At 43.9% G+C, this 57671-nt stretch carries 63 protein-coding genes and 1 pseudogene (1 of these 64 running past the window's edge); 37 read left to right on the top strand and 27 right to left on the bottom strand.

Features of this window, described 5'->3' with window-relative positions; all coding sequences use genetic code 11:
* The 3 genes from OC23_RS14890 to OC23_RS14880 form a co-directional block, all read left to right on the top strand.
* Positions 1-246, top strand: partial view of a hypothetical protein gene (locus tag OC23_RS14890; protein WP_038345672.1) — the 3' portion only. The gene continues 126 nt to the left of window position 1, outside the view; the window shows 246 of its 372 coding nt (coding positions 127-372); its start codon lies beyond the left edge, outside the window; the stop codon is at positions 244-246.
* A 23-nt stretch (positions 247-269) separates the two neighbouring features.
* Positions 270-809, top strand: a complete 540-nt coding sequence (locus OC23_RS14885) for a hypothetical protein (protein WP_152607846.1) — start codon at positions 270-272, stop codon at positions 807-809.
* 109 nt (positions 810-918) lie between these two features.
* Positions 919-1617 carry a hypothetical protein gene (locus OC23_RS14880; protein ID WP_038345671.1) on the top strand — a complete coding sequence of 233 codons (699 nt, stop codon included), beginning with the start codon at positions 919-921 and terminating at the stop codon, positions 1615-1617.
* 178 nt (positions 1618-1795) lie between these two features.
* Here the strand turns inward: OC23_RS14880 and OC23_RS14875 are convergent, their stop codons facing one another.
* The 16 genes from OC23_RS14875 to OC23_RS14800 form a co-directional block, all read right to left on the bottom strand.
* The gene (locus OC23_RS14875) at positions 1796-11959 is read right to left on the bottom strand and encodes a hypothetical protein (protein WP_152607845.1); all 10164 of its coding nucleotides are present in this window, start codon (positions 11957-11959) and stop codon (positions 1796-1798) included.
* Between the two features lie 94 nt (positions 11960-12053).
* A complete protein-coding gene (locus OC23_RS18600; protein ID WP_052209181.1) occupies positions 12054-13601 on the bottom strand; it encodes a lytic transglycosylase domain-containing protein in 1548 nt (515 codons plus the stop codon).
* A 2-nt stretch (positions 13602-13603) separates the two neighbouring features.
* A complete protein-coding gene (locus OC23_RS14865; RefSeq protein WP_152607844.1) occupies positions 13604-14080 on the bottom strand; it encodes a hypothetical protein in 477 nt (158 codons plus the stop codon).
* A 47-nt stretch (positions 14081-14127) separates the two neighbouring features.
* Entirely contained in the window at positions 14128-16455 is a 2328-nt protein-coding gene (locus OC23_RS14860) for a hypothetical protein (RefSeq protein ID WP_038345668.1), read from the bottom strand.
* Between the two features lie 3 nt (positions 16456-16458).
* A complete protein-coding gene (locus OC23_RS14855) occupies positions 16459-16653 on the bottom strand; it encodes a hypothetical protein (RefSeq protein WP_038345667.1) in 195 nt (64 codons plus the stop codon).
* 55 nt (positions 16654-16708) lie between these two features.
* Positions 16709-18286, bottom strand: coding sequence for a hypothetical protein (locus OC23_RS18595; protein WP_052209180.1), 1578 nt, complete (start codon positions 18284-18286; stop codon positions 16709-16711).
* 4 nt (positions 18287-18290) lie between these two features.
* Complete coding sequence (locus OC23_RS19590; protein WP_081407333.1) at positions 18291-18734, bottom strand: Gp49 family protein; 444 nt, start codon at positions 18732-18734, stop codon at positions 18291-18293.
* On the bottom strand, positions 18734-19315 hold the full coding sequence (locus tag OC23_RS14840) for a hypothetical protein (RefSeq protein WP_038345666.1): 582 nt from the start codon (positions 19313-19315) through the stop codon (positions 18734-18736). Before OC23_RS14840 ends, OC23_RS19590 begins: the two co-directional genes overlap by 1 nt.
* A gap of 90 nt (positions 19316-19405) precedes the next feature.
* On the bottom strand, positions 19406-20593 hold the full coding sequence (locus tag OC23_RS14835; RefSeq protein ID WP_038345665.1) for a N4-gp56 family major capsid protein: 1188 nt from the start codon (positions 20591-20593) through the stop codon (positions 19406-19408).
* A 15-nt stretch (positions 20594-20608) separates the two neighbouring features.
* The gene (locus OC23_RS14830; protein WP_038345664.1) at positions 20609-21808 is read right to left on the bottom strand and encodes a hypothetical protein; all 1200 of its coding nucleotides are present in this window, start codon (positions 21806-21808) and stop codon (positions 20609-20611) included.
* Between the two features lie 3 nt (positions 21809-21811).
* On the bottom strand, positions 21812-22132 hold the full coding sequence (locus OC23_RS14825; RefSeq protein WP_038345663.1) for a hypothetical protein: 321 nt from the start codon (positions 22130-22132) through the stop codon (positions 21812-21814).
* 100 nt (positions 22133-22232) lie between these two features.
* On the bottom strand, positions 22233-24446 hold the full coding sequence (locus OC23_RS14820; protein ID WP_038345662.1) for a hypothetical protein: 2214 nt from the start codon (positions 24444-24446) through the stop codon (positions 22233-22235).
* Between the two features lie 42 nt (positions 24447-24488).
* Positions 24489-25205: a hypothetical protein gene (locus OC23_RS14815; protein ID WP_038345661.1), complete on the bottom strand. Its 717-nt coding sequence runs from the start codon at positions 25203-25205 to the stop codon at positions 24489-24491.
* Positions 25206-25214: 9 nt separating this feature from the next.
* The gene (locus tag OC23_RS14810) at positions 25215-26882 is read right to left on the bottom strand and encodes a hypothetical protein (RefSeq protein ID WP_227505565.1); all 1668 of its coding nucleotides are present in this window, start codon (positions 26880-26882) and stop codon (positions 25215-25217) included.
* Positions 26872-27567: a hypothetical protein gene (locus OC23_RS14805; RefSeq protein ID WP_038345660.1), complete on the bottom strand. Its 696-nt coding sequence runs from the start codon at positions 27565-27567 to the stop codon at positions 26872-26874. Before OC23_RS14805 ends, OC23_RS14810 begins: the two co-directional genes overlap by 11 nt.
* 64 nt (positions 27568-27631) lie before the next feature.
* Positions 27632-27853: a hypothetical protein gene (locus tag OC23_RS14800; RefSeq protein ID WP_052209179.1), complete on the bottom strand. Its 222-nt coding sequence runs from the start codon at positions 27851-27853 to the stop codon at positions 27632-27634.
* Between the two features lie 242 nt (positions 27854-28095).
* On the opposite strand from OC23_RS14800, the gene OC23_RS14795 reads away from it, so the two are divergent.
* The 28 genes from OC23_RS14795 to OC23_RS14665 all read left to right on the top strand — a co-directional run bounded on the left by OC23_RS14795 (position 28096) and on the right by OC23_RS14665 (position 46994).
* On the top strand, positions 28096-28404 hold the full coding sequence (locus OC23_RS14795) for a hypothetical protein (RefSeq protein ID WP_038345659.1): 309 nt from the start codon (positions 28096-28098) through the stop codon (positions 28402-28404).
* A 797-nt stretch (positions 28405-29201) separates the two neighbouring features.
* Positions 29202-29621: a hypothetical protein gene (locus OC23_RS19205; protein WP_161792303.1), complete on the top strand. Its 420-nt coding sequence runs from the start codon at positions 29202-29204 to the stop codon at positions 29619-29621.
* A 169-nt stretch (positions 29622-29790) separates the two neighbouring features.
* Positions 29791-30108, top strand: coding sequence for a hypothetical protein (locus OC23_RS14780; protein WP_038345656.1), 318 nt, complete (start codon positions 29791-29793; stop codon positions 30106-30108).
* A 66-nt stretch (positions 30109-30174) separates the two neighbouring features.
* Positions 30175-31158 (top strand): hypothetical protein, encoded by a 984-nt coding sequence (locus OC23_RS14775; protein WP_038345655.1) that lies wholly within the window; start codon positions 30175-30177, stop codon positions 31156-31158.
* A 3-nt stretch (positions 31159-31161) separates the two neighbouring features.
* Positions 31162-31437 (top strand): hypothetical protein, encoded by a 276-nt coding sequence (locus OC23_RS14770; protein ID WP_038345654.1) that lies wholly within the window; start codon positions 31162-31164, stop codon positions 31435-31437.
* On the top strand, positions 31437-31634 hold the full coding sequence (locus tag OC23_RS19085; protein WP_152607843.1) for a hypothetical protein: 198 nt from the start codon (positions 31437-31439) through the stop codon (positions 31632-31634). Before OC23_RS14770 ends, OC23_RS19085 begins: the two co-directional genes overlap by 1 nt.
* Before the next feature lie 164 nt (positions 31635-31798).
* Positions 31799-33055, top strand: coding sequence for a DNA-directed RNA polymerase (locus tag OC23_RS14765; protein WP_052209178.1), 1257 nt, complete (start codon positions 31799-31801; stop codon positions 33053-33055).
* A gap of 245 nt (positions 33056-33300) precedes the next feature.
* Positions 33301-33717 carry a hypothetical protein gene (locus OC23_RS14760; RefSeq protein ID WP_038345653.1) on the top strand — a complete coding sequence of 139 codons (417 nt, stop codon included), beginning with the start codon at positions 33301-33303 and terminating at the stop codon, positions 33715-33717.
* Complete coding sequence (locus tag OC23_RS19200; RefSeq protein ID WP_161792302.1) at positions 33689-33862, top strand: hypothetical protein; 174 nt, start codon at positions 33689-33691, stop codon at positions 33860-33862. The genes OC23_RS14760 and OC23_RS19200 overlap by 29 nt, the downstream gene beginning before the upstream one ends.
* Positions 33863-33912: 50 nt before the next feature.
* Complete coding sequence (locus OC23_RS14755; RefSeq protein ID WP_052209177.1) at positions 33913-34932, top strand: AAA family ATPase; 1020 nt, start codon at positions 33913-33915, stop codon at positions 34930-34932.
* Positions 34933-35076, top strand: coding sequence for a hypothetical protein (locus OC23_RS19195; RefSeq protein WP_161792301.1), 144 nt, complete (start codon positions 34933-34935; stop codon positions 35074-35076). It begins immediately after the preceding gene.
* Entirely contained in the window at positions 35076-35588 is a 513-nt protein-coding gene (locus OC23_RS14750; protein ID WP_038345652.1) for a hypothetical protein, read from the top strand. Before OC23_RS19195 ends, OC23_RS14750 begins: the two co-directional genes overlap by 1 nt.
* Positions 35581-36051 carry a hypothetical protein gene (locus OC23_RS14745; protein ID WP_038345651.1) on the top strand — a complete coding sequence of 157 codons (471 nt, stop codon included), beginning with the start codon at positions 35581-35583 and terminating at the stop codon, positions 36049-36051. The genes OC23_RS14750 and OC23_RS14745 overlap by 8 nt, the downstream gene beginning before the upstream one ends.
* Positions 36048-36482: a hypothetical protein gene (locus tag OC23_RS14740; RefSeq protein ID WP_038345650.1), complete on the top strand. Its 435-nt coding sequence runs from the start codon at positions 36048-36050 to the stop codon at positions 36480-36482. The genes OC23_RS14745 and OC23_RS14740 overlap by 4 nt, the downstream gene beginning before the upstream one ends.
* Positions 36482-37111, top strand: a complete 630-nt coding sequence (locus OC23_RS14735; RefSeq protein ID WP_038345649.1) for a hypothetical protein — start codon at positions 36482-36484, stop codon at positions 37109-37111. Before OC23_RS14740 ends, OC23_RS14735 begins: the two co-directional genes overlap by 1 nt.
* Positions 37108-37512 carry a hypothetical protein gene (locus OC23_RS14730; RefSeq protein WP_038345648.1) on the top strand — a complete coding sequence of 135 codons (405 nt, stop codon included), beginning with the start codon at positions 37108-37110 and terminating at the stop codon, positions 37510-37512. Before OC23_RS14735 ends, OC23_RS14730 begins: the two co-directional genes overlap by 4 nt.
* 52 nt (positions 37513-37564) lie before the next feature.
* Positions 37565-38707, top strand: coding sequence for a DUF2201 family putative metallopeptidase (locus OC23_RS14725; RefSeq protein ID WP_038345647.1), 1143 nt, complete (start codon positions 37565-37567; stop codon positions 38705-38707).
* A gap of 13 nt (positions 38708-38720) precedes the next feature.
* Complete coding sequence (locus OC23_RS14720) at positions 38721-39959, top strand: ATP-dependent DNA helicase (RefSeq protein ID WP_038345646.1); 1239 nt, start codon at positions 38721-38723, stop codon at positions 39957-39959.
* Positions 39959-40462 (top strand): hypothetical protein, encoded by a 504-nt coding sequence (locus OC23_RS14715; RefSeq protein WP_038345645.1) that lies wholly within the window; start codon positions 39959-39961, stop codon positions 40460-40462. The genes OC23_RS14720 and OC23_RS14715 overlap by 1 nt, the downstream gene beginning before the upstream one ends.
* A gap of 7 nt (positions 40463-40469) precedes the next feature.
* Positions 40470-43106 (top strand): DNA polymerase, encoded by a 2637-nt coding sequence (locus tag OC23_RS14710; protein WP_038345644.1) that lies wholly within the window; start codon positions 40470-40472, stop codon positions 43104-43106.
* A 191-nt stretch (positions 43107-43297) separates the two neighbouring features.
* Entirely contained in the window at positions 43298-43594 is a 297-nt protein-coding gene (locus OC23_RS14705) for a hypothetical protein (protein ID WP_152607842.1), read from the top strand.
* A gap of 97 nt (positions 43595-43691) precedes the next feature.
* The gene (locus OC23_RS14700; protein ID WP_038345642.1) at positions 43692-43916 is read left to right on the top strand and encodes a hypothetical protein; all 225 of its coding nucleotides are present in this window, start codon (positions 43692-43694) and stop codon (positions 43914-43916) included.
* A gap of 600 nt (positions 43917-44516) precedes the next feature.
* Positions 44517-44768, top strand: coding sequence for a hypothetical protein (locus OC23_RS14690; RefSeq protein WP_152607841.1), 252 nt, complete (start codon positions 44517-44519; stop codon positions 44766-44768).
* Between the two features lie 205 nt (positions 44769-44973).
* The gene (locus OC23_RS14685) at positions 44974-45276 is read left to right on the top strand and encodes a hypothetical protein (RefSeq protein ID WP_152607840.1); all 303 of its coding nucleotides are present in this window, start codon (positions 44974-44976) and stop codon (positions 45274-45276) included.
* Entirely contained in the window at positions 45276-45695 is a 420-nt protein-coding gene (locus OC23_RS14680; protein ID WP_038345639.1) for a hypothetical protein, read from the top strand. The genes OC23_RS14685 and OC23_RS14680 overlap by 1 nt, the downstream gene beginning before the upstream one ends.
* A gap of 374 nt (positions 45696-46069) precedes the next feature.
* Positions 46070-46336 carry a hypothetical protein gene (locus OC23_RS14675; protein WP_038345638.1) on the top strand — a complete coding sequence of 89 codons (267 nt, stop codon included), beginning with the start codon at positions 46070-46072 and terminating at the stop codon, positions 46334-46336.
* Positions 46336-46617, top strand: coding sequence for a hypothetical protein (locus OC23_RS14670; protein ID WP_152607839.1), 282 nt, complete (start codon positions 46336-46338; stop codon positions 46615-46617). The genes OC23_RS14675 and OC23_RS14670 overlap by 1 nt, the downstream gene beginning before the upstream one ends.
* Positions 46617-46994 (top strand): hypothetical protein, encoded by a 378-nt coding sequence (locus OC23_RS14665; protein ID WP_038345636.1) that lies wholly within the window; start codon positions 46617-46619, stop codon positions 46992-46994. Before OC23_RS14670 ends, OC23_RS14665 begins: the two co-directional genes overlap by 1 nt.
* A gap of 573 nt (positions 46995-47567) precedes the next feature.
* On the opposite strand, the gene OC23_RS14660 is transcribed toward OC23_RS14665, so the two are convergent.
* The 5 genes and pseudogenes from OC23_RS14660 to OC23_RS14645 all read right to left on the bottom strand — a co-directional run bounded on the left by OC23_RS14660 (position 47568) and on the right by OC23_RS14645 (position 49584).
* A complete protein-coding gene (locus OC23_RS14660) occupies positions 47568-47753 on the bottom strand; it encodes a hypothetical protein (protein ID WP_038345635.1) in 186 nt (61 codons plus the stop codon).
* A 322-nt stretch (positions 47754-48075) separates the two neighbouring features.
* The gene (locus OC23_RS19525) at positions 48076-48429 is read right to left on the bottom strand and encodes a hypothetical protein (RefSeq protein WP_227505566.1); all 354 of its coding nucleotides are present in this window, start codon (positions 48427-48429) and stop codon (positions 48076-48078) included.
* Between the two features lie 66 nt (positions 48430-48495).
* Positions 48496-48645, bottom strand: a pseudogene (locus tag OC23_RS19670) (helix-turn-helix domain-containing protein); the annotation flags it as partial.
* A gap of 76 nt (positions 48646-48721) precedes the next feature.
* Positions 48722-48967, bottom strand: coding sequence for a hypothetical protein (locus OC23_RS14650; RefSeq protein WP_038345634.1), 246 nt, complete (start codon positions 48965-48967; stop codon positions 48722-48724).
* A 2-nt stretch (positions 48968-48969) separates the two neighbouring features.
* Positions 48970-49584, bottom strand: coding sequence for a ParA family protein (locus OC23_RS14645; RefSeq protein WP_038345633.1), 615 nt, complete (start codon positions 49582-49584; stop codon positions 48970-48972).
* A gap of 134 nt (positions 49585-49718) precedes the next feature.
* Here OC23_RS14645 and OC23_RS14640 point away from each other — a divergent pair, with 134 nt between their 5' ends.
* From OC23_RS14640 to OC23_RS14610, 6 genes are all read left to right on the top strand, one after another.
* Positions 49719-49976, top strand: coding sequence for a hypothetical protein (locus OC23_RS14640; RefSeq protein WP_038345632.1), 258 nt, complete (start codon positions 49719-49721; stop codon positions 49974-49976).
* A 72-nt stretch (positions 49977-50048) separates the two neighbouring features.
* Positions 50049-50696, top strand: coding sequence for a hypothetical protein (locus OC23_RS18585; RefSeq protein WP_052209174.1), 648 nt, complete (start codon positions 50049-50051; stop codon positions 50694-50696).
* Between the two features lie 52 nt (positions 50697-50748).
* The gene (locus OC23_RS14630) at positions 50749-51045 is read left to right on the top strand and encodes a hypothetical protein (protein ID WP_038345631.1); all 297 of its coding nucleotides are present in this window, start codon (positions 50749-50751) and stop codon (positions 51043-51045) included.
* 291 nt (positions 51046-51336) lie between these two features.
* A complete protein-coding gene (locus OC23_RS14620; RefSeq protein WP_038345629.1) occupies positions 51337-52158 on the top strand; it encodes an SPFH domain-containing protein in 822 nt (273 codons plus the stop codon).
* A gap of 317 nt (positions 52159-52475) precedes the next feature.
* Complete coding sequence (locus OC23_RS14615) at positions 52476-53123, top strand: Nmad5 family putative nucleotide modification protein (protein ID WP_038345628.1); 648 nt, start codon at positions 52476-52478, stop codon at positions 53121-53123.
* Positions 53123-53368 carry a hypothetical protein gene (locus OC23_RS14610; protein WP_038345627.1) on the top strand — a complete coding sequence of 82 codons (246 nt, stop codon included), beginning with the start codon at positions 53123-53125 and terminating at the stop codon, positions 53366-53368. Before OC23_RS14615 ends, OC23_RS14610 begins: the two co-directional genes overlap by 1 nt.
* 558 nt (positions 53369-53926) lie before the next feature.
* Here OC23_RS14610 and OC23_RS18580 read toward each other — a convergent pair.
* The 6 genes from OC23_RS18580 to OC23_RS14575 all read right to left on the bottom strand — a co-directional run bounded on the left by OC23_RS18580 (position 53927) and on the right by OC23_RS14575 (position 57517).
* Positions 53927-54400, bottom strand: coding sequence for a hypothetical protein (locus tag OC23_RS18580; RefSeq protein ID WP_052209173.1), 474 nt, complete (start codon positions 54398-54400; stop codon positions 53927-53929).
* The gene (locus OC23_RS14595) at positions 54381-54908 is read right to left on the bottom strand and encodes an N-acetylmuramoyl-L-alanine amidase (RefSeq protein WP_038345625.1); all 528 of its coding nucleotides are present in this window, start codon (positions 54906-54908) and stop codon (positions 54381-54383) included. The genes OC23_RS18580 and OC23_RS14595 overlap by 20 nt, the downstream gene beginning before the upstream one ends.
* 35 nt (positions 54909-54943) lie before the next feature.
* Positions 54944-55777 carry a hypothetical protein gene (locus OC23_RS14590; RefSeq protein WP_038345624.1) on the bottom strand — a complete coding sequence of 278 codons (834 nt, stop codon included), beginning with the start codon at positions 55775-55777 and terminating at the stop codon, positions 54944-54946.
* 2 nt (positions 55778-55779) lie between these two features.
* A complete protein-coding gene (locus OC23_RS14585) occupies positions 55780-56337 on the bottom strand; it encodes a DUF4376 domain-containing protein (protein ID WP_038345623.1) in 558 nt (185 codons plus the stop codon).
* 63 nt (positions 56338-56400) lie between these two features.
* Positions 56401-57171 carry a hypothetical protein gene (locus OC23_RS14580; RefSeq protein ID WP_038345622.1) on the bottom strand — a complete coding sequence of 257 codons (771 nt, stop codon included), beginning with the start codon at positions 57169-57171 and terminating at the stop codon, positions 56401-56403.
* A 1-nt stretch (position 57172) separates the two neighbouring features.
* Complete coding sequence (locus OC23_RS14575; RefSeq protein ID WP_038345621.1) at positions 57173-57517, bottom strand: hypothetical protein; 345 nt, start codon at positions 57515-57517, stop codon at positions 57173-57175.
* Between the last annotated feature and the right edge of the window lie 154 nt (positions 57518-57671).

The raw sequence follows: 57671 nt of genomic DNA, 5'->3' as shown, positions 1-57671 counted from the left end.
CCAGAACATGAGCAGTTAATGGTGACTGACAACAAAACAGGTGTGGAACAAATCCTTGTTGGTGCAGAACGTGCAGCATTTATGGAAGGCTTAAAAGTTGCCGCTACACTCTTTGATAAGCTCCCGTTCGATTTCTTCCCAGTTGATGCCGAAGGCAATCCAATCGTTCCAGGTCAAGAACCACCTGTAGTACGTGCACCAACACTGGTGCCAGACGAAGCAACTAACGAAACTGCTCCTGAGTAATGGCCATACTCAAAGTAGTTGGCATGGACCCTGCCCTAAGAAATTGGGGCATGGTTCGTGGCGGTTATGACACTGAGACCGGTGAGCTTCATCTCGGAGAATCTCTGTTAGCCACAACCGAGAATACTGAATCTAAGCAACGGCAAAACCTCTTAGACATTCACGATGCCAAAACACTTTTTGAAGCAGTTTATCCTTTTGCCAAGAAAGCTGATGTTGTAGCCATTGAGTGCCCTGTGGGTAGTCAGAACGCTGCAGCAATGAAAGCATACGGCATTGTCATTGGCTTAATTGCCTGCCTGCAAGTAGCAGGTCTTCGTACAGTTATTACCACACCTCTTGAGGGTAAAGCGGTGATCACCGGTAAGAAGGATGCCAAGTCGAATGCAGCTTTAAACATCACGAAAAAAGAAGTGATTCAATGGGTGCAAGAACACCACCCAGATGTACCCCTACCTCGATACAAGCGACACGGCGAAATGCTAGTGAATATGAGTGATGCAGAGCATATTGCTGATGCTGTCATTGCACTTCATGCAGCCAAGTCACGCCTTGTACTTTAACTGATAGCCCTTCGGGGCTATTTGTTTTCAAACTTAAGTAAATCTTCCCGGGCTTTGCAAAGCGTTTACTTAATTCTGAAATCAAACCAAATTCTTAAAGGATTAAACAATGCAAATTCAAACACGTGCCAAGATCACTCTAACTTTTGCCGACATCACGGCTGCTATTACTGAGTACGTCACCAAGAATGGCTTCCCTATTACCGAAGCAGATCTGGTCGATACAAAAGGACTGCCAGACGAGTTGGAAATTCTGGTAGACACCAATACAGCCCCAGCCGTACAAGCCAGTACCCCACGGACTCGCCCATCCCGAGCCAAGAAGGATACACCTCCCCCAAAGGAGCAAGAAGTAAAGTCGGCTGAAACACCTCCTACCGAGGAATCGACTCAAGTACCTGATGAAGTGGTAGCCGCGTATCGCAAGAAAATGGCCGAAGAAGCTGCAGCTAAACAGCGTGCAGAGGAAGCGGCAAACAAAGTGGTAGAAGAAGCACTGCATCACTCTGACGAGTTAGATGATGATGAAGGCCCACAGGAAGATGAACCAAGCCCAGATGACGGCCCAACATCGGTAAAAGGAATCTTTGACGATGAACCTGTTGTGAAAGCCAAACCAGTTGAAGTGAAACCGAACCCTTCATCTGTATTTGCAGATGATGATGATGCCGAATCAGAAGTTAAGCCTAAACCGGCTATAGACACTACTGCCTTATTTGCTGATGAAGTACCTGCACAAAAAGCATCTGCTACACTAACAAGTGAAGCTGAAACTAAAGTAACGACTAAAGGTATCTTTGACGACTAATGCACACGACACTTTGGATTTTCTTCATCCTCTGTGTCCTCGGCATACTCTATGTCACACTGACTGCACTTAGGACTATTGCTGTATTAATAATACTCTTATTTGTTGGATGGCTACTATGGCAATGCATAGTGGCTACAAGTAAGAAAAAAGAAGGGAGCTAATGCTCCCTTGCTTATTAAAACAGTGTTTTAAGTGTCACAATGTCAGTTACCGCATCCGGAGCTTGCAGCACACTCGGACGTAGCGGATTGCCGCCAATCCGATTCATCACTGAAGGTTCAAGTACGCCAGGCGTATTGGTCAACCATTCAGTTGCATAGTGTTGTGCAAGCACCATTGCAGGTTGTTTCTGCATCAACGAGAACAATACTCGTTGGAAGCGTAACAGGAACTTTGTGAACATCAGCAAACCAACATCATTCATATACTGCAACGAACGAGAAGTCGGGATGTCGTAGTTAATGAATGCATCCGATGCTGCCTGTAGTGCATCTGCATGAGACATAGGATCTTTCTTACGAGAGATGTTGTGCTTATACAGAACGTACTTAGCCGTAAAGTCTGAGTACTGTGTAGTACCTGCCAGGAATTTATAGAGTGGTGTATCTGGTGATACGGCCAACCATTTACCTGCAGTACGGACAGACTTAGGTACTTTATTGATGTGCCCATCTAACTTCTCACCGATCTCAGTTTGATAACTGTAATTGGCTTCGTTCATGGCAATATCTTCTACAATACTTGGCATCATGCCTGCTTCAATGAACTCACGTAGTGGGTTACGAGCTAAGGCATCTTGTGCAGTAACGAGTTGATTTTCCCATTTTGCACGATCTTTAGTTTCAGATCTCAACATGACTTCGGCTTGGATTAGTAAAGCACGTTGTTTACGGTAGGACAGTCCTGCACGTAAAGCGGTTGACGTGTCTTTTGCAATATTTAAGGGGTTTACGCCATAGGCCAAGTGCAACAAAGCATTAGCCTTGATGTTGCCCCACATCACCGACATTGTACGAATTACAACGGCATCTTTAATTAACCGGATAGTTTCTTGTACAGCACGTTCCCCCTGATAAGCACGTAATTGAGCTTTATCATTGAAAACAGCATTCATAGTGGTTGCAAAGAACTTCTCCATGAAGTTTCGTTCCCCAGAAGCTTTATCGAAGATCTCCCCAATACTGTACTTCTTGAATCCGAAAGCCATGTTCACAATGTCATTGCGAACCATCATTGGATTATCTTTACCCCACAAACGCTCAACCTCTTGTTTAATTTCGTAAGGCATCATCCGCCATACCTCAGCCAAATGAGGGTCACGAACGTTAGGCCCGATAGCTACATAAGATTTAGGGTTTTTGGCAAAGTTAGCTTCATAGTCATCAAACATCGCATTAGCAATGTCCTTGTTCTGCTTCGTAGTTGGGGCCGTACTTACATTGTTACCAACGTATGCACCAAGCAGATCTGCAAAGTTGTTGTTACGGACAAGTAGTTCGTCACGGTTTGCATTGTTCATTTCATAAGTGAAATTTGTGATCTGGCCTTTAGTGTCGTAAACCGGAGTCATACGACCACCTTTTGCAGTACGCGGGTCATACAAACGATGTGGCGTATTAGCACGTGCATTCACGCGGTCTTTCAAGGCATTCTTATACTCTGCTGTAATAGTGCCTGAGCGACCATCTGAAACAACTGAACCTTTACGATGTGTATTATCGAAAGTCATTGCCCCTGACACGATACGTTGCTCTCCCCCATCCTTCAAAACAAAGAGTGCTTGATCTGTACCATAAGTATCTAATGGGTCACGCTCTAACTCACCAACTCTTACCCATCCTTCTTTCTCTAATTCCTTAGTCATTGAGACATGCGCTTGACGAGCCTCACGGTAAGTATGTGTAATCTCAGGTAAATACCCTTTGACCATTGATGTAGAGTTGTCTGCAAATAACCCTTGTGAGTCTTTTGCAGCAAAACCATGCATCTTAATCAATCCTTCAATACCTGCAGACTCAGACTGTAGTAACTCCTTAGTAATAGCCAAATTCTCTTTACTGGTGTAATCCAGTGCAAACAATGTAGCGAGCTGGTCAACTGCCTTAACAATCTTAGAGTCAATGGCTTCAACACTTGCTTTCGTAATCTGACCACCAAAACCAGATGCAATAGCTTGGGCATTCTTAGCAAGGCCATCACTAGACTTACCTGAGACCATATACCAAGCAAGATCTTTTGTGCGGTTGATCATATCATTGGCCATGTTCGGCTCAAGACTTTCAATCTCACGGATTAGCTTACGAGCTTCATAGCTCCGAGCTTTATCGTCAGTGATCAACTTAGTTACATCCGAGTACTTACGCCCATCAAGAAGCGACCGAACATCAGTACGGAGTAAGCTATAAGTTACGGCTGTATGCTGCTCCTTGGTTAAGTTTGCCCCGTTGTCTGTAAAGCCGTTAAGTACCATCTTCTTGGTGTTATCAATCCAGTTTTTACGCTCTGTTTGAATCGATACTGTTTCCCGGAGCATACCTTCCATAACCTGCTTGAACTGACTTGGGCTGGTCATTTCATTCATAAGCTCAGACATTTCCCCAAAACGTTGATTAGGGAAGTTGTGATCTCGGAAGTCCTTTGCTACCTGAGGTAACTGATCGACCGAATCACGTGCTGCAGTATTGGCAAGTTTGCCTAATACACGGATAGGTGCGTAACGGCTCTTTTCCATACCTGTTGCTTTGGCAACGCTTGCAACCGCTTTAGCCCCAAGTTTTCCACCCTTTGCCAAAGCATCAAAAGAAGTCTCCCATGCACGGTCAAAACGTGAAACTGCTTGTTGACGCTTACTGATGTCCAACGAAACCAATCTATTTAAAAGAGCTGTGGTCTTTGCATTTACCTTATCTGTGTGGTGTACACCTGCGAGACGATTCATTACCCAATCAATTGCAAAGTTGAATAGGTCTACCGCACGTTCAAACAAACTACGCTCACCCTTCACCTGACGTTCTGTAGTGAAGTCTAATTTTGCACTGAACTTCTCGCTACCTACAGCCAATGCCAAGAAGGTCGCCAGATACGAACTCTTATCCCCTGCTGCTTTAGGATTAAATACACGGTCGTATTTACGCTGTGCTAAGGCTTTCTCAGCCTTTGTCGCTGTGTTCCATTCACCTGCATGGAAATCTTCCGCAGAGAGCTTCTGACGCGCATCCTGATATGCTTGATGCATCTGTTTAAGCACAGGTGTATGTTGTCCTGAGTTCTGAATGCTATCAACCACTGTAGCGACCACTTCTGCGACATAACCCTCGCGGTCAGTTAAACCATACAATGAAGCAATATCGCTTGGGTTGTAGTCCACTGGCTTCGCTAAAGTGTCTTGTAAGTGGTCACGACCAATTGAATCGAATAAACGGTCGATAGACTTTTCCATCACACCCTGTAAGTGGGTATTGAACTCGTTAGATAACTGAGAGCCATCAAACGCACCCATTACATCACTTGCCTTTGCAGTACGCATTTTCTCAAGTGTGGCATTGGTGTTCGGGATCATGTTGAATGGAAGTTCTAAGTTTTCATTCTTCACATTGCTCGATTGCTCGGTGTACTGCATTACGTCTGCAGCATCAATGATCAGAGCTTCCATTGCTGAGATTTCACGCGCATTTGGCTTACGTTTCTCACCTGAGAATAGTGCTTTCATAACATTGGTTACGAACACTTTAAACGCTGACGCTAAACCAGTACGTGAACGATCACCCTTAGGTACAATGATTGTCTTTAAAGCATCTTGGAATTTAGGGTTTGTTAAGCCCCAAGCAAGGAACTCCTCTTTACTCTTAAGAGCTTCGCTGAATTGATCTGGTAACTGTTTGGCCACTTCACTTCTGAGAGACTCGATACGGTTGATTGCATCAGCAACTTCGCCGTGTTTTGCAGCATTAGTCGTGACACCAACGGTTGCGGCATGAATGAACTCATGGAGGAAAAGCTCCGGAGTAACATTGGCATATTTATCACCCAATGCGCGTACAGTGATTTTGTGAGCTTTTGGGTTGTACCAGCCTGCTGCACCTTTCTCCCCTTTCCATGAATCAGTTGAATACTCAACTTTCAGGTCTTTAGGGATAACCTTTTCAAGTGTCTTGAATAATAGCTCTTGAACATGGTTGCCTTTAACCTCTGCACGTACCAGATCAAGCACTTTATCCAATGGAACTTCTTTGCCCTGGTACTCATCCAATCCCTTTTGAAGATCTGTACGGTTATCCTTGATAGAAACCAAATCCTCAAAATTGGCCGAGCCATCTGCAGACTTATCTTTAATCGATTCAGCTACGTCTTTACGAGACTCAGTTGTCATTGCCTCACGTAACTTTGCAGCAAGCTTATGCATGTCTGCAGCCATAGCAGCCCGATCATGTTCAAGTGATTTAAGCTCAGCCTTTAACTGTGCATGGTGTTTGTCTGTGAGAACTACTTCACCGCCTTCGGCACCGTACTGGTGAATACTGTACATGCCCTGCAATGATTCAATTTTACGAACTTCACTTGCAAACACGGCGTTGGCCATTGCTGCGAGTACTTGGCCTGCATCCATACGATTTACATCACCTTCACTGATGATGTCGGAATCAACGAGTGCCTGACGTAATCCATTAAAAGTGGCCTTCACATCATTCCACTCAGCCTTCGTGAATTGAGTCTTATCTTTAAGAGCTACCATGCCTTGTAGTGGGCGAACCAAAGCCATGAAGTTTTCAACTTGGGAGCGATAACCTACTGCCAGATCAAAGAACTCTTGGTTTTGAATCTTACCAACCTCATGCATCTTATCTGCAGCACCGATGTTTGCATCATGCAAGTTGGTTGTAGGGATCTTAGAAACCGTACCTACCGAGTTGTAACTATCAGAGCCTTGCACATACATAGCACTGCCACGTACACCCGGATTTGTCTCAACACGTTCCAATACGCCTGTGTTATAGGTCTTGGTTTTAGTCTTACCATTTTGAGGGGACACAAGTGACTTAACCTGATTCTTACTGTCCCGTGAGAACTGAGTGTTCATATCAGAAAGGAATAGGCCAGACTCAATCTTGTTAGAAGACTTGTTGCCCATGGCAGAAACGATCACCGGTGCATACGGCTTAAGTGATTTTTGGATTTTATCCAAGGTATTCTGCGATACACCTTCCAACAAGGTATAGGCATTACCATCCTGAGTTTTAGACTTAGTTGAAGCCAAAGTACCGTCTTTAGCACCTGCACTCTCAGCCTGACGAACCAATGCATCATGTGTGATCTTGTACAGACCATAAGCTGCATTATGCATCTTAATGTTCAAGTCACGGGTCTTGATGTATGCATCTGCAGCTTTCTTAATTGCACGCTCGGAAGCTTCGCCGTGTGTTACTTCACTCACCTTTGTCAGTGCACGTACTTGGTCTGCAGTCAGTACATATTCAGCCATGCGCTTAGCATCTACGATACCGTCTGCATTACCAACCTTTGTACGAATCTCACTGACCTTTTTGGTGCCCTTCATTGTATTGTTATAGCGAATCGCTGTATTGATCGCATCAATCATAGTGTTGGCACGGAGCTGTGCACTTGCAGCCTTAACAGAGTCAGTAGAGTTTGCTTCCTCTGCGGTCTTGGCAAAGTTACTGTACATGTCCTTAATCATCTCACGTGCAATTGCTGCTTTGAGAGACGGGAAACCTGCAGAGTAGTTGAACGGCGTTGCAATCTTCTTGGCTGAATTACGTGTACCAAACTGACCTGCAAGGGTATCCATTGCTGCAGTAACGTCACGATGCTTGCTGAACTCATTCTGGTTAAGCTGATCAATGAACTCTTTTTGAAGCTGGCCAATGCCTTCGTAATAGTCAGCCTTGCCTGATGTCTTAACATCAAAGTAGTTCTTAATGTCTTGGTTTTCAGACTTCGGAATCATACCGAACTGCATAGCCAATTCAGCAGTCAAAGTACCTGACAACAAGTTAGAGATTGCCGGGCCATTGGTTACACCATCACTTTCCATACCCAGATGAGTAGAGAACTCGGCACCATCTTTTGTACCCATGAAGCGAGCCAACTCACTTAATGCCAATGCAGAATGCGGACCCATTCCCATCTCAGCTACTTGCTTTGCAACCAAGTCAACATCCTTAGGGTTTGGAATCTTAAGCACATCTACATCAGCCTGAACACGTTGCATTGCTGCAATGCTTTCACGTACCGGAGCAGTATTTAAATATGCTTGGAATACTGGAAGGAATACTTCACTTGGGGCTTTATCTACGGTCTTGCCACCTTTGTAGCCCTCAGGGAATACAAGTGTACCTTTCACATCTTCCGCACCTGCAGCGACCGCACGAAGGAACTGGCCATAAACTGTAGCCTTCCCATCTTCAAGTGCAGACATACCTTTTGTGAACTTGGTTTCGTGAGCAGCCATACCAGCCAATGAACGATGAATCTGAGAAGTCTGGATGTTGAATAAGTTTGATTTGAAGCCTACACGTTGGTTTGCCCATACTACCGGTTCAAAGTAGATCGGTTGGAACTCGCCATCTTTAACCTCTAAACCATTAATGAAATCAAGACCACGCTCCAAGCTTGTCCACTCATTAGCGAACTTGGCTTTCATGTTCTCACGTTGGGTAATATGGAACTTGTCGATATTGGCCTTAGAGTCATCAATACCCAGAATCTTTTTAAGGGATTCCGGTGCATGGTTGTAAAGCCCTTGATACAAACGAACCATCTCTGGACGTACTCGATACGGGTGTTGTTGAGCTTTCTCCAACGCCTGACGTGTGTACTCAGGGATTTCAGTCTTACTATTCTTAATAGTGGTTTGTGTGAATGCTGTCGGCTTCTCAAGTGCCGGAGCCACTAAACCATTATCAGTACTAAAGATGTCACTTAGGATGCCCTGAGTGCCTTTGTTGTGCTCCAAGATCTGCTCGATGTGGGCATTGCGTACAATCTCCCCGCCTTTTGACTCATGGTTTGGGGCAATGAAAGTGTGTGTCTCAAGAGCATTTTCAACGGCTTCCGGAGCTTTACCAGTCACCTGAGATTTAGCACGTTCAAAGTCAGTAGACTTGATAGCTGTCTCTTTTACTAAACCCATATCAACCAGTGTATGTAAGGCCAATGCACCTAACGAGGCTTCCATCTTGCCTAAATAATTAGGGTCAGAATCTTTATCGCTTTTAAGCTGTAAAGCCTGTGCTGCACGTTGGCCAAGAGATTGAATAACCGTACGGTATGGCGTACCTACACCATCGAGCATCTTACGCACTTGAGTAGGGATAGCATCCTCAGCGTCTACATGCAGTAAACGGGCAATATCAGCATCAGTGGTACGAGTGGTTGCGCCATTCTCAATAAGCCACTGATACGCGCCTACAGCCAAAGCAGTGCGTGTGTTTTCAGGTAACTTACCGTCTGCTGCCAAGAACTGAGCCATATCCTGATAGTTGTACTTTGCCTTATCACCGGTCTTAGGCGTGAACAACTTGGTTAGGGCTGAATCGTAACCTTTGGTGAACTCATTAAAGTGTTGTACCTGAGTGTGTTGTTTATCACTCAAAGGCTTCTTAACTTGACTATCAATGAACGCACGTTTGTCCTCAGCCTTGTCATAGGCACTACGGAAGTCAGGAATATCAATTAAAGGATTCGTTCCATCTTGAGATACTTTTTGCTTAAGGTGAGCTTTAACCAGATCACGAGATTCAAATGCTTTACCACGTTCCGCCTTACGAACTTCCGGAGTTACATCCTTCAAGTTCGGGACCACAGCTTCCCCTTTTGGCACTGCCAACGGCGTAGGAACTGAGACCGGTTCAGGTTGTTTAGGTAAAGTTGAACCGGTCTCAGCTTTAATCTCAGATTTGACAACTGAACGGAAGTCTGCAGAGTCTAGCTTCTGGAATAAGCCATGTGCCTTACTTACATTCGCCGCATCAGTCTTAATGCTGTTAACCAGTTTCTCAGAACCTTTATGGATTGTGAAACCACCGTTTTTAGTGATTGCTGCCTCAGACATCAACTTACCAGTATTGATTTTCCATGTCCCGGCTTCGGTACGGATTACCTGGTACTTGCCCCCCGTCTCCTTTGAACGGTCGAACAATTTGCTTGCAAGGCGATCCTTAACCTCAAAGCTTGCCTGTAAGCGGTCGAACTGATCACTTAACTGGCGTAAGCGTGAATCATCCTTTAAACGGATTGCACGATCACGATCAACAAAGTAACTCTCAAGACTCTTATAGTTTTGACTTCCTTTCTTGATGTCTGCAGATACACCATCAAGCCCTTTAGTCATGTGCTCTTGTACACGAAGATCTGAAAGTTCACGCAATGTTGTACGTTGAGCATCTGTTAAATGATTAGATAAGTCATCGGCAATCTGTAGGAGATCCTCAGGCTTATACATCATTGGATAGTTGGTGACATGCTCAGCAGCTTTGGCTTTTTCAGCGTCAGATGCCTTCTCGTTGGTCAAGGTTTCAGTATGCTTAGTTGTCACATCTGCAGACTGTTTAGTGTCGGTCTTAACTTCGTTTAAGCCATTGAATGCCTCATACGCTGCAATTGCATCGTCCTTATGCTTAGACGCTGCTTTCAGCGCGTCTGACGCACTTTGAAGGTATTCAGGAGTGAGCTGGGCTTCTGCTTCTTTGATATAGTCCTGCAAGCCATCGTAGAACTCTGACAGTGCAGCGTTATTTGGGTCAGCTTGTAAAGCTGCTTCGGTGTCAGCCAGTTCTTGTCGATACTGGTTAACATCCTCTAAACGCTCAGAGATAGATTGTTGATTACGCTCTAACGCATCATAGCGGTCATGAGCCGCTTGCAATGCATCCTTAGCATTTGTACGTGCCAAATCTAAATCATCTTTAGATGCGTCCTTATTGCCAAAAATCTGGGTCTGTTTGTTAATGGCTTCACTTGGGTTGAAGTTTGTAGATGTAGGGTCAATATTCTCCTCAAAAGTTGCACGTTGTTGAGCTGACTGCTCACGAACATCCTTAAATGCTTTTTCCTTTACAACATCAGCCGCTTTACCTGCAGCCTGTAAAGTCGCATGAGGTGCAGCAATACCACCCGCCAAAGCACCGCCAAGTGCTGCAGCTTCAATCGCTTCTTGATCGGTCTCATTGGTAAAGTGTAAAGCACCTGCACCGGTCTGAATCTTAGACTGCGTGTACCCTGCAGCAGCATTGGCAGCATAGGCTTTACCCATGTTAGTAACGCCACCTTTGAGGGCATTACCTACTACCATGTTTTCAGCAAAGTTTGCTGCAAAATTGAGACCGGCCATACCCTTCATTTTGGCTGCATCTAGCTCAGAAGGAATAGCAATACCAGTACGTTCCGTGTACTGCTTCTTCGAGTTGATATGATCTTCCTGAGTTTGTAACCCTGCACCTGCAGTAGCACCAGCCATACCCGTTACTGCGTATGGTGCGATAGCTGCCAAGTCTTGACCTAAAGCTGTCGGATGTTGTGCCGCAACAATAGTATCCTGTGCTAATTGCTGGAAGTTTGCCAGCGCACGTACAACCTTAGCTTTGCCTGTTTCGCCTTGAGCTTCTAATGCGTCTGCCTTTGCACGTTGTTCACCGATGTTGTACTTGTCACGGTTACGCTGCATAGCCTGAGCACGCTCATCCTGTAGTAACGGATTGACGCGCTTATGAGAATCAAACATGTCAGGAATGCCATTACGCATATCACCTACACGGCGTTGAGCCTCTTTGTCATAAGCTGCAGCACCTTCAAGCTGTTCAAGGAAAGTCTTACCTTCAATTGGTTTCTTCTCACCTTGAATATTACCCATCTGGAACTGACGATAAGCCGGACTATGAAGTAACTTCACATCCTCTGGGTTAGTTGCTAAACCAGTTTGCTTATAACGATTGTAGGCATCCTGCACATCACGCGGGATGTTCATGCGTTCCTGATCGGCCCACCCTGCACTTAGACCACCAGCAGCTTGCGCTACACCCTTCTTAACTGTTGCCCATGCCTGAGAGCCGTACACACGTGCAATCGAAGGGGCACGCTCAGTAAGGCTGGATCTGCGTAGGTTATCGCTTGGAGTGGTGTAATTGGCTTCTTGTTCGCGCTTCTTGCGGTCTGCTTCAAGGAATGAATCGAAGCGTTGTAGTGATTGTCGGGCTGAATCAATACGGTTATGTAGTGGGTTGCCAGTGATACCGAAGTTACCCTGACGTACCACTTTTGATGCTGTAGCTGCCGCTACTTTTTCCTCTTTCTCCATGAAAGGGTTAGCTACTAGACGTTCCATGTCTATGTCTCCTCTAAAATGGAAAAAGGCAATGGTACTGCTACGCATTGCCTTTCTTGGGTTTAATTATACTTACTTAAGTAAGTAAGTAAATCTATTTACGATTCTTTTCAGTTACCAAAGCATTATTACGCTTTAGTTCAAGAATCTTGTTTTGGGTGTGTGGAATTGCCAGATCATAGGTCTTTTGAGTCTTCATCACATTTTGAGCATAGTCGCGTGCAAAGGTGATTGGATTATCCTTACGCTCATACCACTTATTACCCTTTTGGACACTATCGTAGTATTTACCAACATTGTCAGCTAGGCTCACTTGTTGAGCATGTGTAAGGTTCTTAAACTCAGGTACATCTGACAAACCTTTAAGGAGATCATTCCCCTTTTTGTGCGTTGCTTTGAACTCGTTCAGGCTGTGGAGCTTCGAGCCACGATTATGAGGCAAAGCTTTCACATCAGCTTCCCAGCTTTTAAGATCACTTTTCCACTTATCGGTGTTAGTTGCCACCATATAGTCACGGTCAGCTTTGGTTTTTAAAGCACCCGGATTGCCCTGATTAAATCCCGCAGCCTTCTTGAGTAATGATGAAGCATATTCACGAGTTTCCTTAGGCATTGCCTGACCTTTAGCACCCTTACCGGTTTTAAGGTATGAGTCCATGTTGCCAGGCCCCCAGTTGTAAGCCATTAATGCTTGCTCAAGGTTGCCGTACTTCTTGATCATTTGCCCTAAGTAACGTGCACCGCCGTTAATGTTCTGCTGCGGGTCCCATGGGTTAGTCACACCTAAATCACCTGCAGTACCAGGCATGAGCTGAGTTAGCCCTTGTGCGCCGGCTTTAGAACGTGCATTAGGATTGCCTGCAGACTCCTGCATTACCAGACCTGCCAAAAGGTTTGTTGGAACGCCGTGCTTATCTGCAGCCTCAGCGATCAATGGGGCAAACTTGCCTAACTGGTTATGTGTTTGTAACACTGAACCATCAGCACCAAGTTCATAGCGATCCCCAGAACCTTCACCATAGACCTTATAAGCTTTAAGACGATTATCAACTGCATCCTGTTCCTTTTGATAATCAAACTTAGCCCAACCTAAATTGTTACGATCTTGGTTAAGACTAAGCTCCGCATTCTGTAAGTCCATACCATGCTGCATCTTACGCATCTGCATACCTTGCTGCATGGCCTCAGGTGTGAAGTTCTGGAACTGGCTTTGTAATGCCTGTGCTCCGGCAACGTCCCCGTTCTGCATTGCTGTGATGTATTGGGCAAGTAAAGGCCGATCCGCTACAGAACTCATCGTGTCCGAGTATTTCTGTGCCCCTAACGCATCGGCTTGTAATTTCCCGAGACGACCATCCATAGAACTGCGAATAGTATCTGCATCGTAGTTTCTCCCAAATTGTTCACGTAGATTGGCTAAACCACCCTGAAACTCTGCAGACTGGAATTGTTGTGGGTCACGGGCTGAATGGATGTAATCCAAGAGCTTCCCCGTATTTTGCTTCTCTTGGGCTGCAGCGAAGTTCACTGCGCCCTGAGTTGCCCCCTGAATCGCTTGATTCATGAGATGTTGACCCTGTTGAAGTAAGGCATTACCAGACCGGAAATCTGGGCCTTGAAGCTGATTCCAACGAACTGACATAATTAAATTCCATACTTCTTCATGTAGCTATCTACTGACTGATAACCATTTGGGTTACTTGCGACACGTGCCGCCTGACGGTCTGCAAGAGATGCATTAGTTGTCTTGCGCTGTGCTTCAAAGTTCTTGTTCCAAGAATCTTTAGCAAACGCCAATTGACCTTTTGCAGTCTTCACAGAGTTGTAAGCCTGATAGCCATTGGCCAAAGCACCAACCGTTGCACCAATTGCACTGGCTTGATCTTTAAGGCTTGAGTCTTGGAATTTACTCCAAGCACTTGCTAAGCCTGTAGGTTCGCCTGCACCTGGCATAAACTGTGAACCATAGACCTGATTAGCTGCAGGCATTGCAGTTCCATCACCAAACAATTGATTGCCCATAACACTTGTACCGAAAGGTGAGTAACCTTCCGTGTACTGAGGGGTTAATTGAGGCATCCATTGGTTCTGATTCATGAAACCATTTTGAGAACGCCACATATCGTTTGTGCCGTTAAACTCGTTCCATTTGTCTCGTAAATTCATTTCTACATTCCTTGTAAAAATTCCAATGTCTTACTCGCACTCGGAGGAGTGAGAGCTTGCTCCACATAGGAAGCGATCATATCCAAAGAGATTACAGCCGCATTTCCAGAGTGGACGGTGCGAGTATAGTACTCATTGGGTGTCTGATATAAATTTAGATAAGGCATACTGCTCGGAGGTGCCTGATCCAGAAAGAAAGTGCCATCAACCATCGGCCCTTTACCTAAAAGTTCCTGTGCCTGTTTGAGTGCTTCTTCCTTGTCTTTAACTGAGTTCTCAAACTCAAGCTGATCTTTGGCAATCTCTTTAATCTCGTATTGCCCTACCTTAGCGGAGAAGTTAAATGCGGCATTACTGGCTTGAAGCATCGTACTCGCTGTGACATTGAACATCCCCGTGGTATTGCTTAAATTCAAGTATCCGCCGTATGCCATTGCAATGACCGCCACTACAGCGACAATCTTCACGTTAATACCAATCTTCACGGCAAGTTTGGCCAAGGCGGATAAGGCAATTCCGATAACAACTGCTTGCACTGCAGCCATAGCTACAGTGTAGAGAGTGATTGATTGCCCCCCTGTAAACACTGACAAGACCACGGCGACAATGAACATCACTACCTTAAATAATCCGGTCGCATACCATTTCTTCTTAACAACTTGCAGTGTGTTAAATACGATATGCAGACTCTTGGCATAAATGGATTCACGTTCTCGGGTACTAAACTCATTACGCATAGACCGGTCTAAGGGAATTAGGAGATTCTCACTATCACCTTTAGAAACTGTCGAGTGGCCACCGGATACCTGCTCTGTAAATGACAAGCCATATACCCTAACTTCTCGGTATGTAGTCTCAGTAATCTGGAACTGATAGGCATGGTAATCCACTGACAATAGGCGCATGATGCCCCTGTTATCGCGCACACGCCCTCTTTCGAGTTTGTATGTACCAACTGCACCAATAGAGCCTCGAATGTCTCTGAGACCAATTGAGCTGTAACTAAGTACCTGTCTAAACGCCTCATCTTCGATAACGATAGATGAACCACCTTTCACGGCATAAGTGGCAAACTCCTGTTTAAAAGAGTCACTACCCCGCGAGATACGAGGTTGTTCCGAACCTGAATAGAGACGGTGAAAGTACTTAAACAAATACTTAAGTGTTAACTGATCTTTGGTATTAGCAGGTAATCCCAGCATTAAGAAACACTGCCGAATATTCTTCGTGTTCTCTACTGCTTCATGGATTTGATCAACCCACCCCTGCCATTCCAAGTCCATCTTACGGCCAGCAGACTTACTTGATTTAAATGCATCAGTTTCCTTAAGCCGAGAATCAGCCAAGTTTTGATTATTTAACCGAGCATAAAGCCTTGGGTAGAACTGGCCAGTGTCTTCGTGAGATTCAAGGATGCGGTCCAAACTAAGATAACCACCGCTACCAAAAACATAAGTAAAGTAATAGCGAGTCTCTTTGCCTGCTTTGGTGTATACCCCGCATCCCATAACATAATCTGATTCGTTAATAACTGGATCAGGTGCATAAGCTGTAGTTTCACTCTCCATGCCCTCCATAGCATTTTCATCACCTGAATTGATGTACTGTTCAAAGGTGATGATTTGAGTGTCAGTAGTGATGTTCCCTTTTGAATCCTTGTACTCATACGTTACTTTGGCGTAATCCTTATCGGCTTTCGCATCCACCGCATACGTTGTATGCTCGGCCTCAGGATTAGCCAAACGGCTTGGAGTCGCTCCGGCAGTAGCAGCAATACCCCATTGTTCAAAGTAGCGGGTATCCGTCACGCGAGAGATCGTATCTTCGGTATAGAAGATCTGCAGATCCTTCAAGAAACAAGATGATTTGTGCCACGGCGAGATAGATCTCAACTCATTGGTTTCCGGGCTGTACTGGAACTTATCAATTAAAATCTTCCAGGCGAAATGGTAGTAGTTGGGTTCCCCTAACTGCACGTAATCCATTACTACAGTAGTACCTAACTCCCCTTCCAAAATTGCCTGAACCTCAGTAGTCAGTAACTTTGAATTAGCATGAACAACTGAGGATTTTGGTAAGCCATAGTGATACTGACCACTCTTGGCCCAACGGTAGAACTTGTCCATTTTGGCAGGCAAAGAGTTCATAGCTGCAGCACGGATATGGTCAGTCAAGGACATCTGCACCACATCAGATTCAATCTGTAGCGTTGAATTAAGAACATGTTCAACTACTGCAGTCTGTGATGAGACACGAATATCTTTGTCCTCAACCATCCGGGCAACCGATGTATAAACATGTGTTTTCTTGCTTGAGCCAAAAAGTCCCATGGCTTACTCCGCTTCAAGCTCGATAAGATCTAAACGGCGTTTCAATGTGCGTACATATACAGTGAGTTGTAGACGTTCCATCTTCAATGTTACCCAAAGGTCATCACTCATACCCTCTGGACGGCCGGCTTTGATTTGTTCACGTAAACGGTAAAGCTCGCCTTGAGCTAATTTAAATAATTGCAGTTGGAGTTCCATCTCTCATACCTACTTATAAAAAGAGAGCCTTTCGGCCCTCTGTGTGAACCAGTGTTTAAACTGGTGTGATCTTGATACCTGCGAGTAACGACTTGATTACTGCACCAATTGTTGGGTCATAGAGCTGATTCGTAGAATCTGCTTTGACACCATCATCGTTACTACGGCGAACCGACCATGTATCGACTAAGATTTTCGCTACTTTCTGCTCAGCATCTCGGTAGAAACCTTGAGTCTGGGCACTGAGTAACTCGTTTTGGAAGAACAACACTGAACCTTTACCAATCACATTCCCTTGCGTTTGGGCTTGTTCAGTAATTACCTTCTGAGCATATAACTCAGTTTGATGCTGTTGACCTGCCACCTGAGCCTTGAGCAATTCAAGCTGCTGACCTTTGAGTAATAATTCTTTACGAGATAACTCAAGCTCTTGCTGTTTCACTTCTAATTGAAGTGTTTGCAATGCAATGTCTTTACCAAGCTTGATTACCTGAGCATCGATCAATGAGTTTTGGGCAATGATCCCTTGAATCTCATGTGGAACCTTCGTGGCATTCAAATCAATTAACTTGGTTTGAGCGTCAGTCTGTTTAGTTTCCGATTCAATGCGATTACCCTGTTTCTCAAGGTTCTTAACCTCTTGGCCAGATTTACGAGTCTCAGCCACTACACGATCTTTTTCAGCCACAGTAACTTGTGTCTGAGCTTCTGCCTGTAGAAGTTGTTGAGATAGTAATTCAAGCTGCTTAGGTGCCTGCTTGTTTGCTAACTCGACTTGTTCTTTTTGAGCATCAACCAAAGACGTTTGTGACTTTGTATGCGTAACTTGGTTTTCAAGTAATGTCACCTCTACTGGAATCTTTTTAAGTTCCTCAGTAGCTTGCTCCACTTGCTTAAGCGTCAACTTAGTTTGAGCCTCTGCCTGTTTACCTTGCCCCTGTAGAATTACAAGTTCATGCGGTAACTTAGCTGTAAGCTGATCAGTCTGAGCACCAACTAATTTGGTCTGAGCTTCAATCTGTTTAGATTCAACTGCGACCTGTTTAGTCTTGGCTTCAACTTGGTTGGTTTGAGCAGTAAGGTTATCTTTCTCAGATGCTACTTTGTCAGTCTGTGCTTTAACCTGCTCCATTTGAGCATCCAGCATAAGCAACTCTTTAGGGAGCTTCTGACTTAACTCAAATTCAGCAATGGCTGTTTGCTTAGAGACTAATAGTGTCTGAGCTTCTTGCTGCTTAATCTGACCTTTCAGGATCTCAATCTCGTGAGGTGTTTTTGTCATCTCTAACAAGATCTGATCTGTCTGGGCCTTAATCAAACCACCCTGTAAAGCAGAGTTACGGATTTCAGCTTCAACCTGTTTTACCTGCGCTTCCAGGAGACGTAATTCCCATGGAAGTCGGTAACGAGCTGTCGCATAAAGTGTTGCTTGAGCAAGTGTTGCATTTAAGCCACCAAGATATACATTGGCGTAGTCAGCACCACGAATGCGGTTCTTGTTGAACTCATCGGTAAGATGTTCCCGAACCGCCGTGAGTAACTCATCAAATACACCTGAACCGCCTACCTTACCTTCTGTCAGTTCCTTAATGTCGAGCTTCATCAACTCCTGAGATTTGGTCACATCTTCCACGGCCTTACTCCCAATTCTCTAAGCGAGTTTCGAGAACCTGAACATAAGCACGCATGTGTTGGCGTTGTTCATGTAATAAGTCCCACTGGATGTCTGACATACCTGTAGGTTGGCCATTACTGATGAAGGTGTGTAAACCTGCAAAGCGTTCGCGTACTTCTTCAAGTTCCAGCTCCACGCGGCCCTTAGGTGTGCGAGGTTGCTTAGATAACTTCTCAGCAAGTAAGTAACCTTCTAATGGCCAGATCTGACGGATAGCATCTTCACGTGCATACTTCTCACCGAGAGCTGCATCATAGTTTGCAGGGTCAACGCAAGCCGACTTGCCCACCATCACAATGCCATTCACCAGAGTAAGTGAGCACAAAGTTACCGTTGAGTCCGGCAACGTGAAGTATTCCTCTTTGGCAATGACCGATTCGATTTGTTCCGGAGTAACTTTATTCATTAGTCAATCGCCTTACGTGCACGTTGATCAGCAGCCAATTCAGCAAGCTCATCCTTCGTCAATTGAGGCAAGATCTCTACGCTGTACGCTTTGATCGATTTACCAGTACGAACAGGAACGCCACGATCATTTTTCTTCGTAACGAAGATCTGACATGTCTTTGCCTGTAACTGTTTAACGATGAAGTTTGGTAAGTGATATTCTTCATTGAACAATACATACTTACGGATAGTACCTACTTCACTGTTCGCTACGGTGTAGTACTCGCCCTGAAATTCCTTTTTCATTGGGTCCATACAAGTGACACGTACACGGATCAGTTTGTTTGCTTCATCACGTAAAGCCATACGAGCAGCGTGCTCATCGGAAGTCTTTACAGGTTGTGAAGTTTCAAAGTGACCATCAGCTAAGTCAGCAGTGTGTTCTTTCAACTTGGCTTGTACACGTTCACGCAAAGTATCCGTACCGATGTTTGGGTGAAACTGAATACCTAACATCGTTGCTTGTTGAATGAGGGTTGCGCGTTCGTCTTGGGTGTATACGATTTCTTCACCGTTTTCAGGTGTTTGTCCTTGAGACATGATTCAATTCCTTTTGAATAATGAGGGAGGTTGTAGAGGCAAGTAAGTCACCTTGTACTTACTTGCTTACATACTTACTTAAGTAAGTAATTACATACGAGCTAATGATTTAAGTAATGCTAAACGCTCACCACGGAGAACCATGAAGCCATACCACCACTTGATTGAGATGAAGCCCATTTCACCGTATGGATCGGTTTTGTCGGCCGTCTCTTTACCAGGCTTCTTGTGAGTGATCTGGAACTTCACTGTCTTACCGTCAGTTTGGAAACCGATAGTTGTGAATGATTCATCGCCAACGACTAAGACTGGGAATACGTCATATTTACCGTCAGTTTCATGGTAGTCAGCATCAGTAGCGGCAGCACCAGCACCAGCAAACTTCATCATTTCAGGAACGATTACGAAACGGAACTCACCGATCTGGCCACGTTCACCGTTAAGTAAAGTTGTACCTGCAGCGTACTTGTGGGTTGGCACCCAAGCTGGATTGCCGTGAAGGTCTTTCATCATTTCCAAAGTAGGAATCATTTCAGAACCACAGTAAGCAACACGAGCAGATGGCAACGTTACCGTATCAATCAAACGAGTACCTTTGATGATAGTCGTCTTCTTAGGGGTACGGTTGTTATCTAAATCAATAGATAAGCCCATCAAGTCTTTGTACGTCAATTCGTACTTAGCTGCAGCGTGCGGAGATGCACCCATGTCGCCATCTTCAAGAGCTGGACCACAGTAACGCAATGTACCTGCGTTGTTGATCAAGTCAATTTGCAATGCATCTTCGGTGATTTCCATCGCACCATTCAACAACTCACGGTTGATGTGCATAAGCAATTCAGCGTCAGAGTCGAAGTTTAAGAGGTCTGCAGAGTATTCAGCGAAGAAACCGAATTTCTCAAACGTACCTTTTAATTCTTTACGCGATACACCGACACGGTTTACACGGCCACCAGTTTCGCCGAGTACTGGCATTTTGCTTGGGATAGAACCAATGTCTTTAGAGCTACCGTACAAGTTACCATTTTTGATCTTCGCACCTGATGCATCAATACCCTGGTCATTGATGTTTTCGTCATCAAGTAATGGGATGTAGTGGTACAAGCGAATCTCTTTACCATGGTTTTTAGGCATTGCTTTAACAGATGCCAACTGACCGAAGTACTGCTCTTTACGCGCTTCGATTAATGCTTTGCGTTCATACAAGTGGGGATTGAGCTGATCAGCACCAATAGATTTCCCGTCCGCGTACAAATGGCCTTTAACTTGTTCAGTCATGTCTTAACTTCCTTGTTACATGATGTTGTGGTGACGAGCAGCGATTTCCATAAGTTCATCATCGCTTACTGTCAATGGGTTATACGCAGGTGCAGTAGGTGTTCCAGTAGCCTTACGTGGAGCAGCCGCAGCAGCGCGTTTCTGGTTAGTTGCAACCGTTTGAGGGGCTACAGCAACCGGAGCAGGTTGAGGTACAGGAGCAGCTACGGGTTGAGGCGTAGGAACTACTGCAGGGGCAACAACCTGAGGTGTAGGAGCCGGAGCAGTCTGAGGTTCAGCGTATAAACGATCACCCATCATTCGGTATGCATCAATATCGCTAACTCCATGTAGGCGACCGAACATACGTTCCTGAGCTACTGCATTCACGATGTTGTCAAAAATCCCAAGCTCTTTATGTTCTTGGAAGTAATGCATCATGCGTGGTGCTTGTAAGATCTGCTCTTGGCTTTTAGCATCCCAAGTACCTAAGGTGTCAAAGGTCTCTTGGAATGAAGGCTGTGAGTTAAGTTCCTGCAATACCGATGTGATCTCTAACTCTTGTTCAGATACCAATGGTGATTGAGGGACATAGTTCTCAGCAGTTTCAGGCGCAAGGTTGAATAAGTCGATGTTGCGTTCTTTAGCTAAACGAGCAATGGCTTCCGGTTTACCCGCGTGGAGGTCGATCATGTAGCCAATGGTTTCAGCATCAAGTAAGCCTGCCTTCTCCAAAGTACGATGTACTTGCATGGCAGGTTTTAACCCGGCCATCTTCTTATCGTAGTTCGCGCCTTGTTGCATCAAAGTGATAATGTCTTTGTGGTCACGTACCTGTAACTCACGGCCATTAGCTTTGAATGGACGAGTAACTTGCTCATAGAAAGCTTTGTAGTCAATCTCGTCTGTTGGAGTTGCCTCTGGTGCAGTAGGTGTCGCACCTTCCACGACTGGCGCAGCTTCGGGTTCAACTGCAGGAGTAGGCTGCCCTACATCCGGTTCTGGATCTTCAACGTCTGCATTGCTCTCTGGGAGTTGCTCTGGGTCGATCTCAGCTTCCGGCTCAGGTGCTTGGCCTTCCTGTAATTGCTCGATTGGCTGTGCTTCTGGTTGTGGTTCTAAGTGCGTACCTGCCGCTTCAAGGGCAAGAAGTTCTTCATCACTGTAGTCTTGGCTTAATGCAGTAACGTCAGCATCAGGCTGATCGTACTCTAGTTGCGCTTGCTCAAATGACATGGGTTAGTCCTCGTGTAATTCGTCTTGCATAAGACGAGCTTCACGGACGGAGGCACGTGCATTGGCAGCAGCTTCATGGATAGAACTTAACTCACATTGGAAGATGCTTAACGCATCTAAGTTACGCACCGTTGAACGGTACTCACCTGAATCCACTTGTAGTTTAGCTAGGTTGGAATGCAACTCGACTAAACGAGTTTGAGTCAAATGACTCATAACTAATTTGAAGTCTTGATTACGTTGTAAACGCTCAAGGGCTTCCCCTAGTGCTACTTGGGATTCACCCTTGCGAATTAAATCCGTTAATTCACTGTGCTTGCTCATGATCTACATCCGTGTAAATCGTCCCCCATCCTTAGGGGACTGGCAGAACAATAATACGTTTTGAACTGCCATACCAAATTTAATTTACTTACTTAAGTACTTAAGTAAGTTTAACCGTTGCTTTTTTGCTCGATGCGAGTGAGTTTTGTGCATGTTGCTTCAAAAGATCTGATTTATGACGCAATTTAGCCATACGATCTTCATGCTCATGTTGGAGCATCTTGTCTCGAATCTGACCTTGTTGCTTAACCACTTCCTTGTCGATCTCACGTGAATGAGTGACACCGGTTTGGTTATTCACATACTCCAAGTCTTTCTTGTCAGCATCGCTTTGAATGTTATTCGCACGTGCAGCTTCCACAGGTACTTTAGCCCCTGCAAGACCGGCCTTAGCGTGAGCTTCCATAGCCTGTGCTTCAAGCAATGCAATTTCAGCTTGCGCCTTCTGCATCTCAAGTGCTTGCATCTGTTGTTGGAACGGATCTGGTTGAGGTTGATATGTCTCAATCTTAAACGCCACATCTGGAAGTTTATGAAGACGTGCAATGTCAGCCAGTAACATGCGAGACATTTCAGGGTCCATCGTGTTCCCCATTGTCTGCAGCATAAATGCAAGTTCCTGAGCTTTCGCCTGATCGGACTCTGCAGTACTGATTGATAGGCGTAGGTCAAACTCCCCTGCCAGGTCATCACGGCGAATAGCGACAAACTCTGTATTGGTAATACGGACGATCTCCTCCTCAGATAGAAACTCCGCATTCATTGAGATGATCTTACGACCGATCTGCAGAATACCAGTGGACAGACGGCGTAGGATTGCCATCTCCCGTTTAGATGCAGCATCGAGCGCACCACGAACAGCAGCAGCCGTGTCACCCAAACCAGCACCAGTAATACCATTCTGACCTGCGAAGGCACGCACGCCCGTTAACGATTCAGCTTCACCATTCTGTAACTGCAACATAGCCATCGCAGAGTTCGGGAACTCCGGATAGGTGTGCATGTGAATACCGGTACGTGGATCAGCGTGAGGATTGAACTCATAGTCTTGACCGCGCTCATAACGAATCTTGTTCGTTGCATCAAGCATGTTCTTGGCCATACCTGTCTGAGAGTTTGCGGACTTACCAAGCAAGTCCACCATCCCACGGGTAACGGCACCAAGAATCTTTTGATTGTCCTCAAGCAATTCACCATCTGGTTCGCCGTACACTGAACCGGTGATAGGCAAGTAAGGTACAACCACGAACGGCGGTTTACCGTCAGGGAAAGGGTTCTTCTCTAAACGGATTAAGACATTACCTACCCATGTTGCAACAATAGGGCTAACAATCCCAGAGCCATCAATATCCCAATATCCCCAATACTCATAAACGGTAATCTTTTTACGGGGGTCGTCATTAAAACCAAAAGTCGATGTACCGTCTCCGTAATTGTGGTCTGGGTCTGAAAAGGTTGATGCATTTGAGACATTGATTTTCTCCAAGTTCTTGTATCGTCCATCTCGTTTAAGTTCTGACATAGACGACTCAAAACTATGGATGATGAATTGTGCTTTATCTAATACCCCTTCACATGTAGGGTCGATATAGACATTGCGGATGTCACAAACTTCAACCGTAGGATGATTGCGTACGGTCTTCATCTGCTTCTGAGGTGTATACCCGATTACTTGGGCACGGATAGGCTGACCTGTTTGCTGGGTCATTTCAAAACCGGCTTTAAGCGCAGGGTCAGCGTTGGCATACGAATCAGGTTCTTGCTGTTGCATCTGGGCAAGCTGTTCGTATTCCTCCATTACGGTAGGGTCAATCACATAACCGAACTGAGGTACAGGTTCTATAACTTCCTTTTCCTCAAAGTCCCAACCTACACGTACAATGACAGTACCTTCATTGACCGCCTTGCGGACGTACCAGTCAATGAAAGCTGTCTTATTGAGCTTGGTTTGGAATTGGTTATTCAGTACAAGTTCATTTTGCAAAGCTGCCTTCTTATCTTCGTGCGACACGGGATCTACTTTGAATAGATCTGATGTTGATAAGAAAGGTTCAGACAATGCAGGATAACGCCACTCGGCTTGCTTTCGGATTAGCTTCGGTACGATCTGCGATCTCCCCTTGCCACCCGAAACCTTAGCCGCGCCACGCACAAACAGGTTATCTAACCATGTGTCAACACGACCGATGTGATTGGTATGGTTTGCCTGAGCTTCTTGAAGATCTAATTTTAAATCTTGTAGCCGTGGCTCCTTCGCCCAATCCGTCAGTCCTCTGTCAACCTCAGTGGTTGGTTTTGGTTCTTGATGTTCCATACTTAGTCCATTAAGTATTTACTTACTCACTTAAGTAAGTATTCATACAAATCCATGTTGATAGAAACGGTCATTACTCACTGCAAGATCAACGTCCAATCCTTGAACTGCAAGCTCTTGGCATTCCTTCTCAAACAATGCTGAGTAACTTACACCCTCTTGAGGGTTGCCCAGATTGTTCGCGATAGGAGTAATCACCCGTGATGCGATGAAGTATAGTAATGCCTCTAGGTGGGTCATAGGCAAATCTATGTCTACCTTACTCGCATCGAATGATTCAAAATCAACCACCTTTGGAATCTTCACATGGTTTGCTTGGTACTCCACAATGAAGCGTGAACCTGCAGGTACAGGCGTATCAAAGCGAAGGATGTTATAAGCAGGTTGAATAATCTGAGTGCCACTTACCGGGTTACGGTTACGCCCCAGGTTCACCTCAATACCCTCAGGTGTAGTTACCCGGAGTACTTCAATGATGTCATCTTGGAATGGATCTTCCTCGTCCATGATATAGGGGTTCTCTCCCCCCGCAGATGCGCCGTATTTGCGCGTCAGCACGTATCGAGATTGATCTGCTAGTGTTTGTAGCACTAAAGTCTTTCGCTTCAATAGGAAGCGTTTATGAAGCTCTGTGAGGCCAAGGTTCACATGAGCGATAATCTTGTTCGCTTGGCGCGTGTCAATCTCATCACCGGCTGCAATGGCTAAGGCTGATAGCTCACCGTAGGCAAGCTGATCGAAGATGTCTGATAGTTTCATAGTGTGTCCTTACACAATGTAGTTGTCATAAGATGTGCCTTGATCTGGTTGGGAATGGTCATCCCAGATGTCGACCTCATCACTTTCGTATACTTCTTCCGAAGGTTTCCACGGACTCATTAGGGCAAGCATAGATACGGTATCCAAACCATCGTCATGTTTAGACTTGAACCCGCCCACTGCCGCTTGTCGAATCTCCAAGATTAATTCCTTTAATGCTGGGTGATTACGAAGCTCTAATGGGAAGTGCATCATGCCTAACTTAAACCATGGGACTACTACGTTGAAACGGCGTAGCTTGTCAGTGCTTGGACGAATGCCAGGCTCTTTACCATTGTTGTCAGATGCAAACTGGAAGTAGATATTACGTCTGAACTGTTCCTCTCTAATCCATGGAATGAATCCCCCTTGTTGTCCTGTCACCTCGATACCCACCGATTCAGGGCGGTACTTCTGAGCCAATCGGAACAAGTCATTGATGTTCTTGTCCATCGTCTGCCGAGCACAGATACCATCTACCCAGAACCAATGCCCCGCATTGTTGTAAGCCCACACTGAAATGAAGCTGTAATCGGCACTCTGCTTCTCACTGGTTGCAAAGTCAGTGGTGATGTAAAAGTTAAAGTTACTTCTGTTTTGGGCCACGTTCCGGATGCGATACCACTGCAACTCTGAGTCTGCAATGAGTCGGTCTTCCTCAGACATAATACGGAGCATCAACTCTTGGTTGAACGTGTCGATCTTCCCTGCACCTAATGCTTCCGTATATTTACGAAGGACATACTTGTAGCCGAATCGGTCAGGCCAAGAACCTCGGAACTCCTCTGCAGTGCAAGGGAATCTCTCACAGACTGGGTAGACATTGACTCGCCACTGACCAGACTCTACAGCCTTGTACAAAGGGTCGCCTGCATTAAAGGGTGTACCTGACCAAATGATCTTTGAACGTTGCGGGTCTAACGCATAATCGACTGCCTTATAGACAGTGGCTTCAATAGACTCAATCACCGTTTGGGAACGTGCATCCTCATCCGATACCAAGTCATCCAGTACGGCTAAGACTGGACGTTTGCCTCGGGCTTTCGCCCCACGCACGCCCGTCTTAGCACCGTACCCTTTGACAATGAATACATTGCCGTCCTTGTTCTTGAACTCCCAGTGGATGTCAGTGAACTTGGCTTCTGGAATGTGCTCCATAAGGAATGGTGATTCTTCACGGCGGAACTCTAAGTTCTTCCGCATGTTCTTCACGCCATTATCAATCGAGTCAGAAACGTAGATAGCGAAAGGTACTTTACCGAATCCAGGAATCTCCCCGTACATTGCCAGGTACAGGAACAGGTACTCACCAAGTACGGTTGTCTTGGCGGCACCACGATGTACCATGTTGGCAATACGCTCTGTCGGGCCTGCCACTTGATCAAGCATCTTGTAGTGAAGTACAGGTGACTTGTTCTGATCTGCTTGACCTGCAGATGCCAGCTTAATGAACTCTACAAAATGGATTGCAAAGACGCTGGGTACATAATTAGGGTCAGGAGAGTACGAAACCGCGTTAAGCCAGTCTTCTACAGTAGGGTGTTGCTTCTTCCCTTCTGTATCTAAGCCTGCATCTTTTTCAATGCTCTGGCGAACGCCAAACGATAATGCACTCTCTAAGAATGCATTATCCTTCATGCGTATAAACCTTCCCTACTGTACGAACCTGAGCACTATCCTCAGCAGTCAGTAAACCAGCCTTGATCATTTGCTGTTGTTGAACAGCCATATCAAAGGTCGCTTTACGGATCTCCTCAATGACACCTGAATCTTTGATACCAAGATCAAGTTCAACCTTCTGGGTCTCAGGCGGTTTAGTGTGGGTAAGTACAATGTTCGTTGCGTCAGCTCGTACCTTCTCAGAGCTGGCAGTCATCATTAACTCAACGGCCGTGTTCAATGCCTTCTGTCTTAAGTCTTGGTTTAGGACATGGAACGGCACCAACGTTTGAGCCATGATCTCGTTGACCAACTTAGACTTGTTGTACGCCGTGACATAGGAAGCAATGTCCTTAGGCTGGACACCACGGGCAACAAAGTTTTGGTACTTCTGAGGGAACGTCTTCTTGTAAGCATCAATCTGAGTCATGTTCATCAGACGACAACTCACATACTTCACAGCATTGACGTAATCGCTTAAGCGGAACTTTCCATTCTGTAAAACGGAAGTGTATGAGACTAAGTTGTCCCGATACGATTCATACATATCGGGATCACTAAGCATTGTGTTGATTTGATCTACTAGATCTTGATTGACCGACTTTCGGAACTTATCAGGGAGACTTTCCTTAATCTGGTCTGCAGTTACTACCATGTTACTCATAATCAAACTCCTTTTGATTGGGAGCAATTGTACTTAAGTAAGTAGGTAAGTAAGTAATTTGATTTTATGCAGCTTGGGAAACCAGTATGTTACGAGCTTCAAGGAAGTCCTCGTATGTATATTCCATCACCTCTCGTTCTAAGTATGGGTAAGGTTCAGAGTAGTCGATTACCTTAGGCGTATTTAATCGAACTGTCTCAAGACAATCATCCTCGATACGCTGCATCCATGAGTCCAGTTCATCCACACTCAGTTCTAATAACCATTGCTGTTTAAAGTTCTTCATTGCTAACTCTCCTGTAGGCACATAAGGATACCTTACTTACTTAATTGCGTAAGTACAAATTCCAGTCAGTCGGGTTATGGCAAATTTCATAATTTAGTACGGATGTAGGGTTCATACGATTCAGCTCAAGCAAATGGAAGTACCCCCCCGGGGAGTCCAGCTCAGAAAAAGGATTCTTACTTTTGTAAGTGCATAGCACTTGTCATGGCAATAACGCCGTAGATCAATTAAAGGAACATCCTATGAACATCTTAACAACTATCGGTACTGCAATCGCTGGCATCTTCAATGTAGTAATCAAACTCTGTTCAGCAGCAGAGCGTGGAGCTAACTCACTTGATCAACTTGCTAAAGCAGGTGAAGCCAAGGCAACTAACTATACCAACCTTGTCATGCTCAATGATGAGGAGAAGTACAACGAACGTCTTGCAGAGATCAATGCTAAGCGTAAGGCTGCAGGCTTAGAGGTTAAGCAGATTGAATCAGTTCAAGCCAAAGCAGAACGTGAACAATCAGCAGCAGCGAAAGCAGCAACCGAAGCATTAGTGTAATTCTACTTACTTACTTGCTCAATTGAGTAGGTAAGTATTTACTTAGACCAATTAAAGGAAATACAATGCGACCAATCCATAACGTATACATGACCTTAGCGATATTCATCATGGTCATGCTGTTAGCTGCTCTATACGGATATAGAACTGCAGATGCTGCACTTGTAATGAATACAATCAAGCTGACGAGCTGGTCAGTAACAGCACTCTTATTCATTTTCGCATTAGACAACGCATTCGGAGCAAAGACATGTCAAACCAACTAAAGCAAGCACTATGCCTATCAGTACTCATTCGTAAACTCGCAGTAATGGGAAGACTTCCAGATATGGATAGAACTCTCATGAACCGAGCACGTAACTCAGAGCTATTCAAACAAGCTCGACTCAAAGCTCAAGCAGCTTAACCAATGTCCTCATACCTTCGGGTATGGGGATCTCTTTTTTAGACAATACACAACGTACACATATACACATCGGTCAGGCCATACACAGTAGAGCGTAGAGAGGGACAGTCCCGTTTAGAATAAACGGTATGCATCCTCACTCAAGCTCAGCACTCTCATTCCTTTGGGATAGCACTCTTAGTACTGTGCAAACTTTGTTCACACTGGAAGGGTTAGGGAGAGAGCTAGGGAGTTCTGACACAGAACACTTAGTTGTTACCATATAGTCTGGGCTACCTATATCTCAATATTCCTTTTCCCTTGTCCGATACATTACCGATAGTCTATGTGTTCACATCTTGGACTGTGGGTACAGTTCTTTTTTAGTACACTTACATACTCCGAGATACACATGAATACTACTGCCCTAACTATGACTCGCATTCCTTATAAGTTTATATTTTTCTTCATTGTTCTATTACCAATCTTACCTATTATCAATTACTTTCTATGGACCATTGCAGGGTATGAGTTCGTAGGCTTTTTTGGCATCTCAGGTTTGTTAATCTCTATGACTGTTGGCGTATACGGTGTGTGGATATGCCTAAGACAGTTCAGTAGATCTCCACATTACTTATTCAAACGGGCAGGTCTACAAGATAACAGTATTGTCAGATCTGTTGCTTTCGTCATTGGCATTGCCTGTGTGGGTACCCTATTTATATTAGGTGAAGATCTTGCCTTCATAGGGACATACTTCGTAGGTAACATAGCACTCTGTCACAAACTTGCAGGTAAGTTAGAGCAAGGCTTTGTAATGAAGGCCGCTTAAACCCTTAGATAGTAAGGACTCTTTAGTTGGTGTGGGCGTTGCCCACTAAAGCGATAGGTACAAGCACTACGTCATCTGTAGCGTTCACCTGTGAAAAGGTTTGTACCGTGCGTTAAGGCATAGCCTTAATTATGGCAATAGTGCCTAAACCAACTAAAGGAAAGTCCTCATGGCTAAGTATGACAACACTGTTTCAATGAACAACTCTAACACTGCTTCTGGTAACTCTCGTGAGAAAGCCAAAGCTTGGGTTAACTTAACACTCCGTTTAAAAGACGGCGCAAGCACAAACATCGGTATCCCTTTAATGGAATCTGATTATGTTCAACGTTCGATTATGCGTCACCTATCGGATGAAAACCTTACAGCCGAAGAACGTGACAGCATCATTGCACAAGTACTCACAAAGGCTATTACAAGTGGCGACATCTCTTATCGCATCGTTGCAGAGCGTGATGAGAACGCTGTAGGTGAACTGAACATCTAATCAAATTAAGCCTAGCCCATGTGGTTAGGCTTTTTTATTTAACTAAACCAATTAAAGGATACTGATATGACTAAGATCACTCGCGCTCGCTATGACCTACAACAACGTATTGAAGTTGCCTTCGATAAACGTTTGATCTTTAAGAAAGCGTACGCTGAAATCATGGCATCACCTGAACTTGTGGCCATCATGGATGAAGGTGCAGACATCCTTACAGATTGGATATTAGACGATCACTTTGATATGAAAGCTGAACGTGTAGCACAGCTCTGTGCCTTAGATATTAAGGAGCTGGTCTATAAGATCATCACAGAGATTGCACTGTCTGCACAGAAGCCAATCCCATTGGTGTCAATCAGTGCTAAGTGTGCTGCATTGCTTAAAATGGCTGATAACGTCAAGGCTATTCAGACTATGGCAGAGGTTATCTCTGTATTGGCTGATATAGACCTATTTGATGCTGGAAAGATCTCAAACAGTAAGGATGCATCGTACATGATCATGTCTAAGATCACTCTTGATCCAGAGACAGAAGCATTCATGTATCAGGCAACTTACTTGCCACCGATGATCCACAGACCTAAGAAGTTACGTCATAACCGCAGCAGTGGATACTTAACACAGCAAGGTGATAGCTTAATTCTTGGAGGTTTTCAGAACCATCACGATTGGGACATTTGCCTCGATGTCTTGAACATTATGAACTCTAATGAGTTCGAGCTAGATATTGAGTTCCTCAGTACTGTTGAAGAACCTGAACCTAAGCCAACTAAACAAGACGGCGTAACGTACATGAGCAAAGATCAACGGGCAATGGAAGCATTCGCTATCGAGAACTTTGAGAAGTACAAGAAACAATGTTACTTCCTGTACATGTACTTGAATAGTAAAGGTAATTCTGTATTCTTCACGCACAAAGTTGATAAGCGTGGCCGTATCTATGCATGCGGTTATCACTTATCACCTCAAGGTAACTCTTTCAAGAAAGGAATGCTCAATTCCAAGAAGAAGGAAGTGCCTACAGGCATTGAAGCATTCTTAGGAGCTTAAACAGTGAGTGAAGTGTTCTTAATTGACCCTAACGATGTACCCCTTGATGAGTACCCTGAATGGCAAGCCATTCTTGTAGGTATTACTGACAAGGGTTTGAACTGGATAGAGTATGGGGTTAATAACACGCTCTATCTATTGGTGTACCGTATCTTAGGTAAGTACAACATCCACGTCTCTGAACGTGGCGGCTTTCATACATTAGAAATGAAATCCACTAAGATCAGTACTTTAGCTGAACTCAAAGTCATGGCACTTAAAGTAATGGTAGCAAGTTAATGTACGCTTTGAGATCCAATCAACGTGGCCACTGGTGCAGCCTATGTACCAAGAACCGAGCAGTGAAACGCTCTAAGTATTATACGTTCTATTCGTGTGATGAATGCCTACCTCAAGCCATTGAAAAAGAACTTGAGGAAATGCGCCGTGAATCACACATGACCGAAGCCGATCACCAAACATGGGGAAGATTATGATTATCCGTTCAATTCAACCAGTTCAATACGAGTATTGCTTTGAGTGTGACACGCTCGTAGAGGTGCTCTGTGATCAATGCACCATCTGCTATAACTACATTGTACCTTAATACTTACTTAAGTAATTGAGTAAGTAGACACTTAAACCAATTAAAGGAAACATTATGCAATTCAATAACATGAAAACTTTCACTGGCATCGAGTACATGGCAATCGACATCGCAAACCATTTCGGTTTAGATAAGAAGCCCTTCGAGTATCGCATCCAGTGGGTGAAAGACAACCTACATCAATTGGAAGATTTACAAGACCAAGTTGATGAAGACCCTATCCTGTACGCCAAAGCAGTAATGGCATTTCGCCGTGCATTGAATGGTGAGGAAGTAGGTCACATGCCTTCGTTAGATGCGGTATGTTCAGGCATCCAGATCATGTCAGCTATTACAGGCTGTCAGAAAGGTGCATACATCACCGGTCTAATTGACCCAGATCAACGTATGGATGCATACAAGTTCATTACGGACACTTTGAATGTCATCCTTAAACAGAAAGGCATTCAGGATATTAACGTTGCTCGTAAAGACGCAAAAGATGCCATTATGCCGTGTACATACGGCTCACAGGCTAAACCAAAGGAATACTTTGGTGAAGGTCAAGTGCTTGAAGCGTTCTATATGGCCTGTCACAAAGAGGCAAAAGGTACGTTTGAATTACTTCAGATCTTGCGTAATACATGGCAACGAGGCGCTTTGGCACACACTTGGCAACTACCTGACGGCTTTGTAGCACAAGTCAAAGTAATGCAGAAAGTGGAAACACGTGTGCATATTGCAGAGATGTTCAACTACAACATGACCATTGAATCTAAGGTAAACCAAGGTTCAGATCGTGGTGTATCGAACGTGGCCAACGTTATCCACTCTATTGATGCGTTCCTATTACGTGAATTGATTCGCCGTTGTAACTACAACAAGAACATGACTCGTAAGGTGTACCACATCATCAAGGATTACTTACTCAGCAATGAGAAGCCACAACCATTGACTGATGAGGAGCTTAAATACTACTTCAACCTTGCCAATCAACATGGCATTGTGTCTGTGGTAGTTATCCCGCACATTACCTCTGAAAACGTAGATCAACTGCATCGTGGCTACCTTGCAGACCTGTTGGCACTGCTTGAAGTAATGCTCAGCTACGAACCATTCATGGTGACAACTGTGCATGATGCATTCTGTGCATTGCCAAACAACTGCAACGTCTTACGCCACTGGTATCGTGAGATCTTAGCGGAACTCGCTGACTCTGATGTTCTTGAGTACATCATCAAGCAAGTAACCCATAATAAGGATTACAAGTTCCATAAACATTCAACCAATCTGTCTAGTAAGATTCGCAAGTCAAACTATGCAATCTGCTAATTAAAGTACAACCTGTGGGCGTTACTACTTACTTAAGTAATTAAGTGTGTAAGTTTCGCCCACTATGCATTTACTAGGTGAGCTTCGCTCACTAAAATGAGATGCAAAGTCACAGGACTCTTGCGTACTTTAATGGTCTCGCACACAGTCTGACGAAACTACTAAACCGATATACTAAAAGTACTAAAAGAGTCCTTTTTGACGAAGCAGCCCTATAGCCTAACTTCATCCATAAGGACTTGATTATGACCTTTCGTAAGCTATCTTTTGCCCAAAGGCAGGAGATTATTGCGGCATTCAAACATGGAAATACGCACCCTAACGATCTTGCCAGCTACTACAACGTCTCAGTAACTACGGTTAAAAACGTTCTAGCAGATGTAGGACTCGTTAAGATCAGCAGTCGAAAGACCCCAGATCAGGATGCCATGTTAGAGCAACTCAAGACCTTGGGCATCACAAATGTCCAACAGTTGCGAAAGCAACTAATGAGCACACAGTCTTATCAAGAACTGTTTAACCAGCTCACCATAGAACAACGTGTGGCGTGCTTCACACAGTCTTTTACTGGAATGAAGTCACCACCACCGGAACTAACTGACTTTACAACAACAAATTCTCAGGATTCACCAAATGTTAACGGCGCAAGGCATTCAAGCTAAAACCAACACTCTGTACAACACTGCTAACTCTCTTGATGAGGCTTGGCACAACATGAAGTCTCATGCACCTAAAGGCGCAGCAAATGAGTTCTTCGCACATCTGATGATCTATCACAACACTCTTGTTCGTGAACTATCTATCTAATTTACTTACTTAAGTAAGTAAGCAATTAAGTAATTAAAGGTAAACTTAAAATGATTAAAGTAACGTTGAAGCAATTGGAACCTATTCTCTTACGCCAGTTAAAGGCAGGGATTGTACCGTTCTTACACGGAAAACCGGGTATCGGCAAATCAGCCCTATTCATGGCTCTCGCTGAAAAGCTGGAACTACAATACATTGATGTTCGCTTAGCGGATATGGACCCAACTGAGTTCGCAGGCTTCCCACGTATTAACGATGAGAAGGGCTATGCGGAGTATGTCCCATTAAACTTGTTCCCGACTGAATCTTGGCCACTTCCAAAAGGTAAACGTGGTTGGTTAATTGGCCTTGATGAGTTCTCATCTGCGCCTAAGGCAGTTCAGGTAGCTGCATATAAACTTGTACTTGATCGCATGGTAGGGCAACGCAAGTTGCACCCAAATGTTCTGATGGTTGCTGCAGGTAACTTGTCTACTGATGGTGCAATCGTAGAACCTCAATCATCCGCTATTACATCTCGTACGGCGAACTTTGAAGTTGTTGAAAGTGCACCTGACTGGTGTGAATGGGCTAACAATGCCGGTATTGATCACCGCATCACATCATTCCTTCGTTTCAAACCAGATCTGATTCATACACTCAATCCAGATACACCAGAAGAACCGTATGCATGTGCTCGTACGTGGCACAAATCAAGTGATTGTATCGTAGGCCAACCTGTAGGGGAGGGCGATACCGCACTTCTTGCATCACTTATTGGTGAAGGTGTGGCAAGTGTATTTATCCAATACGCAGACATCTACAAAGAACTACCTACGCTCAAACAGATCCGCCAAGACCCTAAGAATTACCCTGTGCCAAAACGCCTAGATATTCAATGGGCATTGATGGGTAGCTTATGTCAGCAAACCACTGAGGACAACCTACAGGATGTGATCGACTATTTAGATCGCTTCCCGGATGAGTTGGTAGTAGTGGCCATGCGTGACATGTTTGCCCGTCAACCTCACTTGTATGACTTAGAGGAATCTCAGAACTGGCTTAACACTGCAGCAGCGCGAGTGTTCTAAGTGCGCTTCGATTTCCATTACACAGAACGGGTAGGGGGCTATTTCCGTACCCGTTATGAAACCATTGAATCAGATACGCTATACGGTGCACAGGTTAAGTTTGTTCGCAAATTTGGCCGTGTACCAAGCCATGTGAGTTATTGATGTTAAACATAAACCCTTATGATTTTAGTTTAGTTGCAGTGCATGACCCACACTCAATCACAATTGACGTTCCTTTACCATTGGCCGAAGCCTTAAAACAATTGCTTAGCCATTACCGAGTTAATTACTCAACTGTTGTACCTCTGAATGGTATTTCATTATTTAGAGCTGAAATCGACATTGATATTAGTGATCTCGATTTACAGAAGGAATTGCTTAAAAACCAATTCCCTTTCAAATTTGAAATTGAGGGTCGTGATGATCGTGATGAAGCCTATCTTTATGCAGGTTACACCTCGGATGGTAATTATGCCCATAAGGGAGTTGAGTACGACAACCAATTTACTGGTATATCAACCCTTATGTATTGGCAAACCGAAGGTATCCTCAGCGAGAAGTTAGAGGAGCTGGCAGAGCGTTGCCGTCCATGGAGTTTTACCCAAATTGATGTTGAAAAGGCTAAAGTCATAGCACTCAAGTTCATGGTAAGACCGGGGGCAGCTCATGGGTGATCGTTGCACTTGTCACATTACCGTTAAGGCTTCCGATCAAGTCAGAGCGGTGAAAATCTTTCAAAACTATGGGTGGGGCACGTACTGCTTCAATGCAAATAATGAAGGGACAATGACCTTTGAGGTTTGTGAGGTGAATTACGGTGATTTAGATGCTGAGTCACAGACCCTTCTTGAAGCCGGCATTGAGCACTCCATATGGAACGGTGAGGGCGGTGAATATGGGGAAGGTTATACACATTACCGTTTTACTGAAAAGGGCGAGCTATACAAAGCTGAGTACACAGATAAAGGTGAGTTCATCGACCCTGACACTCTAAAAGTATGGCTTAACACGGGCAACTTGGATTATGTAGAGGAGAAATTAGCGGAGCATATCCGTTATACCACTACACCAGGATATGACATGACCGGTCTCAATGCTAAACGCTATTTGATGGCGCAGATGGTGAAACCTAAATGAAGGAGATTCCCCGTGGTATTAAGTACGTTCTGTACTTCCATAAGACCCTTTTAGATGGCTTACCTTTAATTGAAAAGTTCTTAGTGCATGTGCATGTGGGTATGCATGCCCCACATCCCGATGTTGTTTGCATGGCGCTTAGACCTTATTACAACAGTGAAGGGCGTGCGCCTATCAATGCACTTTTACAACTCAAGGTTCCTTTTACATTACGTCAACGGTATTACGATAGTACAACTGTTACAGAATCACCATTTCATGTAAACGACGGACATTGGACAATGCAGCCCTTTCGTTTTTTACCAAATGGTCAAACAAATGTTTTAGATCCTTACATAGACGACCCTTACCGGTTTACTGAGGAGGATATTCAAATGACCAAAACTGCAATCATGCGCGAAACCATTAATCCAGTATTAGGAAAACTGTAATGTTCGGCCCTGATCAAACTTTTGAGTACTCTGAGGATTTACGGGCAGTATTCCGTTCCTTAACACGTGACACCCCTCTTGTAATCTACTGCCTTGTAGAACATGCCGCTGAAATTATGAATATTGCACAAATGCATAGCGAGTTTAAATGGCAATGTATGCAAGCGGGTAAGCCACAAGTACGCTCAATCGTAGCAAGACGCAGCCACCCTACAACGGTAGGTCGAGTGGATACTTATCCAATAATTAAAGACCTCCACCATAAAGTTATACCTTTCACGATGGTTAATTCCAGCCAACGGACTCGTGAGCACTTTCACATAGCACGTTTCGTTAATGGCCATTCTTATCGCCATAAAAGCTTAGATTACGACAGTGCTCAATTTCAGCCAGAACAGGTTAAAGAAATGGTTCGCTACTCAGTGGCAACACCAGATCATGCAATCCAAGTTCTAAACCTGATTGACGACAAACTCCGTGACTACATTGATCCACCGTTAGATGCTGACCAATTGGCAGCGTATAGACGTGAAAGTATGGCCCGTGTTGTTCGTCCAAGCCTTGCAACAGATGTAATAAACAAATCAATTTGGGGCAATCCCCGAGATCTTTTGGACATGTTTAAATGATTAAGAAATCAGGAGCAAAACTCCTAATCCTCAAAGCTTATGTAAATCCTGTATTGCTCAAGACCACTCGTTATGGCCATGAGCGTGTAGGGGTAACAACCAACGGTACACGTGCAATCCTTACTTTGGATAAAGTAGAGCAAGAACCTATCTGGTTACTTGACCTACGCCGTAATGCGGTGCCTTTTATCTGGCTTTGGGGTGAAGAAGGGGACTGGAAGTACATTAATGCCAGCGAAGTTGCACGCAACAAAGCGACTGTCTTAGACAACCTGAACTCAGCCACAGCAGAGAACGCCAGTTACTTTGAATTACTGGAAGGGCTTAAGTTCCACCAGTTCTCATCGGATCTGGTAGCTCACGCATACGATAACTATCGTAACGTATTTTTAGATGATTAATTACTTAAGTATTAATTTACTTACTTAAGTGAGTAAGTAGGAAACCAACAAAATGACCGAAGATGAATTAGCTAAGGCAATTAGCCGAGCAAAGATTGGATTAATCCAGAAACCTGAAACCACGTTTATCAGTACGATCTGTTTCTCATTAGAGCTGATCGTATCAGAGGCGCACACAAAGACTGCAGCCACAAATGGTAAACAGTTGATCATTAACCCTAAGTTCTTTGCAGCTTTACCCATTGATGAACGTGTATTTGTACTGGCACATGAAGCACTACACGTTGCCTATATGCACATGATTCGTGTTGGTGATCGTAACTTCAAAAAGTGGAATAAAGCATGTGATTACGTCATTAACGGATTCTTAGCCGAGGCCGGTTTTAAAGTCCCAAATTGGGTGCTGTACAACAAAAAGTTCGATGGTCTGTCATCTGAGCAAGTGTACGACCGTCTCCCAGATGATCCACCAAATGACGACTTTGAATGCGACATGGAGCCAATTGACGGCGATGCATCTCCCGCAGACAAACAGAAAGCAAAAGAGATCACTGACATTGTAGTCCGTGCACAGCTCTACGCTGAGATGAAAGGGGAGAAGGGTGACAAACACATTCCGGGTGAAATTAAACGTTACCTGGAAGACATGCTCAATCCGAAAGTGGATTGGAGAAAGGTATTGGCACGCCTGCTGAAATCCATGAGTAAAAGTGATTACAGCACTAAAAAGTTCAATCGTAAGTACCTACAGCATGGCCTTTATTTTCCTACGTTAGTCAGTGAAGGGAACTTGTCACAAGTCTCTTTTGCAGTGGACGTTTCAGGTTCAGTCACAGACAAAGTATGCACACAGTTTTGCTCTGAGATGTATTCGGTTCTCAAACAATACTCACCTGAGCTAATTGAGGTCATTCAGTTCGACCATGAAGTGCAGAAAGTCTCAGTCGTTAAGGGATTCCGAGACCTTACTAAATTGTCTTTTGTGGGGGGAGGAGGAACGTTAATCCGTCCAGTATTCCAAACCTTTAAAGAATCTAAATCTAAAGCTTTGATCATCCTTACTGATGGTCACATTTGGCACAGGGATATGCAGTACTTGAAGAAGGTGGACAACAGACCTGTGTTCTGGTGCATCTACGACAACCCTAAATTCCGTGCCCCTTTTGGAAAAGTGATTCATTTCACACTTAAATAAGGACTACACATGTATGGAACTTACAGCAGACCAACAAGCGGCTAAAGACGCAATTATCAAATTTCTTTCAGCGCGTGACTCCCATGTATTTGTGTTGAAGGGCTTTGCTGGTACAGGTAAAACCACACTGGTTAAACAGGTATTGGAGCACATCCCTAAAGCGGATGAGTTGGCCAAGATCATTAACCCTAAACATCGTCCACGTGAGGTATTCCTTACTGCAACTACGCATAAAGCTGCAGAGGCTTTGAGTGTTGCTGCAGATCAAGACGTTAATACCATTCACTCGCATTTAGAGATCCGTGTACACACAGATTACTCAACAGGGGAGAACACCCTTAAGCGTAAATATGGAGCTGCAGACATTGAAGACCAGATCATCTTTATTGATGAAGCGTCTTACATTGATGAGAAGCTCCTCAAAATGATCCTGTTTGCCACTAAGAGCAGCAAGATTGTTTTCATGGGCGATCCAACACAGTTAACACCGGTAGGACTTGATCATACGCCGGTATTTGAACGTGGCTTCCCAGAAGCTGTACTCACAAAGGTCGTTCGTCAAGATGATGGCAATCCAATCAAAGAGATCAGTCATCGACTACGCCAATTCATTTTAGGTGAAGTAGAGACCTTCCCTCGCTTTAAGGTAGACGGTAAACACATTCAACGTGTAGACCGGGAAACCTTTGATTCCCTGGTAATGGCTGAGTTCACAAATCCTGATTGGAAGATGAAGGACTCTAAGATGCTTGCTTGGACGAATGCCCGAGTCAACAAGTACAACAAAGCGTTGCGTAAGAAAGCCACTGGCCGTCCTGAATTGGCTAAGGGCGATTATGCCGTTAACAATCATCACGTTCAGGTAAACAAGGAAGCTATCAAGACAGATGCCACTGTATTGATCACAGCTATCGAACCTGCAGTCCGTTACGGTTACTCAGGCAAGAACATTGATACTGACAAATGTAGAGGTCTATTCCAGTTGGATAACTGGGCTGACTACGACAAAGCCTTGAGTGAAGCCGTTGAAGAAAAGAATGCATCAAAGGTTAAAGAGATCAAGGAGACGTGGTGTGACTTACGTGCGGCTTATTGCTGTACGGTCAACAAGTCACAAGGATCTACCTTCCAAAAAGTCTTCATTGATCTGGATGACATCTGCAGATGTCGAGACATGAATCAACTGGCTCGAATGCTCTATGTTGCAATCTCTCGGGCTAAATCTACGGTAATTCTCACAGGGGATATGTAATGTCCCCTCTACATAAGTATCGCCTACAAGGTGAGATTCGTGAGTTCCTTTACCGGAAAGTCTTTAACCATATCGAGAAACGCATCCTAGAGCTTGCCACACGTAATCAGGAGATTACAGGCAGTATCACACTAGCTTTCGTATATCGCAGCGAGACGTTTGCACAGCGCGTTGTATCGAAGGGACGTTACATCATTCCTAAGCCATTGGATGAAAGTTTACGCCCGGAGATGGACAAGATATTAGCCCACCGAACCAACATCATTTCTGAGTCTGATTATGTCATGTCTCTGATGTCTAAAGTTTTCTCAATGACCAACAAAGTTGAGGAAGTTTTAGGGTTACTACCTGAGGGTATTCACCCACCCATTATCAAGTTCATAGGGCAAGGCTGTCCGGCACCAAGCGATTTACCACCTGAAATGCATCAAGAAGTGCTTGAGTTCAATGCACAAGGATACGAGATGCTCCGTACCCGTTTAATGGGTAATTTAGTACTGTAGGGATACCATGCGCCATTTATTATTTGCAGAACCGCAAGATAGTTACGATGTAGCTATCCTAATCAAACCATCCTCATTCAATGAGCAGGAAATCTTAAACAACTACGTTAAACCGTTAGAAGTTCAAGGGATTTCTAGGGAACGTGTCATTGCCTTCACATTGGAATATGGCCCAAACAACAAAGTCACAGCAACTCAGTGTAAGCAATACCTTGAGAAGCTGTTACCTGTATTGGCTGAACAGGGCATTAAGTACCTGTACTGTGCTGACGCGCCTTATTTCAAAGTGTTGGCTAAACAGACAAAGGCCGAACCGCATTATGGTTATCGCCTAAATGTGGGGATTAAGGACTTTGAATACCTCCAAGTGACGTTAGGTACTAACTGGTCTGCATTAACCTACAACCCTAATCTAGTCGAGAAGTTAGATCTATCTGTACAAACACTGGCTGACATTGTAAATGGCACATACGCAGCACTTGGACAAGGGATTATTGAGTACGAGGACTACCCAGACAATCTTCAAAAAATTGAATGGGCTTTGAATCGATTACACCAATACCCTGTCCTGACCTGTGATACAGAGACCTTTAGCTTGAAGTTCTATGAAGCTGGATTAGGTACATGTGCATTCGCTTGGAGTAAACACGAAGGGATGGCATTCCCCGTGGAAATCACCAAGAACGCAAATCCAATGAACCCAGACCACTGCTCAAGAAAGCTCAATCCAGAAGTTAAAAAGCTACTGAGACGCTTCCTTGAATCGTACAAAGGTAAGTTGGTTTTCCATAATGCAGCCTATGACATCAAGGTACTCATTTACAGTTTATGGATGCGAGATCCGCTAGATCGTGAAGGTCTACTTCATGGTTTAGATGTCCTCACGCGCAACATGGACGATACGAAGCTCATCATTTATCTGGCCACCAACTCTGCAGCAGGCAATTTCCTATCTTTAAAGGATAATGCACATGAATTTGCAGGGAATTGGGCACAGTCTGATATTGCTGACATTCGTAAAATTCCTTATGACGACCTGCTTCGTTACAACCTAGTCGACTGCTTATCCACTTGGTATGTATACGAAAAGTATTACCCAATCATGGTTCGAGATCAGCAAGAGAAGCTGTATAAAGAGCAGTTCCTACCAACCCTTAAGGTCATCATCCAGATGGAGCTTATTGGGATGCCTATGGACGCTGATGAGGTACAGAATCTTAAGCGAACCCTTGTTGCAGAACAGGAGGAATGCCTTGCTGTAATTGAGAAGTCTCAATGGGTAGATTTGACTCTTAAACGTATGCAATTGGATGCTGTGGTTAAGTACAACGGTGAGCACATTAAACAGAAGACCGTTGAGGATTTCTGTGACATGAAGTTCAACCCGGGCAGTCCAAAACAGTTGGGCATACTGCTTTACAATGTAATGACATTACCTGTACTAGACCGTACCAAAACCAAAGAACCTGCTACGGGTGCAGACGTATTAGAGAAGCTGCTAAACCATACAGATGATCCAACTAAAATTGAACTCCTCAATGCTTTGCATGACTTGGCTAAGGTAGACAAGATCATCAGTTCGTTCGTACCGGCCTTTGAAGGGGCAGTACTTAAAGCTGATGGAACTGCTTGGCTACATGGGAACTTCAACTTAGGCGGAACAGTCTCCGGTCGATTGTCTTCATCTGGTCCAAACCTTCAGAATTTACCTTCTGGTTCTAAGTTTGGTAAACCAGTTAAGACATGTTTCAGACCACCTAAGGGCTTCCTATTCGGGGGTGCCGACTTCAACTCGCTTGAAGACTACATCTCTGCATTAACCACAAAAGACCCGAACAAACTTAAGGTTTACCTTGAGGGATATGACGGTCACTGTCTACGTGCATTCTATTACTTCCCTGAACAGATGCCTGACATTGTGGAAGCGTACGCAAGTACGACTGACACAAAAGAGCGAGTATTTATCGTTAACTCGATTAAGAAGAAGTACCCTGAATTGCGTCAAAAATCTAAGGCACCAACCTTCGCATTGACGTACCAGGGAACGTGGACAACTCTTGTTAAGAACTGTGGTTTCGCTCCGGGAGTGGCTAAACAGATTGAGAAGTCATACCACGACATGTACAAAGTTTCAGATGCTTGGGTAGCTGAAAAGCTTAAGAAAGCCTGTAAGACTGGTTATGTTGAGGTAGCCTTCGGATTACGTGTACGTACACCACTGCTTAAGCAATCAATCTTGGGTAACTCTAAGACTTTGAAAGAGGCTGAGGCAGAGGGACGTACTGCAGGTAATGCATTAGGTCAGTCATACGGAATGCTGAACAACCGAGCTGCTGTAGAGTTTATGAACCGCGTATGGAACTCTCCATATCGTCAGGACATTTTCCCTGTAGCACTTATCCATGATGCAATCTATCTCATCATCCGTGATGATTTAGAGATTGTAACTTGGGCAAACAAGAACCTTATCGAGTGTATGTCATGGCAAGAATTGCCAGAGATCCAGCATGACAAGGTAAAACTTGGAGCTGCTCTCGACATCTTCCATCCTTCATGGGCCAATGAGATCACATTGCCAAACAATGCTGACGCTCAAACCATTAAGAAGACATGCATTGAAGGGCACAGAGCTTATTACAGTTAAATACTTACTTAAGCAAGTAAGTATTGCATAACTGTTTAATTTAGCTTAATATCGGCTTCGTTAGGTTGTCGTGACGCAACATCCCTAACGTAGCAATATCACTCGGAATAAAGGGAAGGGCCTCTAGGAAACTAGGGGCTTTTTTCTTATCAAAAACCAATAATAGGATACCTATGCAACTCTCACATTTAATGAACCTACCTAATTGGAATGGTTTAATTCACTTAATTAAACAGACACATAACGTACGCTTGCACGTATCGAACTCAGGCAATGAGTTGGTATTCAACTACCTCAACTCAACATTTTTTATTTATGATCAACCTATCAATATCGAAGAAGATGGCTCAATCTATCTGCAGATCAAACCCAAGAGCCGTATGATTCGTACATTACCTCGCTTCATTAAGATCTACTTAATGGACGATCACGGCGTAATGATCTTCAAAGAGCAAATCGAGGCTCTCCAACAGATTAACTATGCTTAATCTTTGAACATTTAAAAACTTTATTTACTTACTTACTTGAGTAAGTAAATAAGTAAAACTATGATGGTCTCGTTCTTAATTAATAGGGAAATTAATTATGTACTTCCGAGATCCGAGTAAATACAAGTACACAACCGACAACATCATTGTAGGTAATGCCGAACTGCATGTTGTTGAAATCAAAGGCCGTAAGGGATGGGCCAAACTAGGTGGGGGTGTAATTTATGATAAGCAAGACGCTATCAAATACGCCACCAAACTAAACCAGATTATTAAACACAACGTCCTACGCCAGTATGCCCAGCGCAACTACCGTGGATGAAATTTAGTATCGATTCTTTAATGCAATTAGAATGCTGCTCACTATTGTCAAATGGGAGCAGCAAGGATGCCGCTACAACACCAGACTGACTATGTGGCCCTCTTGGGGGCCTTAATTATCAGTTCCGTTTCAGGTCTGATTTCCATTGGAAGGCAGATCCTAAAGCAAGAGCGAGTCTCAAAACTATGGATAGTTACTGAGTACGCTTCTGCCTTGCTTGTTGGGTACTTGGCTTATGACTTGTACCCGGTAATCAAAGGTTCTCTCTATGCATGGATCACTGAACCAATCTTCGTAGTGACTGCAGCCCACATTGGTAGCCGCATGTTCCATTACCTTGAAGATGCCTTACGGGCTAGGTTCGATTCATTGAATGGGAGGTATTAATTAACACAAGGGAGTGGGGCTATTTAGCCCCATTTTTTATGCAACCAGCTTTTAAACCATTAGCTCCGGAAATTGCCGAAGCAATTCTAAATACATTCCTATCTGACATAACCACACATAAAGCAGTGATTGCACGGAAACACGATGTTGGCATTGCCACCGTGTACCGAGTCATACGCAATTACCGATATAAAACAGGACGTGAATTTCCCCATGGAAACAAACGAAAGACCCTTCGCCCAATCTTTCCGAGAACTTTGCGGTCTCGGCTCCGGAGAAGTTCTCACCAAATTCAACGGCGAACGCATTGAATATCACCCAAATGTGATCGTAGACATCAACTACAACGATGACGACCAGACGTACACCTTTGATATTTATCACAGTGGAAAATGGCATTACGGCTATACCCGTCTCGATCAAGTACATCAAATCGCACTTAAGCAATTAGAAGGAATCATCTAATGATCAAAATCATCCGAGCACCTGACCCTGTAGTACTACAGGCACGTATTAACGAATACACCGAATCTATTAATGACACGCATGTCGTTCTAGGCTGCAGCATCGCAGTAAACAATGGGAACTCGATCATTGCTGCAATTACTGTAACGGAGCTTGGTTAATGGGAGCAATCGTACGCACACATCAAAGCCCTGAGCACGATTACGTGACTTGCAACCTGGCAGATCGAAGTAAGTTTCTTACGCCTACAGACCTCGTAGGTCAGGCAATCGCAGACTTTGTGGCCAGTGGTAATGACTACCAAGGGGGCTTCTTAAACTTCCTTTCAGCCTACAACGACGATGTACGGAAAGTACTGATTGACAACATGACACGTGAATCACGTGAACGTTGCGAGAAAGAGTTCCGGAAGCAGTTAGACATCCACCCTGAGGTCGCAGGCTTACAAGTGGATATTCATTACAGCTACACAGGCAGCATAAGCAACATCGTTATCCGAGGTGTGTAATGAAACAAACCAATGATTTAGGCACACCAACTGGCAGTACTAATCCAGATGGAACAATTGACCCTGAGCCTGTAGTGGATTGGGTATCTGACGAGGAGAAACGTCACCCAACAAAGTTACATGGTGTACCTGTATGGCTTCATCTCGATCAATGCTTTGACGCTGCAGTGATGTACAAGTGTAATACCTATGAACGTGGGACCGTACTACATACCGCACATCCCCGAGAATGGACAAACGCAACCATCGTAGAGGTACTGCCTTACGCAGACAAGGACTTGCCCCCGCTATTCAAAATTCTTACTGACATCGGTAATTACATGTACCACTCAGAAAATGCTTTGAAGCACATGTATCTACCCCCTGACCGCAGACGTGTCGCATCTGGCGAGAAACTGGATTGGTCACAGGTGCTATGAAGTACCGAGAAAAGCTAGGGCAAATCGATTCAAAAGCTGTGTTCTTTCGGACAGCCAATACCAAACATAAAGCACTCGCAAAACAGCTCATGTCCCAACTAGGTAAAGACCATGCTTGGGGTGTGAGAACTTATCGTTACATCCGCGAGATGTTCATTGAATGTGAAGGAATATTCCTTCGGGAACAACTAATTAAGGAACTATATGAGCATTATCACTCAAGTCGGGAACATCCTGACAATTGACCTAAGTAAGTATCACAACGACCAATGGTTTGAGCTATCGCCAGGCGAACAGGAGATCTTTAAAGAGAACTTAATTAGCGACATTGATAGCGTTATCGAAGGTGCATTCATAAACATGGAGAACGATTGATGAAGTACCGTGAACGTTTAGATGATGCAACTTCTGTAAAGCAATTCCTGAGCATTGCTAACCGGCACCATAAGATAAAAATCAAGGAAATGGTACACCTTGTTAACCCTCAAGATGGCCGTAGCATCAATGAAACTGCTTTTTGGATTCGTAATGAGTTCATTCTTAATCACAACATCATGTTTAGATTTCAGATGCTTATAGAACTGGTTAAACATTACCAAAAATGCAGTCCACGTAAACGTCCTACAGTGGTTGTCGACTGATGAACATAGCTCACTTTACGCCTCTGGTAATTCTAGGGGCATTGATATTCCTTGGCTGGCTCATGGCTCAGCCTGTGCCTGAATCCAAACTTGAGAAGGCTCGTAAGCGTGGTTATGAGTTTGCTAAGACCGTTTATGTAGGAAATCCAACCACATGCACCTTAGATTTTCTGGAACGTCGTTCTGTAGGTTTTGATGGTGATACGCAGGAAGGCCGTGCCTTTGATCGTGGTATCCGTGACTTTATCTGGGAGATCCGTGCAGAGGAGATACCAGGTTAATGACTTACCACATGCACAGCGAGGAGCTTAAGAAGCTCAAGCGTGGCGATTCTGTATGTATCGAAGGTACTTATTATGTCGTCAAGTCTGCAGGACATAAGTGGATTTACTTACATGGTTTAGAACGTCCAATCAGTATTGAAACAGCTCGAATGAAACCACGTAAGTACGGACACCCAGATGCGCATTATGCCTATGCCACAGCAACCCTCTACAACTTAGCCAAAGATCGCGCTAAACGGGCCTCAGTAACGTTTAATGCTTTAAGGGGTATGAATGTATGGAACACGCCAGAAGCTCTCCAAGAGGAGCTGTACGGCGTTCTAGTGAAGCATAATGTAATTAAGAATCGGGCGTTGCCCGATCAAACGGTTTAAAGGAGACCTTCCATGTTCACCAAAGCAAGAAAACGCTTCGTCAGATCGGTTGAAGTGATGACACAGAAACCATGTAAAGCCTGTGGTGATTTTGGAAGGATAGTCCATATCTTCAATCGCCGTATTAACTGGTCAGAATCTTACGACATCCGTGAGTTTGACTGTATCAAATGTGGGGTAAGGCAATGAGCTGTAAACTCTGCGGTAAACCAATTGTATTAAGTCCTTCGGCTGCTGAACGTGCTCGTAAGTGTACCAGTGGCCATTCAGCTTCGTACTATAAAAATCTGTTTACAACGCATAGTGAGTGCCAAATTAAAGCTTGGTATTCACGTTGATTGGCAAAATGTTCCAACTGTGGATAAGTATAGTTTTCATAAAAAAGTTTTTGAATTCATAACTTGTTGTTTTCAAAAAGTATTGTGGATAATTGTGTAATTACATTTCGCATAACGCACATTATGTTAACTGCGATACATAAAGAAAAACCCTAAAAGCCTTCGCTCCTAGGGTTTTTCAGACCAATTAAAGGATTTAACCTTTAAAACAAGTCTACTGTAATCAAAGATTAAGTCAAGCTACAGAGCCTCGCATTTGTTTAAGTTTTGAATTCAAAGTATGGAGAATACGATCATCGTACTCATCCCAAATTTGATCTTCTGATTTCTGAGCTTCTTCACGTTGGATTGTACCCCATTGAATTGCTCGTTCTAATTCTTCTTCGTTCAAGTAAGCAATTGGTTCGTGGAATTTAGCCATTTTAAGATTTCCTGCATTTTGTGGATAAGTAGGTATTTTTATCCACAGATTTTAACCGTTCTAGACCATAAAAAGATCTTTTTAAATTTAGAATCTAAAGAGTTCTTTTTAGGGTATCACAGTGAGACCTATTAAGGCTTAATTAGTCTCACATAGAGACCCTTTTAAGGGTACTCAGTCTCACACTGAGACTAGACTCTACTTATAGGTATCATACTGAGACCTATTTTTATAAATCAATAGGTATCACAGTGAGACCAATCAAAAATGCATCAGTCTCACTGTGAGACTAATAGAAAAAGAAAAGGTCTCACCATGAGACCTATCCAGTTGAAGTTTTCTTCTTAATACCGCGCTTTATTTTAGCTGCAGTAGAACCATCGCCCTGCTGTGCCAGGTCATTTAAATGATCTTCAAGTGTCTGGCTTTCACGCGTGACATGAATAGCATTGGTAGTACTATTATCAATATTGTCCCCGGCTACAATGTTTTGTACGCCGCCAGATTCAATATTGGATACGATAACTTGTAAGTGTTCGATGTGAATGTAGCGAGCTGCATTAACATCACCTGATGATTGAATCAATTCTTTAAGTTCTGATACAGCTTTTACAGCGTATTTAGGGATGTATTCCCAAGATGCTGTAGCCTGTACATCGCCGTTTTCATCTAACATGGGTATCCTCTCACACACTCTGTAGATTGTATGTCTACCCGATGTATTCTTTGTGAGGTAGCCCATCTCTACTAAGACAGGAATACATCTGAATACATTAGCCCTAGAAACGCCAGTTGCTTTACAGATCGTCTCGATTGACGGAAATGCATCTGGACGTTCGTAATTAACACATGACTTTATATAGCAATACACGTTAAACGCGTGTGAACCCATTTGAGCCACGTCACCTGAATCGTACATGGCTTTAAATAGGTGAAAGAACTGAGTCTGTGCTTTAAGTTCGTCTAAATTAGAATCCATTTTTCGTTAGCCATTCCGCAACAGCATCCGAACCAATGTCCTGATGCGACATTTCAAGCGTATAAGCAGCTTTACGCAAACGCTCATACACAGGTAAGGTTACTTTAACAGATAACTGCTTTGTAACCTGTGGTGCATCTGATTTTACCACATCCGGTTGGCCAGAAGTTTGAGCAGGCGCAGATTGCTCAGCAACCTGTTTAAGACTGTCTAATGATAAAGGTGCTTTGCCCATTGTTACTCTCCGACGCGACTGAGTACATAATTAGTGAGTTTGACTACATCTTCTGCAGCTTTAGAGCTTGGCTCTGTATCAATTACAGTTGAGCCTGACACTGCAGATGTAGGATGTGAGATGTAGTTGTATTGTGTTGGTGCTATTGGCCCAAGCTGTGACAGTGTTTCTAATGCCAATGTCAGTAAGCTTGTATTTGGCTTAGCCTCATTCACAATAAACGTAAAGTCTTTGCCAGCGTTCTGAATCAGCTTATGCGTTTCCACAACAGCTTCGATGTCATCCGGACTGGCTTTGCAAGGAACCAAGATAAAGTCAGCAATACTGACAGTACCTTCGATTGCCTCATTAGAGTCCGGCGGTGTATCAATAATTAGATAGTCATACCCCGCACGTAGTGCACTAGCTTGAGCCTCTTTAATTTGGCTGTAGGGCACTACTAATAAGTCTAAGTCTTCAACAGTACGGCGATTCCACCATTTTGATAGAGTACCTTGAAGGTCAGTATCAATTAGTAGAACACGCTTGCCACGCTTTATCAAAGCAACAGCAAAGTTACGCGCATTTGTGGTCTTTCCAGACCCACCCTTTCGGGATGCAATTACCACTGTTTTCATATTTATATTTTTACGGTCTCTCTGTGAGACCTATTTAATCAAGTAAGTAATTAAGTAAGCAAGTAAGACTACAAATCGTAAATGTAACAAAACATTTCTTAAATTGAAATAGCCTAAGCAGGTATGAGGTATATATGAGACCTACAACACTCTTTCAAACATCAAACTTAGTCAAACGTGCCGTGAAAAACTATCCTACAGTATGTAGTGATATAGGGAAAGAAGTTTTAAATCAAATGGTTAAAACATTTTATACAGTTGTAGATTTGCTTAGGCTATTTGCAAAAGCAGGTATGATACTGTTATTCCCTTTTTGGATTATTCCCTTCGCTTTAGCGTTTTTTCTAATCATCCGTTTGATCGAAAACCAAACCATTCAAATCAACGTCTGAACCTTTGTTTACTTACTTACTTGAGTAAATAGATACTTTAGACATACAATTCTTTCCGCATAGGAGAAACCAATGAAACCTGCAGTTTTATGCGTAGCATTAGATGCATTACTTAAGTGCTCGCACATTGACCCGGAAACACCTGGTATTTATCCAGTTAACTTAGCGAAGATTTTTGCTAACAATTACCACTTTCTCAACCGCAGTGTTGTGGATGCCTCTGACAAGAGCCTCTTGAACTATGACATCGCCCATGCTTTCCCGCAAATCTTGGGGTATGTAACCATTCAGAATGAAGATGGTAAGTACCTTTCATACTCTCGCGGTACAAACGGCGGTGAGAAAGGCCTTGCAGCCCTTCGTAGCATTGGCGTTGGCGGTCATACTGACATTGCGGATGTGGTGCTGGATGACGAAGGCAATATTAATGCCGTAGCAACTCTCGAAGCTTCAATTACACGTGAATTGAGCGAAGAAATTGGCTACTTCCTTACACCAGATCTTTCAGGCGTTCAGTTAGCTTTAGCTGTACTAAATGACCCTGTATCTGCTGTACATATTGGTTTGTGGGTTAACGTTGTAGTTGATACCAAACTAATTGCAGAAACAGATGAAACACAAGATCAAAAATGGTCTGCACCAGAGGACTTACTAAATGAGATCTCTGCGTACGAACCATGGTCTCAAATGATTATTAAGCAACTCAATACACAAAAGTAAATGTAAACACCCAGAGACAGTCCGTGGCTGTTTTATATCTTAGGTCTTGGAAATGATCAAAGCACATCAATTTACCGGAACACTTAATTCATCATACGCCCTCACATCATGGATTATTGATGGCACGTACATATACCCTAGTAATGTCTTAGGAGAAGGCAAACTAGAATACATGATCCTGCCATTACCAGAAGGTAATATGCGTTTGAATGTAGGGGACTGGCTCGTGCAACGAGATGGTGGCTTTAAGTCATATACAGATACGGAGTTCCGTGCGAACTATCTACCCGCTAATGTAGTTCTCAAGGCTTTAGATAACGTGGATGCACTTAAAGAGTTGCTTCCTTAATCTCACCAATGTTAGTGCACCACACTAGCATTTTTTATTAACCCTATTTACTTACTTAAGTAAGTAGATAATTAAAAGGAGTTTGCTCATGGGCGAGGGTTATTAATGCTCGGATTGGCAATTAAATGGTTATTCGTGCTCGCACTTTTAGCTTCACTTATCTTCGGAATTTCTAACAAGGCCATACGTGGCACTGTATTGAAAATCCTCAACAAATACAGTTGGCAAATCTGCCTAACTATTATCGCGTTCATCTTAATTATTCAAATCTCACTTATAGGGACTTAAACAGTGAAAAAGTTACTTGGAATCCTCACACTCAGCATCGCAACTTTAGGCTTAACAGGCTGTTTCTACGAAAAGGTTGAAACCGGTCATGTAGGCGTAGCTTGGGCATTGGGCAAAATGAAAACAGAGGAGCTTTCCCCTGGTATTCATCAGACTTTTACCCAGTCAATCAAAGTAATCAGTGTACGTGAAACGACTGTGCCTTTGGCAAACCTTAAGCCAAAGACCAAAGACAACGTAACGATGCAACAAGTAGCCATTGATGTGCGCTACACAATCGCCCCAAACCGTGTGGCTGAGACCCTTGCAAAACTTGCAGGTGACTTATCTTTTAACGCTGACGGCGACCAAGTAGTAGGTGAACGTTACGTTAAGCGTCACGCTCAGGAAGCCATCTTCAAAGCTGTAGCGAAGTTTGATTCAGGTGAGATCCATAAACATCGTGATGAAATTGCTGCAGATGTAGTGACTGAACTGCAGAAATCTTTGAATAAAGAAATGCCGGGCGTATTCCATATTCCAGGTGCGACAGTACGTTCATTAACTACTGACCCACGCTTAGAAGAAGCGATCCGTCAGGCAGCTCAGGTTCAATTTGAAATCAACCGTGCAGAAGGTCAGAAAGCTTTAGCGTTGGCACAGGCAGAAGTACGCCTTACCACTGCAAAAGCCGAAGCTGATGCAAACCGTGTGATTGCTGCATCTCTATCACCAATGCTGATCCGCAAGATGGAAATTGATGCACAACAAGCCTTTGCAGGTAAAGGTACGCATACAGTTCTTATGGGCAACGGCTCCGCTACTCCCCTTCTGAACGTTAAGTAATGTGTACTTAATCTGTTTCATATCAACGTTAGTGCTCATGGCCGTTGGCCAAGCACTAACGCTTCCCATTTACCTTTTATACAAAGCCCTTCGGGGCTTTTAATTTACCTATGCGCTTACCTTACATCTCGTTCATTTTTGGACTGTTAATAACGTTAATGGCTCTAATTTGCTTAGGCTATTTTTACTTTACCCAGGGCTTTAGTGCCGAGTTCTTTGGAAGCGCATTAGTGCTGCTTCTAGCTATTTGCGTAACCCTTGATTGGTTTTTAGAAGCCAAGAAAACTTATAGAAATTCAAAGTAATAGGATATAAACATGAATCCATTAAAACGTAAATTCAAACAAGGTGACATCACCGACATCGTAAACGTACTTGCACAACGTAAGTTCTCTGGACTTAAAGCAGAACTCAACAAAAAGAAATACGCTGTAGTTCAGCGTGTATATGACATCCTTCTTGGAAACCGTAAGCGCGATATGGAGAAACTCCCTAACGGCTGGCTCCCAAAGACACGCTCAATCAACCTACGCATTGTCGATGACAAAGGCGAGAAGGTTAAAGTTGCTAAACGTACCACTTATTATTATGGCTCAGAACAGCGTACACGCACTGATATGGTGTCAGATCTTGTTATCTACTTAGAAAAGGCTGAACTATTCCCGTACTTCATGTCTGACAAATGGATTGAGTTTCATGTAGACCACAAAGAGATCAATGAAATTCTTGAGATCCAATCAGATCTTGTAGACCTGGACGTAGAGTATGAAGCGTTCACTGAGGAGATGACCAACATCATCCGTACTGCGGGCAACTTCTTCAAATTATATGAACAGTGGCCAGAAGTTAAGCCATTGATCGAACATTTGGAACCAGTGGTTAAAACGCAACCTATGCCTATTGCATTGTTAGACAAAAACCACCTTAATAAACAGCTCGGTCTACCCCTTAAAGGAGCTGCCTAATGGCAAAATCACATCGTTACTTTTGTGTAGCATCATCTGATGCCGGTACACACCATACATTAGTTCTTGAGCGCAAGTTTCCCTATGTAAGTGCTGCAGCAATTAATATGATTTCTGATGTATTTTTACAAGATGCTAAGCGTGTAAACCCTAATGCAACTACGATCACTTTAGATAGTATTAACTATCTTGGGGAAATGACAGAAGAAGAATGGTTAGCTGACGATACCCAGCTTGCAAAGTAACCCCCACCCACACAGATTAGAATAAATAGTTATATTGATTTGTGCGGTATATTGTTCTATATTTACTTGGAGAAGGTGAGGTAGCTGTAACTACCCCACCCCGTTATGTTAGTAAACTGCCTGACTGATCAGTAGTAATACCAACGTAACGACAACGATGAGTACACGGTTCATCGTAGACACTCCAAGGTCTATGGTAATGTCTAACCATTACGGGTCGCCTTGAGCCTTATTGCTAAGGCACTCGTAATGTACCACAATAAAAGCTCCTATATGGGGCTTTTATTCTATCTGGTGCATCATGCGATCATTTGAAGATCTAACAAAAGAAATTGAAGCCAAAGGGCTTCATAAGACTGTTAATGAGTACACAACCAAGCTGTACTCATTAATTGAAAGTGCCCCTAAGGTAGATGGGCTAAGACGTATCTCTGTACATGACGAGTATGTCAGAGTACATACAATCCTGAATTTACTTATTGTTATACAAGGTGGACCATCCACCAAACCTAAATCATTTGAAGCCTTTTATAGCCTCCCAGAACAACAGAACCTCCTTTAAGGAGGTTCATCGGTTGTTGGCCAAGCTTGCTTTAACCTTATCGCATCAAGTGCGTGTCCATCAGCTTTGACTGCCAGGTCTTTATATTCTGCGACGCACTGTTTGAATACGTTACTGAGGGTATTGGTGTACTCAGTTTTGGACTCGCTGGAAGCTGTAACCCATTTGGATTGAGCTTTACTGAGTTGCTCTGACAACCCGTTAGCACGATCAATGAGGACAGCGTTATCAGCATTAAGCTGAGCGACTTTTTCATTAAATTCCTTCTCTGCAGTGTTCATTTTGGTTTGCCACTTGATGTTCATATCCTTAATGGCAAATTCGGTTGTTTCGATATGATCTTTGTACTCTTGCTTTACCTGAGTCAGTCGATAGTCATTGACCAATAACAGGATAAAGAACCAAGCACTCAGGAAGGCCCAAAAGTGCTTGAATACAAAGCAAATAGCGTTAACTACGAGCTTCGGCAATTAACACCTCCGCTACAGCTTTCGCTACTAACCATTTTTTAGCATCCCACAAAGCCAATTCAGCGTTGTTTGAGATGAAGAATAGTTCCAGAACAATTCCACCAGCCTGAACATAACCTAAGCGAGTATGCTGGCCAGAGTTCTCAGGTTTCCAACCTTTGTCCCCACGAAGCGGGATGCCCAATACTGAATTGATTGCACCACAAAGCTTCTGTGACAGTACCTTGTCCTTTGCTTGTGACAGTGCTTCAACACCGCGAGCCGAGGCTGGCCCTGCATTACAGTGGAACTCAACTGCAGCATGTGCACCTTTGGCCAATGTGATTGCAGTACGTAAAGGCAAGTTGGTTTGACCAGTACCATCAGTACGGATAGTCACACCTGCAGCCTTTAAGTAGTGAGCAACCATGTTACGCATATCAGCAGCAATCTCCGCCTCTGTACGCTTTCCATTTACTGCACCAGGGTCAGTATTACTGTGCCCGGCAGTAATTGTAATAATCTTCATAAACACTCCTTGTTTACTTACTTAAGTAAGTAGATTTACTTAATATGAAGGTCAATCCATTTACCTTTAGGAATCTGAAACGGTTTACCGCCTTTAGTGACGGTAACAGTAACCGAGCTTCCTGCCTGTGCTACTGCCGCTTCAAATTCAACGACACCTTTATAATCCATTGGAACTTCTAAAGTCCAATTTGATGTGTCAAGGTTTGTAGCGAGTAACGTATACACACCATCTCTGAACGAAGAAAAGACTTTCTCCCCGTACTGAGTCACCGCTTCATCATGGTACAAACGCAGTGAGTTGTTCGCTGCCTTGATGTTGCCATTTACGGTAGTGATTGCATTAGAACCACCATACAGATCAAACCATGGACTAAATTCACCTGTCCCTGCACGAGAGCCACGGTAAGAGCAAGTAGGTACAGTGGTAACGTCACGAATACCAAACTGAGCCTTGATACCTGCATCACGTGTACCGAGAGTCAAAGCCGTCATACGATCTGAGTTAAGCCAAGTGAATTCACCTGATTTAAACTGGTTTGGTTTAGACTGCTTAGATTGTAGAGTGGTCGGTGCCAAGTCAGTACCAATACCAACTGTTCCCACCACAAACAAATTACCTTCCTCATTACCCACTGCTTTAGTTGCAGCATCTCCAATACCTAAGGCTTTACGTGCACCTTCCGCAGTAGTTGCTCCTGTACCCCCTCGGAGTACTGGAATTGCATCTGGAAGCTTATCTGCTCCCAAATACCCTGCCAAAAACGACCACAGTTCCAGAAAGTTCATATTGGCTTTCTGAATACCGGTTCTTGCAGGATCTCCTTTCTTATCGTTGGGTTGTACACCAACCCCAATGACTTGCCGCATAATTACCCCACAAAGAATTTAACAGCTTCAACCTCAGCAACAGTAGTTGCATCGTAGATTGCAGCGCGAGCTACACGACCTGCAGCATGTACACGTTGGATGTGATCGGCCATAGATTTAGCCAAGTCACGGAACTCCTCAACAGTGAAGTCCACTACCCCTTCATCTGCTGTAGTCCATTGAACAGGTTCGCCTAAAATTAAAGCTGAGTTAATACGGCACTGTGAATTAAGGTCTGAGTCATATTTAATACCATCATGGGTAAAACCACCGTATTCAGCCATGTTGCGCTGAAACTTGATCGAATCCCAATGTGAACGTTGAACATCTTCAAGTACACGTGTATCAACCCAAGCTTTCTTGTCATAGTCATAAACCATATACACAGAAGGCGCAGGGCCGATGTTCACCCAGTTTGAGCCATTCCAGTAATCTGTTTCTCGTGGCGGCGGTAAGAGCGTTGATGTGTAATCTGGCGGGACTTGCTCAAGCACTTCCAGTTTTGTGCCTTCAATACGACCACCAAATTGTCCATTAGGTTTAATTAAGTAGAGTTGCATAAGTCATTCCTTGACTGAAAAAGATAGTGTAACGAGTTCCATCGTTACACTGTTAATTGGGTATTAAGGGTTAGGTACATACATAACCAGAACTTGAAATGAATCCCCACCTGCTGCAGATGAAAGCTTGGCATTAAAATTCTGAGTTAAGTAACGGGTCATTGTATTAAAGTAGGTATAGAAATCAGGGAGTAGGAAAATCCTATGCCCCCTTCTACGAAGGTAGAGTAGCGGAAACTGAGTAACACCAACGGAATCAGTTGCTTGCGGACCAAACATGGCATTATTCATGCTTACATAGAAGAATACTTTATTCATATCTAAATCATGGGGTACATCAAAGAATAGCTGAGGTACTCCATGATAGGTGTGATCTCCGAACCAAATAGTATGCCAATCAATTAACTGGATTGATTGGGCAAGTGATTCAGAACCCCAAACCATTTGCCCTTGTTGGTTAAATACCTGCAGGTGCTCGTTAGGCTGAGGTATCGGGTTATACTCCCTTACATCAGCCATAAGAACTCGCCCAGAATGCTGCCTAATACCCATACACGTACCATAATCGGGGCTAAAACTAACCACTGCACCATCAGCTAGTTGCATAAAGTACATGTAGCCATCTTTCATAGTTACCCTTGGATAACCGAAAGCTCTATTATGCCTTTGATCAATAAGCTGCTTATTTTCAGGGTCAATAATATAAGTGCCGTATTGGGCACCATTAGAACCGTCAAACCATTCTATGTACTCTTTATGCCGTCCAATAGGTTTTGTCTCGGTACTGAGCTGCAAGGAGCCGTCAGGTGCATAAATATCAAAATGTACAGGCATCTTACATACTCACCGTAAAAGCAGGTTGACTCACATGCGCCCAAAGCTGTGCTTGATTGATGTTATGAGGAAACCGGATAATTCGCGTCATAGTGCGAATGAAGTCATGGTCTCGTTGAGGCTGAACCAAGAACAGCCAAGGAATGTAGGCTAGGCCTCTTTTTCCTTTGGCTGCGGGAATCTTAATGGCGAGGTCTACTTGCCAACGAGTCGTCCAATCGCTTTTAGTGACAATATGCATACTTTCGAGTGCATTATAGTTTCCATCATATTTAAGAACCTTGAACCGTTCACTGCTAAAGCGCAGTGAACCGTCAGGGTTAAAAATCTCCAAAATTGCTGGCATTAGCTAATCCCTAATCTGATACCAAGTTGTCCGTTAGGATAGAAGATCTGAGTCATTCCACCTGTCTGTACTGTCTTAGAACCATCGGGCGCTGTAATGGTTACATTACGTGCCGAGATCGCAATAGCTTCCAATGCTTGTGTGGTCAAATGGT

The sequence above is a fragment of the Acinetobacter sp. A47 genome, from assembly GCF_000805455.1.
GTDB lineage: Bacteria > Pseudomonadota > Gammaproteobacteria > Pseudomonadales > Moraxellaceae > Acinetobacter.
Note: the sequence above shows the minus strand (reverse complement) of the source record. Positions and strands in the feature narration are given on the sequence as shown.

Excerpts from the sequence above, each read along its gene's own strand:
- OC23_RS14885 (WP_152607846.1), top strand. The coding sequence starts at position 270 with ATGGACCCTGCCCTAAGAAATTGGGGCATGGTTCGTGGCGGTTATGAC.
- OC23_RS14880 (WP_038345671.1), top strand. The coding sequence starts at position 919 with ATGCAAATTCAAACACGTGCCAAGATCACTCTAACTTTTGCCGACATC.
- OC23_RS14875 (WP_152607845.1), bottom strand. The coding sequence starts at position 11,959 with ATGGAACGTCTAGTAGCTAACCCTTTCATGGAGAAAGAGGAAAAAGTA.
- OC23_RS18600 (WP_052209181.1), bottom strand. The coding sequence starts at position 13,601 with ATGTCAGTTCGTTGGAATCAGCTTCAAGGCCCAGATTTCCGGTCTGGT.
- OC23_RS14865 (WP_152607844.1), bottom strand. The coding sequence starts at position 14,080 with ATGTGGCGTTCTCAAAATGGTTTCATGAATCAGAACCAATGGATGCCT.
- OC23_RS14860 (WP_038345668.1), bottom strand. The coding sequence starts at position 16,455 with ATGGGACTTTTTGGCTCAAGCAAGAAAACACATGTTTATACATCGGTT.
- OC23_RS14855 (WP_038345667.1), bottom strand. The coding sequence starts at position 16,653 with ATGGAACTCCAACTGCAATTATTTAAATTAGCTCAAGGCGAGCTTTAC.
- OC23_RS19590 (WP_081407333.1), bottom strand. The coding sequence starts at position 18,734 with ATGAATAAAGTTACTCCGGAACAAATCGAATCGGTCATTGCCAAAGAG.
- OC23_RS14840 (WP_038345666.1), bottom strand. The coding sequence starts at position 19,315 with ATGTCTCAAGGACAAACACCTGAAAACGGTGAAGAAATCGTATACACC.
- OC23_RS14835 (WP_038345665.1), bottom strand. The coding sequence starts at position 20,593 with ATGACTGAACAAGTTAAAGGCCATTTGTACGCGGACGGGAAATCTATT.
- OC23_RS14830 (WP_038345664.1), bottom strand. The coding sequence starts at position 21,808 with ATGTCATTTGAGCAAGCGCAACTAGAGTACGATCAGCCTGATGCTGAC.
- OC23_RS14825 (WP_038345663.1), bottom strand. The coding sequence starts at position 22,132 with ATGAGCAAGCACAGTGAATTAACGGATTTAATTCGCAAGGGTGAATCC.
- OC23_RS14820 (WP_038345662.1), bottom strand. The coding sequence starts at position 24,446 with ATGGAACATCAAGAACCAAAACCAACCACTGAGGTTGACAGAGGACTG.
- OC23_RS14815 (WP_038345661.1), bottom strand. The coding sequence starts at position 25,205 with ATGAAACTATCAGACATCTTCGATCAGCTTGCCTACGGTGAGCTATCA.
- OC23_RS14810 (WP_227505565.1), bottom strand. The coding sequence starts at position 26,882 with ATGAAGGATAATGCATTCTTAGAGAGTGCATTATCGTTTGGCGTTCGC.
- OC23_RS14805 (WP_038345660.1), bottom strand. The coding sequence starts at position 27,567 with ATGAGTAACATGGTAGTAACTGCAGACCAGATTAAGGAAAGTCTCCCT.
- OC23_RS14800 (WP_052209179.1), bottom strand. The coding sequence starts at position 27,853 with ATGAAGAACTTTAAACAGCAATGGTTATTAGAACTGAGTGTGGATGAA.
- OC23_RS14795 (WP_038345659.1), top strand. The coding sequence starts at position 28,096 with ATGAACATCTTAACAACTATCGGTACTGCAATCGCTGGCATCTTCAAT.
- OC23_RS19205 (WP_161792303.1), top strand. The coding sequence starts at position 29,202 with ATGAATACTACTGCCCTAACTATGACTCGCATTCCTTATAAGTTTATA.
- OC23_RS14780 (WP_038345656.1), top strand. The coding sequence starts at position 29,791 with ATGGCTAAGTATGACAACACTGTTTCAATGAACAACTCTAACACTGCT.
- OC23_RS14775 (WP_038345655.1), top strand. The coding sequence starts at position 30,175 with ATGACTAAGATCACTCGCGCTCGCTATGACCTACAACAACGTATTGAA.
- OC23_RS19085 (WP_152607843.1), top strand. The coding sequence starts at position 31,437 with ATGTACGCTTTGAGATCCAATCAACGTGGCCACTGGTGCAGCCTATGT.
- OC23_RS14765 (WP_052209178.1), top strand. The coding sequence starts at position 31,799 with ATGCAATTCAATAACATGAAAACTTTCACTGGCATCGAGTACATGGCA.
- OC23_RS14760 (WP_038345653.1), top strand. The coding sequence starts at position 33,301 with ATGACCTTTCGTAAGCTATCTTTTGCCCAAAGGCAGGAGATTATTGCG.
- OC23_RS19200 (WP_161792302.1), top strand. The coding sequence starts at position 33,689 with ATGTTAACGGCGCAAGGCATTCAAGCTAAAACCAACACTCTGTACAAC.
- OC23_RS14755 (WP_052209177.1), top strand. The coding sequence starts at position 33,913 with ATGATTAAAGTAACGTTGAAGCAATTGGAACCTATTCTCTTACGCCAG.
- OC23_RS14750 (WP_038345652.1), top strand. The coding sequence starts at position 35,076 with ATGTTAAACATAAACCCTTATGATTTTAGTTTAGTTGCAGTGCATGAC.
- OC23_RS14745 (WP_038345651.1), top strand. The coding sequence starts at position 35,581 with ATGGGTGATCGTTGCACTTGTCACATTACCGTTAAGGCTTCCGATCAA.
- OC23_RS14740 (WP_038345650.1), top strand. The coding sequence starts at position 36,048 with ATGAAGGAGATTCCCCGTGGTATTAAGTACGTTCTGTACTTCCATAAG.
- OC23_RS14735 (WP_038345649.1), top strand. The coding sequence starts at position 36,482 with ATGTTCGGCCCTGATCAAACTTTTGAGTACTCTGAGGATTTACGGGCA.
- OC23_RS14730 (WP_038345648.1), top strand. The coding sequence starts at position 37,108 with ATGATTAAGAAATCAGGAGCAAAACTCCTAATCCTCAAAGCTTATGTA.
- OC23_RS14725 (WP_038345647.1), top strand. The coding sequence starts at position 37,565 with ATGACCGAAGATGAATTAGCTAAGGCAATTAGCCGAGCAAAGATTGGA.
- OC23_RS14720 (WP_038345646.1), top strand. The coding sequence starts at position 38,721 with ATGGAACTTACAGCAGACCAACAAGCGGCTAAAGACGCAATTATCAAA.
- OC23_RS14715 (WP_038345645.1), top strand. The coding sequence starts at position 39,959 with ATGTCCCCTCTACATAAGTATCGCCTACAAGGTGAGATTCGTGAGTTC.
- OC23_RS14710 (WP_038345644.1), top strand. The coding sequence starts at position 40,470 with ATGCGCCATTTATTATTTGCAGAACCGCAAGATAGTTACGATGTAGCT.
- OC23_RS14705 (WP_152607842.1), top strand. The coding sequence starts at position 43,298 with ATGAACCTACCTAATTGGAATGGTTTAATTCACTTAATTAAACAGACA.
- OC23_RS14700 (WP_038345642.1), top strand. The coding sequence starts at position 43,692 with ATGTACTTCCGAGATCCGAGTAAATACAAGTACACAACCGACAACATC.
- OC23_RS14690 (WP_152607841.1), top strand. The coding sequence starts at position 44,517 with ATGGAAACAAACGAAAGACCCTTCGCCCAATCTTTCCGAGAACTTTGC.
- OC23_RS14680 (WP_038345639.1), top strand. The coding sequence starts at position 45,276 with ATGAAACAAACCAATGATTTAGGCACACCAACTGGCAGTACTAATCCA.
- OC23_RS14675 (WP_038345638.1), top strand. The coding sequence starts at position 46,070 with ATGAAGTACCGTGAACGTTTAGATGATGCAACTTCTGTAAAGCAATTC.
- OC23_RS14670 (WP_152607839.1), top strand. The coding sequence starts at position 46,336 with ATGAACATAGCTCACTTTACGCCTCTGGTAATTCTAGGGGCATTGATA.
- OC23_RS14665 (WP_038345636.1), top strand. The coding sequence starts at position 46,617 with ATGACTTACCACATGCACAGCGAGGAGCTTAAGAAGCTCAAGCGTGGC.
- OC23_RS14660 (WP_038345635.1), bottom strand. The coding sequence starts at position 47,753 with ATGGCTAAATTCCACGAACCAATTGCTTACTTGAACGAAGAAGAATTA.
- OC23_RS19525 (WP_227505566.1), bottom strand. The coding sequence starts at position 48,429 with ATGTTAGATGAAAACGGCGATGTACAGGCTACAGCATCTTGGGAATAC.
- OC23_RS14650 (WP_038345634.1), bottom strand. The coding sequence starts at position 48,967 with ATGGGCAAAGCACCTTTATCATTAGACAGTCTTAAACAGGTTGCTGAG.
- OC23_RS14645 (WP_038345633.1), bottom strand. The coding sequence starts at position 49,584 with ATGAAAACAGTGGTAATTGCATCCCGAAAGGGTGGGTCTGGAAAGACC.
- OC23_RS14640 (WP_038345632.1), top strand. The coding sequence starts at position 49,719 with ATGAGACCTACAACACTCTTTCAAACATCAAACTTAGTCAAACGTGCC.
- OC23_RS18585 (WP_052209174.1), top strand. The coding sequence starts at position 50,049 with ATGAAACCTGCAGTTTTATGCGTAGCATTAGATGCATTACTTAAGTGC.
- OC23_RS14630 (WP_038345631.1), top strand. The coding sequence starts at position 50,749 with ATGATCAAAGCACATCAATTTACCGGAACACTTAATTCATCATACGCC.
- OC23_RS14615 (WP_038345628.1), top strand. The coding sequence starts at position 52,476 with ATGAATCCATTAAAACGTAAATTCAAACAAGGTGACATCACCGACATC.
- OC23_RS14610 (WP_038345627.1), top strand. The coding sequence starts at position 53,123 with ATGGCAAAATCACATCGTTACTTTTGTGTAGCATCATCTGATGCCGGT.
- OC23_RS14595 (WP_038345625.1), bottom strand. The coding sequence starts at position 54,908 with ATGAAGATTATTACAATTACTGCCGGGCACAGTAATACTGACCCTGGT.
- OC23_RS14590 (WP_038345624.1), bottom strand. The coding sequence starts at position 55,777 with ATGCGGCAAGTCATTGGGGTTGGTGTACAACCCAACGATAAGAAAGGA.
- OC23_RS14585 (WP_038345623.1), bottom strand. The coding sequence starts at position 56,337 with ATGCAACTCTACTTAATTAAACCTAATGGACAATTTGGTGGTCGTATT.
- OC23_RS14580 (WP_038345622.1), bottom strand. The coding sequence starts at position 57,171 with ATGCCTGTACATTTTGATATTTATGCACCTGACGGCTCCTTGCAGCTC.
- OC23_RS14575 (WP_038345621.1), bottom strand. The coding sequence starts at position 57,517 with ATGCCAGCAATTTTGGAGATTTTTAACCCTGACGGTTCACTGCGCTTT.